Raw genomic sequence first — 57,671 nt, forward strand, 5'->3', positions numbered from 1 at the left:
TCCATAAAAAAATCCGATATCAGTTACCTGATACCGGATTTTGAAGCCTTGAAAAGATCGGTCAACCGATCATTAAATTCTTAACTGATCGGCATTACAGCTTAGCTGGGCTTTTTATGTGATTTACGGTACGTACCAAGAGGGTTATTCGCCTCCAACTATCTGTACTTGAGCTAAATCAGTGTCGCCTTTAATGACTTTAAATATCGCGTCTTGAACCAGCGTACGCATACCGTCGTTGGTCGCTTGCTTTTTCATTTCAGCAACGCTGGCTTCCTTATAAACAAGCGAGCGTAACTCTTGAGTCATACCTAACAGTTCATGTACGCCTGTTCTTCCTTTGTAGCCTGTATTACCACATTCTTCACAGCCCTTAGCACGGTAAATTTCAAGCGGTGCAGTAATATTAAGTTCGGCCATATGTTCTTTGCCGTATTGACGCTCAATGAACGCAAGGTCGGTATCGGTGGCTACGTATTTTTCTTTACAATTTCCACATAGGGTTCGAACAAGTCGTTGGGCAAGTATACCCACACAGGCGTCTGAGAAGTTGACCGGATCAAGGCCTAAGTCTAAAAGTCGGGTAATGGTTTCTGGTGCTGAGTTTGTGTGAAGCGTTGACAAAACTAAGTGACCAGTTAACGAGGCTTCGATACCTGCGTGTGCGGTTTCTTTATCACGCATCTCACCGATAAGAATTATATCAGGGTCGGCACGCAAAAATGCGCGCAAGGCGTTCGCAAAAGTGAAACCTATTTTGGGGCTTACTTGTACTTGTTGTAATCCTGGCTGGGTGATCTCCACCGGGTCTTCAGCGGTCCATATTTTTTTCTCAGGGGTATTTAAGTACCCTAAAATGGCATGAAGTGTGGTGGTCTTACCGGAACCAGTTGGGCCCACAACCAATAGTATTCCATGAGGCTTTTTAATCATTTCCTCAAGGCGAGCACGGTTGTTTGGCGCTAAGTTCATCTTGTCTATCGGCATAGCACCGCCCGATGCCAATATACGCATCACAACGCCTTCACCCGCAACCGTTGGTATTGTTGCAACACGCACTTCCACAAGCTGTCCATTCATCCTAAATGCCAACTTACCGTCTTGCGGAACGCGCTTTTCCGCAATGTTAAGGTTAGACATTATCTTAATACGCGCAATTACTGCGCTGTGATGAGAATTAGGTACTTGGTTCATATCGCGACACACACCATCGACACGCATGCGTACTCGGGTCGGTGCGTTTTTCTCAGGGTCGATATGAATATCAGATGCGTTTAGTCGTTTAGCATCGTGAAGTATTCGGCTTACCAGACGAACAACCGCAGGGGCGTCATCCGATAATTCATCAACATGCTCGTCACTTTCTTCAGTAGAGGTACCAATCTCATCAAGTATGTCACTCATTTCGCCCGGTGCGCCACCACCGCTATTTTCACCTAAGTACTGCAGTATCAGGTTGGGTAGACTAACCGCGATCTCATAGGTATCGATACCCATAGCGCTTTCAATTTCCATTAACAGCGCTGCGTTATTTGGCTCCGCCATTAAAACGATAGGCTTATCGTGAGCATCAGCAATAACAGCAACGTAATTGCGCTTTAAATAAGAGACATTCAGGCGGCTGTCATTTTCGAATTTGTGGTACTTCTCTGGCAGGTAGGGAATATAAGGTACTTGGTAATGAATAGAGAGCGAATTACCAATTTCCTGCTCCGCTATGCGGTACTCAGAAATAAGACGCTGAACCAATGCACGAATATCAGGCGTTGATTCTTGCAATTCTTTTAATGTTGCTTCTTCCAAGAGGCCTTTATGAACTAAAAGGTCAAATGGATTGTTTGTACCGCCTAACTCAAATCTAAATTTGTCACCAAGTATAAGCGCAAGCGCGTTGCCGAGTTTGAGGTCTTCTTCGCTAAACGCACCGCTATTTTTATTAATAACTTGAATCACACCCATCATTACACCGGCGTTCATGATCGGCACACAAAGAATGTTTTGCGTTTTAAAATCGTTGTCTTTGTCAAATTTATCAGCAAAGCGTAAACGAGGATGAATGTTCTGAAGAAGAGATGGATTATACGGGTCGGCTACAATGATAGCTTTTTGTGAAAGCGCTACGTACCCAGCAATCGACATTGGACTAATGGGGACTTTAATTTCTAGTGTCTCTTTCCCTGTCTTAAAACGCGCAACCAAATCCTGATGCTGGCGACGACGTTGAAAAATACTCATGCGTTGCGCGCCAAACAAATCGAGTATGATTGGTTCTAACAGGCTATACGCATCAAGTAGCGTAGAGTGATTATTTAGAATACGTTTTATTTGCGCAAACGTTTGTTGGTTATCTACTACTTCCATATCTTCTCAATTCAAAGTGTTCAACACGCCCTGTATGTATGCTACGCATCGTCAGAGTTAACCGATCGTCCAATCAAGCACTTATATATAACACGAAACGAACAATACTACTTACAGATGCTTATATACATTCGTATAGACTATAAACAAGACAAGTTCGACGACGTTGTCGATATTTAACCTAAAATAACAGAATACTCATAGATTGGCCTCCTTTACAGGCATGAAGTGAAGTCACATTCTGATGAAACGCTGGCGATCAATAAATGCACATTTATTTCGTACAAAAAGCAAACTTGGCCTTGCATTACAGTCTCCTTTCTGTATAATTCGCGCCCACTGCCCAATTAGGGCATGTAATTTTTAGCCGCGACCTCACTGCTTTTAGGGTGGTTGCCGAAGTAACGGATTCATCTTTACTGATTAGCCTGTTGCTGGCGTGCTAGAAAAAAGAACAGGGTTCCGATTGGGAACCATCGGTTTACGCACATCCTTTCTTTCCGGAATTAATGGAAGAGAAAGGGTGAATTTTTTTGTTCTTTCGATTGGAGCTTAATCGATGCCAAATCAAAGAATTCGCATTCGTTTGAAAGCGTTTGATCACAAGTTGATCGATCAGTCTACGGCTGAAATCGTTGAAACTGCGAAACGCACTGGTGCTCAGGTAAGTGGTCCTATTCCTCTACCTACTCGCAAAGAACGCTATACAGTTCTGATTTCTCCGCACGTTAACAAAGACGCGCGTGATCAATATGAAATCCGTACTCACAAGCGTTTGGTAGACATCATCGAGCCAACTGATAAAACAGTTGACGCGTTGATGCGTTTGGACTTGGCTGCTGGCGTTGATGTTCAAATCAGCCTGGGCTAATAAGAGAGGGTTATAACAATGGCGATTGGTCTAGTCGGTCGTAAAGTGGGTATGACTCGCATCTTCACTGAAGATGGCACGTCTATCCCTGTGACTGTTATTGAAGCGACCCCAAACCGCGTTACTCAGGTTCGTACTGAGGAAACTGACGGTTATCGCGCTCTTCAGGTTACTGCTGGAACTAAGAAAGCTAACCGCATCAACAAAGCTGAAGCAGGTCACTTTGCTAAAGCTGGTGTTGAAGCTGGACGCACTCTAGTAGAATTCCGCCTAGAAGATAACGAAGGTGCCGATATTGAAGTAGGCAGTGAAATCACTGTTGAAATCTTTAACGACACTAAAAAGATTGATGTAACTGGTACATCAAAAGGTAAAGGTTTCCAAGGTGCTATCAAACGCTGGAACTTCAGTTCTCAGCGTATGACACACGGTAACTCTTTGTCACACCGTGCTCCTGGTTCAATTGGTCAAAACCAATCACCAGGTAAAGTATTCAAAGGCAAGAAAATGGCTGGTCAGCTTGGTAACAAGCAAGTGACTACTCAGTCTTTGGAAGTTGTACGTGTTGACGTAGAGAACGGCCTTATCCTAGTTAAAGGTGCCGTACCTGGCGCAACTGGCAACGATGTAATCGTAAAGCCAGCTGTTAAAGCGTAACGTCTGGGGAGTGAACTGATGGAATTAACATTGAAAGACGCGCAAAGCGCTCTTGAAGTATCCGAAGCGACCTTTGGACGTGAATTCAACGAAGCCCTGGTACACCAGGTAGTTGTAGCTTACGGTGCAGGCGCTCGTCAGGGTACAAAAGCGCAGAAAACTCGCGCTGAAGTTCGTGGTGGCGGTAAGAAGCCATGGCGTCAAAAAGGTACTGGCCGTGCGCGTGCTGGTACAATCCGTAGCCCAATTTGGGTTGGCGGTGGCCGTGCTTTCGCAGCTAAGCCTCGTGACTTTGACCAAAAAGTTAACAAGAAAATGTATCGCGGTGCGATCAAGAGCATCTTGTCTGAACTAATCCGTCAAGACCGTTTGGTTGTTGTAGAGAAGTTCGGTGTTGACGCACCTAAGACTAAAGCTCTTATTTCTGCACTTAACGAATATGAACTAAATGACGTTCTAATCGTTACTCCTGAAGTTGATGAGAACTTGTTCCTAGCGGCGCGCAACTTGTACAAAGTTGACGTACGTGACGTAGCAGGCATCGACCCAGTGAGCTTGATTGCATTTGAAAAAGTGCTAATGACTGCTGATGCGGTTAAACAACTTGAGGAGGCGTTAGCATGAGAGAAGAACGTCTACTGAAGGTGCTAGTAGCACCTCACGTTTCAGAAAAGTCTACTATGGCTGCTGAAGCGAACAACACAGTTGTATTTAAAGTAGCTAAAGACGCGAACAAAGCTGAAATCAAAGCAGCAGTTGAAAAACTGTTTGAAGTTGAAGTTGAAGGTGTTCGTACTGTGAACGTTAAGGGTAAAACTAAGCGTCACGGCATGTCTTTCGGTAAGCGCAGCGACTGGAAAAAGGCCTACGTGGTTCTTAAAGAAGGTCAGGACATCGACTTTGTCGGTGGTGCTGAGTAAGAAGGGGATTAGAAATGCCATTATTGAAAGCTAAGCCAACTTCTGCCGGTCGTCGTCACGTTGTTCAGGTCGTTAATCCTGACCTGCACAAAGGTGCACCTTACGCGCCTTTGCTAGAGAAAAACAGCAAGTCTGGTGGTCGTAACAACGGTGGTCGTATCACGACTCGTCACATCGGTGGTGGTCACAAGCAACACTATCGTGTAATCGACTTCAAACGCAACAAAGACGGCATTCCAGCTAAAGTTGAGCGTTTAGAGTACGATCCAAACCGTTCTGCGAACATTGCTCTAGTATTGTATGCAGACGGTGAACGTCGTTACATTCTAGCTCCTAAGGGTATGAAAGCAGGTGATGCAATCCAGTCTGGTTCGGACGCTCCGATCAAGTCTGGTAACACACTACCTATGCGTAACATCCCTGTAGGTACTGTTGTACACGCAATTGAAATGAAGCCTGGCAAGGGTGCTCAAATCGCACGTTCTGCTGGTGCTTACGCTCAGATCCTAGCACGTGACGGAAACTACGTTACCCTACGTCTACGCTCTGGCGAAATGCGTAAAGTTCTTTCTGATTGCCGCGCCACCATTGGTGAAGTTGGTAATGCAGAGCACATGCTTCGTTCACTAGGTAAAGCTGGTGCTACACGCTGGCGTGGTGTTCGTCCTACCGTTCGTGGTGTTGCCATGAACCCGGTTGATCACCCACACGGTGGTGGTGAAGGTCGTACATCTGGCGGTCGTCACCCAGTAACTCCTTGGGGTGTTCCTACTAAAGGTAAGAAAACCCGAAGCAACAAGCGTACAGATAAGCTTATCGTACGTCGTCGTAACAAGTAATAGCGAGGATTCACCATGCCACGTTCTCTCAAGAAAGGTCCTTTTATTGACCTTCACTTGCTGAAGAAGGTAGAGGCTGCAGTGGAAAAGAACGAACGTAAACCAATCAAAACTTGGTCTCGTCGTTCTATGATCATCCCAGATATGATTGGGTTGACCATTGCGGTCCATAACGGTCGACAACATGTACCTGTCATTATTAGTGACGAAATGGTCGGCCACAAGTTGGGCGAATTTGCGCCAACGCGTACTTACCGCGGCCATGTCGCGGATAAGAAAGCTAAACGTTAAGGGGTAGGAAGATGGAAGCATTAGCTAAACACCGTTTTGCCCGCACGTCGGCTCAAAAGGCACGCTTGGTTGCGGATCAAATTCGCGGAATGCACGTTGAGAAAGCTCTTGAGCTTCTTACGTACAGCCCGAAGAAAAGCGCAGCGCTAGTAAAGAAAGTATTGGAATCTGCGATTGCTAACGCAGAGCACAACGAAGGCGCAGACATCGATGAACTTCGCGTGTCTAAGGTTTTCGTTGACGAAGGTCCAACTATGAAACGTATCAAGCCACGTGCTAAAGGCCGTGCTGATCGTATCTTCAAGCGCAGCAGTCACATCACTGTGGTTGTAGCGGATAACTAGGAGTAGATAATGGGACAGAAGGTACATCCTACAGGTATACGCCTGGGTATCAGCAAACCATGGACATCTACCTGGTACGCTAATACTGCAGACTATGCAGACAACCTGTATAACGATCATCAGGTACGTCAGTATCTGACTAAACAACTTAAGAACGCTTCACTTTCTAAGATCGTGATCGAGCGTCCTGCTAAGAGCATCCGTGTAACTATTCACACTGCTCGTCCAGGCGTTGTAATCGGTAAGAAAGGTGAAGACGTAGAGAAGTTGCGTAACTACGTATCTAAGCTAGCCGGCGTGCCAGCTCAGATCAACATCGCTGAAGTACGTAAGCCAGAGCTAGATGGCCAGCTAGTAGCTGATAGCATCTCTAGCCAGCTAGAGCGTCGTGTTATGTTCCGTCGTGCTATGAAGCGTGCGGTTCAAAACGCAATGCGTCTAGGCGCGAAAGGTATCAAAGTTGAAGTTAGCGGCCGTTTGGGCGGTGCAGAGATTGCACGTTCTGAATGGTACCGTGAAGGTCGCGTTCCTCTGCACACTTTCCGTGCGGACATCGATTACGCAACCTCTGAAGCGTCAACTACTTACGGTATCATCGGCGTTAAAGTATGGATCTTCAAAGGTGAAGTTCTAGGTGGTCTACCTACAACTCAAGAGCAAGCACCAGCTGCTCAACCTAAGAAGAAAGGCCGCAACGCTAAGCGAGAGGGCTAATCATGTTACAACCAAAACGCATGAAGTTCCGTAAGATGCACAAAGGCCGCAACCGCGGCTTAGCAGCGGGTAATACTGTTGCCTTTGGTACTTACGGCCTTAAAGCAGTTGGCCGTGGTCGAATGACTGCGCGTCAAATCGAAGCAGCGCGTCGTGCTATGACTCGTCACGTTAAGCGTCAAGGTAAAATTTGGATTCGAGTTTTCCCTGACAAGCCAATTACTGAGAAGCCTCTTGAAGTGCGTCAAGGTAAAGGTAAAGGTAACGTTGAGTACTGGGTATGCCAAATTCAGCCTGGTCGTGTTCTTTATGAGATGGAAGGTGTTCCTGAAGCTCTAGCACGCGAAGCGTTTGAATTGGCAGCGGCTAAACTGCCATTTAAAACAACCTTTGTAACTCGGACGGTGATGTAATGAAAGCGACTGAACTGAAAGACAAAAGCGTAGAAGAGCTGAACGCAGAGTTGATTAACCTGCTACGCGAACAGTTCAACCTACGCATGCAGCACACAACAGGTCAGCTTGAAAAAACTGATCAGTTGAGAAAAGTACGTCGTAACATCGCGCGTGTTAAAACCATTCTGACTCAAAAGGCTGATGCGTAATGACTGAGCAAAAAATTCGTACAGTACAAGGTCGTGTGGTTAGCAACAAGATGGATAAAACCATCACTGTTGTAGTTGAACGTTTTGTTAAGCACCCAATCTACGGGAAGTTCATCAAGCGCTCTACTAAGCTTCACGCCCACGACGAAAACAACGTGTGCAACCAAGGTGACGTAGTAACAGTACGTGAATGTCGCCCATTGTCTAAGAACAAAACTTGGACTTTAGTTGACGTTGTAGAAAAAGCTGGCGTTTAATCGCTAACTTTTTTCAAAGTCTTAAAAAAGCCGCTTTCGAGCGGCTTTTTTGTTTTTATTTTACGACACGTTTGAGCGAAGTATCAGGCGATTGGGAGATTAAAGAAAAATACAGTTCACTGTAGGCTTTCATCATGGGTTCGATGCTAAATTTGCTACATACGTGCTCGAACAATGCGTTTCCTAAACGCGTACGCTTGTCACTGTTATCCATAAGGTCAAGCAGGGTTTCCGCTATACCGTCAATATCACCTGGTGCAACCATAAGTCCCGTCTTATCATGCTTAATTACCTCTGGTATACCGCCGACAGGACTCGCTATTACGGCACACTTGCTTGCACCAGCCTGCAATAAAACGACGCCTAAGCCTTCGGTATACGACGGATGAATGACGATATCAATAGAAGGCAGTATTTTGGCAACATCTTTTGAGAAGCCACATAGTTTGACATTTTTCTGTAGTTTATGACGATCAATAAGTGCTTGATAACTCTCTTGTAATGCCCCTTTGCCAAAGAGTAAACAGGTCACCTTTGGGTTTTGAGCTATAACATCCTGCATCGCTAGAATGATATCGGCTTGGCCCTTTCTAGAGATATACTGCGCGAAATTGCCAATGACGAGGTGTTCGTCGGGTATATCAAACGTACTGTTTAGCCACGCCCTGTCAGCGCCTTGAGAGTACTCGTCGATGTCTATTGCTGAGTGGATGACATCTTGATGCACTACGCCTTCGCAGTGCAGTGAAACCACTTGCTGGACGCCATGAGAAATACTAATGACTGCGTCGTATTGCTTGTATTTGTAATAGGCAAATTTTGACTCGGGATTATCAACTCGTCGAGTACAGATGGCGGGAATTCCGGTGATTTTAGCAAGTATTGCGCCCCAAACATCAGCGCCACGACGACTGTGAACATGAATGTGTGGGTTATTAAGTTGGTAGCAATCCGTTGCAATCATAAGTATTTTAATTAAATAATAGGGTTGTTTAGTAGCTCGGTCGCTTTTTCTTGAGCTCTAAGCCAAGCGACGGTTTGGTTACATCGCCATGATACAGCTTCATCAATTAACGGCAGTAACTGGTTTAATGTAGGTTGATTAAAAATAGGCTCATGGTGAGCAATTCTGTTGCGTTGTTTTCGGATTGTGTCGCAACCATTTTTTAGTGTATTTCGAATGGCAGATACCGTATTTTCCGTAGAGTTGGGAAAGATTTGTTCAATAAAGGGCTTCCAAATGCGCCCCTCATGCCTTTTTGCCAGCATATTTTCATACCAACTCAGTTTCAGCTCTGGCAAAAGTTTACCTACACCTTGATAGTCTTGGGTTAGTCGTATTAAGTCTTGCTTGTCTTTGTTGGGCAATGAATTTTGGAATACAACATTTGTTGGCCAGTCATCACCATACCGCTTTGATATGGCCTCAGAAATTGCATTCCTTAAAACGACTTCATATATGTGAAGCGGAAAGAACATCACAGAAGAAAGCTGAGCGTTCCATTCATATAGCTTCAGCGTTGTCGCAGTGCAATCCTTGCCTACTTTGTTTATTACCGCATTTCTAAACGTTGTTAGACGGCTCAGAGACAACGTATTTTCTATAGACTGGTACGGCACAAATCATTCCCTTTAATTAACCAATTGACAATTGGTGTTCAATTACTTACGATCATTAGTGAGAGCTTTGGATATCCCTGCATAAGCAGCCCACCAAAGACATAAGACTCGAACGAGCCTGCGCTTTTAGCGTGGGCTTTTTCATTTATAAATTAACATATTATCACTTAAGTAGTGATCCGTTTTTACGCCACCAGAGAATCACCACTGCTTTTCGCCGCAGGATGGCAAGCATCGTATACCTCATGCAACTTTTTAATCGCTACGTGGGTGTATATCTGTGTCGTTGATATATCAGCATGACCAAGGAACTCCTGAATATAACGAATATCCGCGCCACGCTCTAACAAGTGTGTTGCTGCCGAATGCCTTAACGCACAACAACTTCCAGACTCTGCAACACCAGATTCAATGATATATTTACTCACCAGTTCTGACATATTACATGGTGTAATGGCTCTGCCGTCTGAGCGAAGAAACAGGGTAGTATCTGAATATCGCCTTATCAAATAAGGCCGCACTTCCTTTAAGTACCTGACAATGGCATCCAGCGCTGGCTGGCCGATAGGCACTATCCGTTGATGGTCGCCTTTACCACATTGCACAGTCAGCTCTTTTTTCTCAAAATTGATGTCTTCTACTTTGAGCCTCACCATTTCTTTTCGCCTGAGCGCAGAGGCATAGAAGGTTTTCAGAATGGCTTCATCTTTAATGCCTTTCTGACCACCCATAGTAGCCATGTCGATGACTTGCTGTACCTGCGGCTCAGATAAGACATCTTTGGGCAATCGCCTTGGCTTTTTAGGCAATTCCAATCGTCCTAACAAGTCATGCGCAATGACTTCGCAAAGGTACAACTTATGTACAAAGACTTTGATGGCGGTAATGATGTTTCTCAGGGTTTCTTTCTGAATAGGCTCACCTTTCTTGCCCAAATAGTTTTTACGAGCATACAGGCGATACTCGTTGACCAAGTGGATATCAACATCTTTGATTTCGGTCACATCATAAAGCAAGCACCAAAGGATAAAGCGCTCTAAATAACAGCGTTTACCCTTGATGGTTTCGGCACTTTGGTCATGTGACAAACAATAGTCCAGATAGTACTCTAGGCAAGCTACCAAGGACTTGGGTTTGGCTTTATTAAATGCCATTGCCTGAGACCTTCTCAGCGTGATTGATTAACCGATGGACGATGTCTTTACCGTTATCAAACCTTGCAAGAATATGATTAACGTCCACAAAGCCAGCCACATTCACGCACTGGCATTGTATGCCCGTAGCGTTAAGCAATGTGGCGATGGTGAGCAGCTTAAGCTGGAAGTATTCATTGAGGTTAAACAGCACTATGACCGTTTTAACGCCGGCCTGCTTCAATGTATTCGCATGAGCTACGGTAAAGTCGTGATTGCCAACAAAGCCTAGCACCGCCTCAAAGCCCATCTGAATTACACTTATGGCTTCTAGAGGAGACTTACACAGCAATACCTCTTTCGGTTTATTCAGCAAACAGTCTTCATTAAACAGCACGCTTTCATCCAACAAATGGTAAGGACGCACTGTTGAGCCCGCTCGAATAGTAGGCCGCGCTCGTCTGCCATAGCCACCAACAATACGTCCACTCGTTATCACGGGAAGGGTAATACAACCATTAAGCAGTTCATGACCTGTGCTGGGATTAACTAAGCCAAGGCGCTTTAACCTACCGCGCTCTTGCCGTAAGGATGGCGAGTCTTTCAATAACTGGCACAACATACGATTGGTATAACCTAATTGAAACGTCTCGATGGTGTCATCATTAAAGCCTCGCTCACAGACATAACTGATAATGTCCAGTTCACCTACCAATTTTGTGCTATAGAACTGATAAACGTCGTAAAGCAGTTGTTGCTCTGACATGTCATCAACAGCAAATAGCGGGGCAGGCCTACATTTCACGCGTGATGGAATGACATTCATACATCACCTCCGCGCTCAGCCAGTACCTTGCGAATGGATTCTCCCTTAAGGCAAATTTTGTGGCTGTTGTGAACAATGCGGTCAAGCACTGAATCAGCGATAGTTTCATTACCAAAGGTCTCATGCCAAGCCGAAACGGGGTATTGTGAGGTGATGAGCAGTGAGCCTTTTTGCTCCCGACACTCAATCAACTCGAAAAGCAAATGTCGCTCATTTTTATCCATCAGCGCATTGCCCCAGTCATCAATAATGAGCACATCAATGCGGCTGAGCTTTTTTAATAGCTTCATTAACTCACCTTCCTTGTCTGCCGCGACCAGCTCTAGCAATAGGTGAGATAAGCGATAGAAAAGCACACTCTGCTGATTACAAATCACAGCTTGCGCTAAGCGGCACGCCAACGAGGTCTTGCCCGTGCCAGTAGCACCAATGATGATGATATTTTTATTGGTACTCACCCAACTACATTCTGCCAGTTGTTTTACTTGATTAACTTTCAGTGATGGATATAGGGTGTAGTCAAGCTCATCAAGGTACACATCGGTAAATTTGAGTTTTGCCTGCTTAGTTAAGCGTGTAATCTTTCGCTCGGTGTTCAACGAGCATTGAGCAGAGAGCAGCTCAGAGAGAAACTCAAGATGTGTTTTGTCAGAAAAATCATCTGTTTCTAATATGGGTAGAAAACCGTCCAGCTTTAGCGATTGACATTGAGCATAAATGGCATGGTTATTATTCATATTGACCTCCCGCGTAATAGTCTTGGCCACGCAAATTAGCATGGGCCGTGATATTGGCTTCAGGCGTCACTTCGTAGGTTTTGGATTTGATGATAAGTTCGATTTCTGTCGCACTTACCATGTCGAATTTAAGGGCATGGTCGCAAGCGGCAATAAAGGGAATATCTCCAAATTTGTTATGCAGCTTTTGTAACACTTGGCAGCGTTTGCCCACAGGACGAGAGTGCTCATGCTTGGTTTTGGCGTAGAGGTGTTCAACGACGCGCTCTACCTGAGTTCCGACCGATTTCGCCCACGCTATATATTGTGATTTAGTTTTGCTCTTCTGTGCCCTGTGAGCAGGATGCAGATGGGATTCAATAGACACAACATTGTTTTTCCCGGTTACAACATCATGGGTGACACGCAAAATCCCTTTGTGCAAAATGTGAAGCTTATGACCTTTCACGCGTAGCTCAACATAATCATTGCGATACTCGTGGGGGACAGAATAACGATTACCTTCATAGAACACGTAATAGTTTTCCGGTACTTTAACAATACTGCGATAAGTCACAGGCTCAAGACGCGCTTTCGGGATAGGTCTTAATTGGTGAGCCTCGTCAGCATAGAATAGGTCATTACTACTTAAGCCAATGCGTTGAATCGGTTTGTCATTACGCTTTTCAACTTCCTTTATCAAATGACGGTTAATTTCTTCAACAGAAAAGAACGTTAAGTCAGTGTTCATCACTGCAAACACACTGTGAGTGAGCTCTTTAACACGGTTCTCCGCCAAAGGATTATGGGTTGGTGTGGCGACTTGGGAGGTATCAATCACAACCTCGTAATGCTCAGCGAATTCACTGGCAGATTGGCTTAGCTCAGCCAATACACCGGCCTTTTTCACCATCGATTTAGCGTTATCACAGTGAATGACCTCTGGCACGCCACCAAAAAAGTCGATTGCAGCGATGATGGCTTTTATCCAGCTAGCGGCACTCATGTCTTTGGTGGCATAGGCAAAGCGTTTCTTGCTGTAACCTAGTGTTGCTACAAAGGCATAAGTCACAACCTCTTTGCCACCCTCGGTATAGGACAATGTCGAGCCAGCATAGTCGATGAACATGACTTCACCCGGCGCAAACATCTGCAACATTGAAAGGCGTGTTTTCTTGATGTAATTGGCAATTAACTGATAAAACCGAGAACGACCATAACCTCTGTCACCGAACATCTGTTTGTACTCACAGAATTTTGTCCAAATGGTTTTGCGGTATTTCTTATGGGCTTTAATACATTCGGCTATGATTTCTTCGTAATCAGGCTCTATCTTGAAGCGCTTCTTGACAACCATCTTGGGATAGATACGACGTTGTAACTCATCATCATCCATGTCGACTAATGATGCTGTATCAATGTCAGAAGCCAATAGTTTCCGGTTTAATTCGTCAACTGTTTGGCGTGGACAATGAGCTAGTCTTCCTACATAGGTATGAGACAGTTTATTCGGTAGTAATAGAAGTCGAATTACTTCTCGTAACTTGTATGTATCAATCATAGTGTCACCTTTATTGGTTTAAAATAAAGGCGCAGGCAGCCAGAAGCGTTTCACACTAGATGAAAAACTTGACAGCTAGCTGCTTGAAACGGATACTTGACATGACAGATATTGCAAATATCGTTATCAAGTCCAAGAGTTCAAAAGTGGTCGCTTTTGGGCTCTTGGCGTTTTAGCGCCTCAAAAAATAGTAACTACTTTATTTCAACTCGATATTATTCCTCCTGTTTGGACTTATGGTCTTGATCTGATTCCATAGCTTGTAGGCACGCAGCGACATCTTCGACTTTCGCGAACTTCCCCCGTTTATTTGAAAACTGATAAAGTCTCACCGGCAAGCGACCGCGATGCGCTGCTGTGCGAATGGCACCAACGCTAGGATAGCGAAGTACGGTCGCCAACTCCTTCAACGTCAATAATTCTCCATACTTTTGTAATAGCCTTTTCAAGCAATCTTCCGAGATGTTTTTCGGCATCATCATTACTCTTATGAAACAATTGGTAATGGAGCGAAACGCTAGCAACTTTTTTGAATTTATTCTCGGTAGAGTTAATACTGATTTTCAGGATTAACTCGACTGGATGTTTTAGGATGAGTGATTTTACAAGAAGCAGAGAGATAGTGCGGACGCTTCTGCTTAGTCAGCATAAAAGACCACACAGAATTAGCAGAGTTACAGACGCACGTATTCTGAGGACACGTGTATGGGTGGAGTCCGTGCTATCCGATAACCATTTATGTCGTCGTGAATTGCAATCGGCTTTTTTTGGCGAAGAGCGTGAATCAACTGGAACCGTGCTACGCTGGCTAAAAGGCAAACAAACAGTATCCGAATCGACTGTAGAGAATACCTGCAAGATACCTAGAATTAGAGACCATAATCTGGAAGTCTTTCAATCTCCTGTCTTTCAATTGCTTGACAAAAATTTACGAAAAACAGAACTGCTTTCCTTAATCAATAAATACCAAATTTCGACTAACATAGGATATACATGGTCATTTACCTCAACAGAGAAGTTTCCAATTGATAATGATTGTAGTTATTTAATCTATGCAATAGAGGATTCAGATGCGCTTTTTCAGCTAGGGGGTGTTCATGGCTTTATGGGGATCATCATGCTAACCAGGTTGGCCGAATTCAACAACGAGTCGACGAAACACTGTTTGTTTATGCGGGACGCTTATAGGGCATTCCCTGCATTTTGCAGGAACAGATATTTCAAAAAACGTTGGAAGGATTTTTTGATGTTGTTATTAGATATCCAAAATCATGTTTATACGACTTCACAAATAATTGGACCCAATATAGAAATAATCAAAAAGCAAATCTTTGCAAAACACCATCCAACAATCCGACACAAATGGCCAAGATCACCGATTGACTATCGTTTCATGGAGCCTGAGAAGCCTTATGTAACAGCCTCTTTACCTGCATTAAGCATGACAAGTAAAACAACTCTCTTTAAGCACGAAAAACGGCTCTTTTAACTGTTTTAAATTTACTGTGATGATTAATAACTTCAGTGAATAAGCATTCTTGTACTAGTTACCAAAAATATTCTACTCAAACCAAAGTCTGAGTTCCAAGATGCCAATTATTATCGGATCTGTGCCAATAAATATTGGATCATATGCCATTTTGCATGGACTCTACAAGTGCAAAATCCACTCATTTTCAGCAGGCAGTCCATACGAACCCGGCATCGGATCCAATGCAATTCAGCAGGGCATTCCGAAGAAAATCAGCCGAAGCCTTATCTCTTGAATCAGAGTTGTGATCAAGAGACAGGCCGGAGCTGGTTTGATTTCAAAAGTGGGTGTCCTAGTTAGCTTTTACTTAGTTTGAAGAGTTCAAAATCTCTTGCATGGCTAATTGATGCCCAAACAAGTGAGCACAAAGGACATAGTTTCAATTAGTAGATATATAAGTCAATTAGTTTGAATAGTAGCCCTTTACCTTGGCGGGTCTAAATCGAACCTCTAATGCCTGTGTAGACTCTTGATCTTTTGTATAGATTTCCATCGAGAACAACACATTCGGCGAAGGTGGCGGTACATCAAATTCAAACATAATCCAGTCATGTGCATATTCATCATTGCGAATAGGCAACTTATGAAAGCTCCCTTCTTCCTTTTTGCTGACTTGGCTACTGCTTCTTCCAAAACTAGAAGAGTCTGCACCATAGGAAATTTCAATAGGTTCATATTCGACATTATTAAGTGTAAGAATACTTGAGGTTTTAATATACTGCTCCGCCCTAAAAGCTTTGACGTTTAGCTTCACAATGAAAGTCGGATTGTTGATCCTAGCATCTGAGTCTTTTGTCTTATCTTCTATGGTAAACCCTGCAAATTTTTTCTTCTCAATAATCCTATCTGCATTATTTGTCTCGAAAGATATTTCCATCACCCCATTCGAGTTAACGAAACCAGAATTATTCCATCCAACTATCTTTCCTTGACTATAAATTGTTTCCGATTTCATAGCGCAGGACGAAACAACTAGGGCCAGTAAACATAGAAGTATTCTCATAACATTATTCACCAAGGTTGCTGTAATAGTAACGATAGCTCTCAGGCCCTAAAGCCATATAATTAACACCTATAGCCGGAATTATCGTAGCTTGATTCACAAACAACCCACCAATGGTTTGCGCAGTACTGCCCCAATGATGCATTCCAATATTTCGCTCAAAAGTTCCAACAAGCACATCATGAAAAACTGCACCAGAGTTAAATCCGGGAATTTTTGCAAGTGCTTGGCTAGACAAACTTCCCTCGTTAAACGAAAGCCAACCAGTTTGAGGTGTTGATTGACCGACTACATGTGATACATCACTTGCTCTTACCCCAAGTCCGATATTGTTTGCATCAGGATCAGCAACGTCACAGATCACACAATAGCCTTTGTTACTCACATATTGATCGGATGGCTTGTAGGTTCCTGATTTTCTTGATGGAGTCTTGAATGTTGGCTTAGATTGAGTAAACTTTTCAATTGAAACACTCAAAGCCATAGCCATCCCAGTAAGCCTAGCACCTTTACCGCATGAACCTCCTGATGCTTTCCCTGCACCGCACCCTCCAGCAGCGGCAACAGCAACTCTTTTAGCAGCATCACCAAATCCTCCAACGCTACCAAAATTGGCATATCCACCAGCCGTGCCACTGATTGCGCCTGTAAATGCCCCTCTCAGTGCCCCTGTAAGAGAGCCTGTCTGCAATGCGCCTGCCACAAAACCGCCAGCGGCACCGGCTATTGCGCCTGCGGTAACTGCTCCACCAACAGAGAGACCTGTCACGAAAGTTTGGGTGGTTCCTAGTACTGTCATACTGAATCCTTGGGTCATCCCCCAACCAGCAGCCCAACCTGATGCAGCTCCATAAGTGGCCACCGAAACTGCTATCGCCACTGCCGCCTTCCAATATTTCTTCACAAACTTCTTAAGCTTCTTGAAGAAAAATCCTGATGGGTCCGTATAACTCATCGGGTTATTCAACACATAGCTGTACCGATTGTAATTCTGTGAGTTTAATGGAGCCTGAATAAACGGATCAGCCTGTAGGAATCGACCCAAGGTTGGATCGTAGATCCGACCCTTCATATGAATAATAGAGGGATTGACCGACTTAACAACGTCCAACATTCGCTTTATACAGAAGAAATCAGCCTCACCCTTGTAAGCAATTGGATGTACGCGGCAACTGTTAAATCTGACTTTACTAATGTCACTGTCATCAGTACATAACAAGTGCTGCTCAATGACACTATTTGTTTCTAGTGCCTTAATCAAGTAAGAAACTTGTTTGGCACCGCCATACAAATGACGTCCAAGTTCTATATGGAGTACGCTGTTACTCAAGTGACGTCCTTAGTCTTTACTGGAATACTTGTTATATACGGTAATAAACTGCTAAAGACCTTTTTAGGTGACAAATTTTTCATACAGTCAAACTTGGCATCACAGTTTGGTCTTCTTCTGCATGGTGCACAATCCATATCCTCAAAAAGTACATGGGTATAAATACTGTCTGTTTGGGTATAGGGGCGGGTTGATCCAAATAAGGCTACAGTCGGCTTTTTGTAGCATGTCGCTACGTGCGTCAAACCTGTATCTACGCCGACAAAGGCAAAGCAGGTGTTAATTAGGCTTATGGACTCATCTAAGCTCACTTTGCCTGCCAGTGAAACGACATCATCGTTATCAAACGTTAACCCCTCAGCGTGAGCGGCGTCTTTGGGGCCACCCAAAATCGCAATAGGCATGGTTGTTTCACTGCGTATAAGCGCTATAAGCGTTTGCCAGTGAGTGAGTGGCCAATGCTTTTGGGGGCGAGTTGTAAAGGGAGCTATAGCAATATAGGGTGTATCTAGGCCTAAGGTTGCTGCAGTTGCTTGCGCACTTTTTGCTTTATCTTCACTCACCGCGATGCACATATCATAATCAAACGCACTGATAGCATTGGCATAACGTACTTCACTTTTTGCATTTAAAGAAGTCCCATTTACGAGCGTATGAATGTAGAAAGCGAGTTTCTTGTATTCACTTGAAATGCTCGGTGACGTGGGTTTATTGACTACCTTGTTGAGTAGAATATGGCTGCGCTCTTTACTCTTAAAGCCAATACGCATTTTGGCGCCGCTGATAAACGCAAAAAACGCACTTTTGATTAGTCCTTGTGCTTCTATCGCAACGGAAAAATGTTGTTGCTGCAAGTGTCGCCTAAATGCCCATACGGTTTTACATAGCTGCCAGTACTGTTTATCTTTTACCAGTCGTTGCCAGTCTGATTTGGGCCAAGTAATGACATCGTCAACATAAGGGTGTGATTGCACAAGGCTTTTGTACGGCGCTTCAACTAGCCAAGTCAGCTTTGAATCGGGGTAACTTCGTTTAATGCTAGACGGCAAACCTGAAGCCATTACAATATCGCCTATTGCGCTTAACCGAATAAACAAAACTCGCTGATGTTGTTGTGGCATTGAAAGTCTTTTAGAGCGATTCGTGACAATAGCCAAAAATAACAACACAGTTTAGAGTCAGTTTAATGACTGCTACATTACACCGTGTAATGCTAAGGACTTAACTATGTTTGCTGCCGACAAAAACGGCTACAAACCTACTTTTATCGAAGATGTCTGTCGTTGGATATACTCATCGATTTTAACGCTGCTCATTCCCTTTGCTTTTCTGCAGTTGATGTTGCGAAGTAAAACACGTAACAAAGACTACAATCACAGACGCTTTGAGCGTTTCGGTTTTGTTGCTACACCTTCTAAGTCAGGTGGATACCTCTTTCACTGCGTATCGGTAGGCGAAGTTGTTGCCGCGTCTTGTCTTATTAAACGCATAATTGAAGATGAGCCTGAAGCCCAGATAACCATTACAACAACAACACCAACAGGCTCTGCGCGAGTGAAAGCTATTTTCGGTGACAAGGTGCATCACTTCTATCTGCCATATGACTTACACATGGCCATGGCAGGTATGCTAAAGCGGGTTAAGCCAAAAGCGGTACTCATTACTGAAGTCGAGTTGTGGCCAAATCTAATACATGCTTGTTGGAAGCGCGAAATACCAGTGATGGTGATAAATGCGCGGATGACTGATAGATCAGCGCGTCGTTACAAAAAAATCGGGAAGTTGTTTAACCCCATGCTCGAGAAGCTTTATCACATCTGTGCACAGGGCGAGCGAGACTTTAAAAACTATGCTTGGTTGGGTGTGCCGAGTAATAAACTCACGTTAACCAATAATATTAAGTTTGACCAAGTCGCGTCGCTATCAGGTGGGAAACAACATTTCTTAGGACTTGAGCATTCAATTAAACCTATCTTGGTGGCAGGTAGTACTCATGAACCGGAAGAAACCACCATTCTCGACGCAGTACAACGCTTGTGGACGCAATGTCCCAGTATGCGTGTGGTTATTGTACCGCGACATCCTGAAAGGTTTGACGTTGTGGCCAAGATTCTAGAAAAGCGCGGCCTATCTTTTGTGAGAAGCTCACAAGTCAACGACGTCGCTGATGACATTAATATCGTGCTACTCGATGAAATGGGGAAGTTGAATCACGCCTATTCTGTTGCCACATTTGCGTTTGTAGGCGGCTCGATAGCCGATAGAGGCGGGCACAATGCACTTGAGCCTGCAGCTTTTTCCATTCCCATTATGATGGGCCCACACACCTATAATAACCCTGTTATATGCGGTTACTTACAGGAACGGGGAGCGCTAAGTGTTGTGGAAGATGCTCAACAAATAGCAGACAAACTGAGTGTATGGTTGTCTGATCCTGACAAACGCTCAAAAGCAGGTAAGGCTGGGCGAGATGTTTTAGATGAAAATAGTGGAGCGCTTGAGACAACGCTAACGTGTATAAAGCAGTATTTACAGTGAAGCGTTTGCTAAAAGAAATGCCAGTTTTTCAATGGCTTGGTTAAAATTTGAACCCCGTAATGGTGCGCTGTATGCACTAAAGTGGTTTAAATACGTTGAAATCGTGATTTGTTTAACACGTAGATTTAGCTTAACATGCTGTTCTAAATGGATATTTCTTTTATGGCCTTGGTATTGCTATAAAAAGCACGACAGTGTGACAATGGTAAAACATTAACAATAACGCTTCTGGCAACGAAGCACTGTGTCACGCGTTCTCCAGGGAGAGGCCTCCTGCCGATGGGCAGGAGGTTTTCTTACTTCAAGACTCTACGATTTTCTCTTCGCTGCGCTCCGGCTCAATAAGGCTAATAATTCGCCAACCTGCTTTGGGTTCAATGCTATTGCCATTGATGAATGTATAACTTTTGCCTTCGCTGTTTATCGCGATAAGTGGCGTTGCTCTTACACCATACTGCTTACTGTATTGTTCATAAGTGAATTCATCAGAAAGCCTTGTGGTTTTCACCATTGCACCTCTTGCTATCGCAGAGGCAAGGTAGCCATATGTTACGCCCTCATCGAACAAAGTTAGCTTTTTCGCGTACTGCTCGCTTACTTGGTGACTCGGTCGCGCTGATTGTTCGTTGTTGGTTAATGCCCATACTTTGTCTTTACCTAGCGTATATTCGAAGTGATAAGCAATAAGTGGGTTAAGTTGCTTGTACGGTGACATGATCAGTACCGTGCCAAAAGTTGCTATGTCAAGGTGTCGGGCAGCGTGATCTGACATTGGGTTTCCGAAATAGACAGGAATGTCGGCCATTCTGGCTTCGCGGATAGCGTCCCAGTTTGTGTCTGCAATCGTTACATCTATTTTTTGGTTCATCATTTCAGTGGCTAAAGTTCGGTTAAACTTGCTGCCGCCGAACAATAGGTAACCAGTAGGTGCGGGCGCGCGCACTTTTAACAGTGATGCCACAGTTCGAGACGTTAAACTTTGCACTACTACCGTTGCAATAATAACCATGAACACTATTGGTACAATGATACCTGCTCCCTCGTAGCCTATTTCTTCGAGCTTCAAAGAAAACAACGCAGAGACAGCCGCGGCGACAATTCCCCGTGGTGCAATCCAGCTCAGTAGGGCCAATTCATTCAGTTTTAACCCTGTGCCTATTGATGACGCTAATACGGAAAGAGGCCTTGCGACAAACATGATAGCGGCTAACACGACCACTGAGCCCCAGCCTACATCAATGACCGACTGAAGATTGAGACGTGTGGCAAGCAATATAAAGAGCCCTGAAATAAGCAAAACACTGAGTGTTTCCTTAAATTCTAAAATATCCTCCACCTCAACATCTTTCATGTTGGCCAGCACCATACCTGTGATGGTCACAGCAAGTAGCCCCGATTCGTGCGCGACGTAATTGGACGCTGCGAATACGCCAAGAATGATTGTGAGCACAGCAGTATTGAGAAGGTAATGAGGAATTAGCTCTTTACGGATTGAAATGCCCAACAGGTATCCAGATGCAAGTCCGAGAACTGAGCCAATACCAATCGTCTTGCCAAACGCGATGAGTGTATGCGTTATTGCAGATTCTTGAGACGCTACAATAAACTCAAATACCAGTACCGCGAGCAAAGCACCGATAGGATCGATAACAATCCCTTCCCACCGTAAAATATTTGCCAGATTTGTCTTTGGGCGTACGGTGCGCAACATGGGGACTATTACCGTAGGACCGGTTACGGTAACAATTGCACCGAACAAAAATGACAGCTGCCATGACAAATCAAGACTGTAGTGCGCAGCTGTGGCAGCGACTATCCATGTAACCAATACGCCAATGGAGCATAAGTTGCGTACCATATTGCCGTGGCCTGCAATATCGCCAAACTTTAGCGTTAGCGAGCCTTCAAATAAAATAATAGCGACTGATAAGGAAACAACTGGAAAAAGTAGATCGCCAAATAGCGCGTCTGCATCAAGCACGCCAAACACTGGACCAACAACAATACCTACAATTAACAGCGGTAGAATAGCAGGCAACCTGACTTTGTAGGCAAGATACTGGCAGCCAATAGATAATAAGCCGACGGCAACAAGAGAAAGTAGCGGATCTGACAAAAGTGTGTCCTTAGTGTTTTTGTATTATTCCAATGTATATCAGCCTAAGTAATTGTCATAACGATACTTTAGACTAATGCGGTTTTATACGGCGATGTATAAAGTTTAGACCAACACACTGAAATACGCTGTAAAAAGCACCGCCTCCGTTCGTCCGTTCTGATATTATCTCAAGATACTATTATTTGGAGTTCTCGGTTGAATACGCACATTCGCTACTGTTTTGTCGTCACTTTATTTTTTACAATTGCGGCGTGTGCTATCCACTATCCACAGCCGTCTGCCGAATTGAAAATAGAAAACAGTGTTGTACTGCCACTCGTACTCGCTGAAACCTCTGGTTTATATTGTGAAGATGAGGTGCTTTATTCGTTAAATGACTCTGGTAACGCCCCTGTGGTGTTTTCGATTTCCCGCGCTGGTAGCGTAAATAGTGAAACTAGTTTGGCGCTCACTAACCGCGACTGGGAAGCTATTTCTGCAGACGAAAAAGCTTACTATATTGCTGATGTTGGCAATAATAAAGGGCGTAGAGCGACAGTAAGTATTTACAAAGTAAGCCGTAGCGACGTGAACGACTTTAGTGAACTCACACTTCAATACGCTAACAACGATCCTTCCGCTAATATGCCCTATGCCCACGATTACGATGCAGAAGCAATGGTAAAGGGGCCAGAGGGCTTATTGTTATTTTCGAAAAGCTGGCGCACCGGTGTAGCCCATGTTTATCGTATCAACGAAGGTGAATCGTCGCAGATATTAAGCCCCATTGCCGATATTGAAGGTCTGCCAGGTGTAATAACGGGTGCTGATTTTGATAAAAAGCGTAATTTGTATGTTTTTACAGGATACAAATCAGACCCCTTCGGGAATTTTTCTGCTTTTCTAGCTCAAGTATCAACGACATTTTCGGTAATTAATGTGTGGCCACTTAAGTCTTATAAGCAAGTAGAAGGCGTGTGTGTCGACTCATCTGGAGACTACTGGTTCAGTGAAGAAGCGACAGAAGGGCGACAAGCAACGCTTAATCGTGCGGTAGTGCATTGAATTAACGTCAACAAAAGCGACGTACATTACACGCACTCACGGGGTTAGTTATCACAATTAGTCTATTAGTAAAATGGCTAATACCCAACCAATACATTTCCTGTCTATACTGAAATTGTGAAGAGAGAAAGTTGTTTTCGATCACAGTGAAGAGGCAGCGAATATGCGTCGTATTATCAAGCCACTTTTAGCAGTATGTGTGTGTCCCTGTCTGTTAGTATCAACAGTGGCGAGCGCTTCTGCGGTCGAAAAAGCCGAACGTTGGATAAATCAATATACCTCTGACGACAACGCGTTTTCTGTTTCACTTACCAAAAACAAAATCCAATTTAAAGGCTGTAAGCAGAAGCAATATCAACTTGCTCTAAGTCAGCAAATTTCACCTCAGTTCAATGTAGAAGCGGTAGTGCACTATAACAAAGGGCTTTTGGATTACGGTGTCTTGTCACAGCGGGTGAGAAGTCATGAGTTTGAATTGGTCAGCTGGTGGGATAAGGGCGATTACCGTGTGGGATTGAGTCACAAAGTACGTCCTCGCCATGAAATGCGAATTCCAGTGGCTGATACAATACAACTTCCCACAAGCAGAACAGCAGGCATATATGTCGAAGTGCCATTTAAAGAAGATTCTCACCTTCTGACCATTGGCGCATTACAAGAATCGTGGGAAGCTGATGGTGCTTCCCTTACCCTACCTTGGCGAACTAGTCGCGACAACCAAGTGAAAGTGCAATACGCCTTTACCTTCTAGGTGCCAGCGCATGCGTGTCAATGTAAACGAGTACCGCAACTAGAGTTTAAAGCGACTGACTTCTGTCGATAACTCTTGGGCTAGCTCATCAAGCTTGTCACTAACACTCACCAATACCTGAGTGGCATTTAGTGTTTCTTCACTTGATGCACTGATGTCGTTAATATTTCGGCTTATATCTTCGACCACGGTGGCCTGCTCTTCAGTTGCGGTTGCTACCTGAGTATTAACATCATTGATGTGCGCAATTTCATCGGCAATATCTTGTAAAAGTTTGTCAATTTCATCGGTAGCAGATACCACATCCTCGGTACGTTCTCTGCTTGATTCCATTTGCAAAACCGCTGATTTTGAGTCTTGTTGAAACTTATCAATTTTTACCTGAATTTCATCAGTCGCACTGGCAGCGCGTTGCGCCAAAGTACGCACTTCGTCTGCGACGACAGAGAATCCTCTACCGTGATCGCCCGCGCGTGCTGCTTCAATCGCGGCATTAAGTGCCAGTAAGTTGGTTTGCTCTGAAATGCCTCTAATGGTATCCAAAATGCCGCCAATGGCTGCAGTGTGTTCATCGAGCGATTGAATAACACCTGATACATCTTGAATCTGTTGAGACAACCCCTTAATTGCATGAACAGCACGCTGAGTAACTTGTCTGCCATGAGCCGAGTTGGTAGTTGCTGTATTTGCGTTTTGCGCTGCTTGCGTTGCCGAGTGGGCTACTTCGTTAACAGTGCTTCCCATCTCGGTAAGCGCGGCGGCTGCTTGTAAAGTTTGGTCGCGTTGGCTTTTAGTCGAAAGCTCAGTTTGCTGTGACTGCTTAGCGACATCTTCTGCAGATGTTTTCAATGCATGACTAGTTTTGGCAACTTGAGAAATGGTGCCATGCAAGTGATCGATGAAGTTATTAAAGCCCTCGACCAACCGAGCAATCTCTTTTTGTTCAGGCATTGGGATACGCGAGCGCAGGTCACCTTGACCACGGCCGAGCTGCTGAAATACGTCAGCGAGCGACTCTAGAGGCTTAGTTAAACTGCCTGCGAGCCAAATACCGATAAACGTAAACGCACCCGCAATCGCTAATGCCCACAAAATGATTTGGCGGCTGCCTGCGTTGATTGATGCGTAGAGCTCGCTTTCAGGTACCTGTGCAATTACATACCAACCCGCTTTCTCGACATAGGTGCTCGCAAATAAGAGCGTACCTTCATCGTGCTCACTGGTTGTCATGGCAAAACGTTGCTTGGTTAGCAGCTTACTTGCCGCTTGGGAGTCGCTCACAGAGGATAATTTTGCTTTACCCAATAGGTTAGTGTCTGGATGCGCAATGATAGTGCCGCTACCGTCAACAAGATAAACAAAGCCTGTTTCAGCAATTTTTACGGCATTGATAATATCGAGTAATTCGTCTACAGATTTTGCAACACCCGACATCCCTCGACCGTTGACTTGCTGATAGTTTGCAAAAAGTCTGTAGCCTTGGCCGGGCTCATTGTAAAGGCTTAGTGATACAGGTTGACCAGAGTCTTTATAGGCAAAAAACCACCCATCAAACTCATCATTTTTAAGCTCACGTAAAAAGCCGTCTTGGTTCCAATATTTGTAAGTGTTTCTGTCTACAAATGAGGCCACGGTTAATTCGTTGAATGCGACTATATTATTGAGATAGCTGACTAATCTGTTTTCGCCGGCATTGTCTGCGCCAGCAGCAGACCATGCAAGTATATCTGGGTTTGACGCGACGCTATGGGCAACAGTAAGCATAACACTGGCCTCGCGATCAACGCGGTTGCCAATTTGTTGCAGTAGTGACGGTAATTGGTTTTGCTCTACGTTCTCTTTTACAAGGTCACGCGCAATCCATTGACTTATAGAGCCTACTAGTACAGCTGCTGCTAAAACTGCAACAACCAATGAGATGATAAGTTTTTGTTTTATACTGAAAGTCATGACTTTCGACCACGTTAGTTAATGCTGAAAAATGACGTGGCATTGCAGGCACCGCAACGTCCAAGGAATATCTAGCAAACGCTAGAAAATAACCACGTACTGTTATAATTATAGTTGTGTACAGTGATTTATATCGGCATGGTGACAATAAAAGTTAATCTTTTACGATTTTTGAACAGCACTCATGAAGACACGCGATAATTGTGCTTCAAAACTGACCAGTGGGTCAATAAAAAAGCCACTCAATAGAGTGGCTCTCAATAGAGTGGCTCTCACAGAGTGGCTCTTTTAGGACGTTAAGCTGACTACTCGCTATCTTTAGGTAGCGGGAAGCCACGGTCTCGCATTAGTGCGTCCACCTTGGCATCTCTGCCGCGGAACTTTTGATACGCCTCAGCGGGGTCCATCGCGTTGCGTACCGAGAATAGGTACTTAACCAATCTATCACCGACTTCTTTATCATAAAAACCACCGGGGGCTTCCATAAATGCTTCTGCGGCATCAGCGGTAAGCACTTCTGCCCACATGTAGCCATAGTATGCAGCTGCATAGCCCTCACCAGAGAAGACGTGACCAAAATGTGGAGAACGATGACGCATCACAATTTCTTCTGGCATATTTAGCTTCTTAAGCTCTTCACGCTCAAATGTGTCAGGCTCAATCTTACTCGGATCAGTCGTGTGATATTTAAGATCCATGATGGCAGAGGCCATGTATTCCGTTGTTTTAAAGCCTTCGTTGAAGGTTGCAGCCTTCTTAATTTTCTCAACAAGAGAAGCCGGAATTGGCTCGCCAGTTTCGTGGTGAACCAAGAATTGGTTAATCACTTCATCGGTCGTTAACCAGCGCTCAAGCAACTGTGATTGGAATTCTGTGTAATCGCGAACACCAGAGTGAGATGAAGGATATTCAACATCTGACGATAAGAAGTGCAATGCATGCCCAAACTCATGAAAATATGTTTCGGCATCGTCCCACGAAATTAGGGTTGCTTCGCCTTCTGCACCTTTCACAAAGTTAGAGTTATTTGAAGACAGTACGGTTTTCTTACCATCAAATGTGGTGTAAGAGCGATATGTCGTTGCCCATGCGCCAGAGCGCTTGCCTTTGCGAGAAAACGGATCGAGATACCACAAGCCAATGTGCTCACCACTGTCTTTATCTGTCACTTCCCACACTTTAACATCGTCGTGGAAGACCGGCACTTTACCTTCTTCAACAGGTGTAAAGTTGAAATTAAATAGGCGTCCAGCCACGTAAAACATTGCTTCACGCAATTTATCTAGCTGAAGGTACTGCTTGACTTCATTTGAGTCTAAATCGTATTTCGCTTGGCGCACTTTCTCTGCATAAAAGCGGTAGTCCCACGGTGCGATGGTGATGTCTGCGCCTTCCTCGTCAGCAATTGCCTGCATATCTGCCACTTCTTCTTCAACACGGGCAATAGCTGCAGGCCATACTTTCATCATCAAATCCATGGCGTTATCTGGGTTTTTCGCCATGCGATCTTCTAAGCGCCATTGTGCATAATTCTCATAGCCCAATAGCTCAACGCGTTCGTCTCGAAGCGTAAGTATACGTTTGATAATTTCGTTGTTATCGAAGTCATCAGCATTGTCACCACGGTTATAGTAGGTGCGCCATACTTTTTCGCGTAACTCACGATTTGTAGAGTACGTTAGGAATGGATCCATCGAAGAACGGGTATTGGTAATGGCGTACTTATCAGCCTCACCACGCGCTTCTGCTGCCGCTTTGGCAGCCTTAACGAAAGAGGCAGGCAATCCATCGAGCTGCGCTTCAGTAATGTAGGTGACATAGTTTTCTTCATCGGCAAGAATATTGTTTGAGAACTTCGTGTGAAGTGTCGCTAGCTCTTGGTTGATTTCTGCATAACGTTTTTTAGCGTCGCCATCTAGGGTTGCACCATTACGCGCAAAATTGTTGTAAGTCATCCACGTAATACGCTGTTCTTCTGGCGTTAGTGTTTTCAACGCATCAGACTCATATACCGCTCTTACACGCGCAAATAGTTTTTCATTTTGCGTAATTTGAGTGAAAAACGCAGAAAGCTTAGGTGACATTTCAGCTTGAATTTCACGAAATTCCGCGCTTGATTTGTTAGCACTCCAAATGCCGTAGTAAGTAAAAACGCGACTGAGCTCAGCACCAGCGCGCTCCATTTCCACAATTACATTCTCGAAAGTAGGGGGCGCTTCATTGTTCGCAATAGCTTCAATTTCTTCTAAATTGAGTGCCATGGCTTTTTCAAGTGCTGGTTTTAGATCTTCAAGTTTCATTTTATCGAAAGCAGGTACCCCACCATATGGGCCTTTAAACTCTTGAAGTAAAACATTATCAAATTGTGCTTGTTCTGTGCTTGCAGCGCTTGGCGCTTCTGTGCTGGTACTTTCTGGCGCTTGTTGTGAGCATGCGCCCAATGCAATCACTACCGCGATAGCAGTAAGCGATGTTTTAAATTTACCCATGGATATTCCTGTCTTTTGTTATGGTTTTGTACTTACGCTGTCGAACTATGCAGTACGTTATTTCGCGTTACATCGCTAAAAACGTATTGCATAGCACAACAGGTTCACTTCATCTTAAGACAATGTAAATACAAGTTAAATGTCCTTTAACGTAATTCCCTGCAACATAACGGTTTAAGTACGTTGTCGTTGTGCCATGTAATTCGTCGAAATACGCTAAATTTTTATTGGCTTTACGCTGTACGGAATTTACACTGCGCGCGTTTTTTGGTTTACCACTTCTGTGGTAATGGGTTGTTAGCCAATTTAAGTGACACACAATGTTCGAATTACTATTGCACACTTTTCCTGTTGCTTTTGCTCTCGCCTCGTTTTGGTCTAATACCGAACGTAAATTACTGCTATTAAATCTTGGGTTATGTGTCGCAATCGGATCTTTATTGGTTTTCGAGCAAGCGTGGGGTGGCGCTATTGTGATTACCGTAGCAGGGCTAAGCACCAGCTATCGTCTAATTAAACAAAAGTTACTATCGCCACTTGCAACTTACGTTACGCTAATCTCAATGATGTGTATCGTGCTCACGGTGAACAACCTAACAGGAAAGACATCTTTTATTGAAACGATGCCGGTATTCACTTTTATGGCATATCGTTTCGGTGAGCTTCACTGCAAAGAAGCAGGGCTTCGCGTTTGTATGATTGTCGGCTCGTTAAACTTCACAATTTACGGCATTATCACTCAAACATGGGGGCTGGCTATTACAGAAGCACTTTTTGCTGCCTCTAATATGTGGTACTACCTACGACTTAGAAAAGCGATACGCGTAAGTGCTGTGTAGTAGCGCTAGTGCTTTTTAGAATGCGTACGTAAACGATTTTCACGCGTAACGAAAAGAAAGGTTAAGTACATTTTTGTAGGCAGCGACATGGCAAGTCCAATGGCCATGCAGAACGCACCAAGATAAATGCCCTTAACCCCTATTTTTTCAGGAATGCCGGAATAGCTGATGATGTAGTGCCCCAGTATAAAAAGCAAAACACCACTGACCATTATCCATTTCAACACTTTTATCATGACCGTTCATTGTTTAACTACCCATACTGCTAGCTTACAAAACTCCATTGCTTTGGGTATTGATTGAGGTCATGAGTTAGTACATCGTTATGCAAATACGACTGTTTTATTGCGATGAATAATCACACGGTCTTCTAAATGGTAGCGCACGCCGTGCGCAAGTGCGGTAACTTCACAATCCTTACCTTTTCTCACCATGTCTTGTGCGCTGTCGCTATGGCTGATGCGTTTGACGCTTTGTTCGATGATTGGGCCTTCGTCGAGGTCTTTTGTCACGTAGTGACAAGTTGCACCAATTAATTTTACACCCCGGTCGTACGCTTGCTGATAAGGCTTGGCGCCGGCAAAGCTAGGTAGAAAACTATGGTGAATGTTAATGGCTTTACCTTGCAGTTCTTGGCATAGCGTGTCGGGTAAAATCTGCATAAAACGGGCAAGCACCGTTAAATCAATTTTGTACTCTCGCAACAAGGTAGCGATCTGCGCAAACGCCGCTTCTTTACCCAACGCTTTAAAGTCAACCCAGTGGAAAGGTACTTTGTACCAATCTGCAAACTGTTTCATTTGGGGATGGTTAGCGATGATGACAGGAATATCACAATGCAGCTCACCAGTATGCCAGCGGTGAAGCAGGTCAACTAAACAGTGAGACTCAAGACTTGCTAATAACGCAACGCGCTGCTTTTTGTTTGAGTCGCTCAGTTTCCAATTCATTTGATATTCGTTGGCAAGCGGGGTGAACTCTTTAACAAAGCTGTGATGATCTAACTTTAGCGAGTCTGTGCTAATTTCATGGCGCATGAAAAAGCGACCGGTTTGTAAATCGGTATGGTGGCTGGCTTCAACAATGGTGGCGTTATGGTCAGCGAGAAACTGAGATACGCTGGCAACTAGCCCGATTTGGTCGGGGCAGTCGATGACTAATCTAAATGTTTGTTGCATGGATATTTGCAAAAATTCTAAAAACAGGCCCCCTTTTTACCGCTTAGCACTGATGAAGTAAACCGCAATGGTCATACAGTACCAGCTTAAATTTGAATAACTCATAATGAATGTCGTCCTTTATTCGTCTGTTATTCCTCTGCGTAGCTTTTCACGTACCGACATAGTGTGCTTTAGTGCCCAAGAATGGCGTATGGGGTAGGTTACGCCTTGTGGGGTTGAGAGTGACTCGAACAAATGAAAAGCAGAAGCATGAACATCAACACTTGGACTATACAGTGGCAGCGGGAGTGCGTTTGTTGCCTTTCGCACCAGTGTGACGTGGGGTTTGTATTCTCTACTTTCTACCTCTATTGCAGCGCTGCGTGCCGCTTTTCGGGTGTATCTCGCCAATTCCATTAGTGCTTTGGGCGGTGAGGATGGGGCACTAAATAGAATCTTGGGACCGTTCCACAGACCTGTGACATCTAAGGTAAGCGAAAACGGCTCGCTAACAATATTATCAAGTTCGTAAACTAACGCCTCGTGTTGGCGATGGGTTATGTCGCCCAAAAAGCATAATGTGATGTGGTAATTTGCTGCCGGAACTGCATAAGGCTGTGACAAGCCATGTTTATTTGATGCAACACCACTGATGTCACTGCGCTTATTTTTACGAGAAATCTCAACGCGCTTGTCGCGCGGCATGACTTCAGGTAATGCTTTTTGTCGCCAACTATCAAGCACAAGCTTTTCGGTTGTACTTAAATCTAACCCTATAAAACAACGCATAATGTTACCTCGTTATTTTTAATCAGTGTGAAGGAAAACGTGATGAGCAAAAAACAGGTACAATAGCATTACGTAGTTTATATCACCTTTATTTTCTTTATGTTACAGCCGCTTTCACATTTGCCCGCTTACGAATTAGTTACACCACTTATACAGGCTATTTCAGCGCGTAATGTCATTATTGGAGCACCGCCCGGAGCAGGTAAATCTACCGTTCTGCCTTTAGCGCTATTACAAGCGTGCACTGAGGGAAAAGTACTGCTTATGCAACCTCGCCGAGTTGTAGTAAGAAATTTAGCAGATTACTTGGCGAAGCTGTTAGGTGAGCCTGTAGGCAAAACAGTCGGTTATCGCATTAAAGGGGAAACAAAGGTATCTCGTGATACAAAACTTGAGATCATTACCGAAGGCATTCTTTCTCGCATGATCCAGCAAGACCCCGAATTAGAGGGCACAGCCATTATTGTTTTCGATGAGTTTCACGAGCGCAGTATTCACAGTGATTTTGGGCTCGCGCTGGCATTGGAGGTGCAAGCTGGACTACGCGATGACTTACGCCTGGTAATCATGTCGGCAACACTTGATGTCGACCCGTTAAGCAATCTACTGAAAACACACAGCGACTGTGAAGTAGAGACACTTTTTACACAAGGACGTACTTTTCCCGTAGATGTTCGCTATACCAAAGATAGTCTAGCAAGTGATGTTGTACCGCGCGTTACAGACGCCGTGAAACACGCGGTAGAGGCCCACGACGGTGATATTCTTGTATTTTTACCCGGGCGAGCAAGTATCAATGCCGTGGCAAGAAATTTATCTGCGTTTATCGAACAAAGAGATATCGCACTGCATTGCCTTTATGGTGCGCTAAGTAAAGAGGCGCAGCATGCAGCGATTGCGCCTGATATACAAAAACGACGTAAAATCATTTTGTCGACCAATATTGCCGAAACCAGCTTAACAATTGAAGGGGTACGTGTTGTTATAGACAGTTTGTGGGAAAACAGCGCGCAATATCATGTTGCAAGCGACATCACAGAACTCGCTTGGCAACGCATATCGCAAGCATCTGCTATTCAGCGAATGGGGCGGGCGGGGCGCGTAAGTGAGGGAATCTGTTATAGGTTATGCAGCAAAGATAGTTTCGAGCGTTTAGCCAAGTTTAGTGCAGCGCAAATCGAAAAAGAGGATATCAGTAGCTTTTTACTTGATACTTATGCATGGGGAAGTACGCCTGATACATTGGCACTTCTCACTACGCCTTCACTTGCACAAATCAATGGCGCACAAGCAAAACTCACTCGCATAAAAGCATTAGAGCACAATAATCTTATAACGCAGTACGGAAGAAGGCTTGCGCAACTGCCGTGCCAACCTCATTTGGCGCATTTACTGCTGACTTGTTACCACGGTATTGAAGGACTGGATACACCAACCAATGTCTTGTTGAAACACGCCGCGCCATTTGTGGTCGCGTTAAGTGAAAATACTGCGGGACTAGCTCAAAACAGCGATTTACACGACGCATTACTTTCAGCAAGTTCAAATACACGCAGTCAGCTACTAAATCAAGCTAAGCGCTATGCAAAATACGTTGGTATTGAAGCGTCACAATTAAACATTGAGGCGATAGATTCAGACGCGCTTGGACTGTGTATCGCTATCGCATTTCCGCTGCAAGTAGGCTACTTGCGAAGCGCCAACGACGGACGGGCTGGCTCAACCAATGTGCTAGAGTACAAACTGGCCAGTGGCAAAGGTGCACGATTGCAAAACACCAAAGGCGTGTTAAACGATAAAACGCGAAACGGCGTTAATAATGCACAGTGGGTTGCTGTGTTGGAAGGTCAATTGCTTGGCAGTATGGTTGCAATTCGCTTAGCGCAAGCGGTGCCAGAGGCGTGGTTGAGAGTGGCATTTGAAGACGCATTTAGTGAAAAGCGCAGTGTTCGACTGAATGCTGAAACGGGGCAAATGGAAGCGCGAGTCACACAAGGATTTTATGAAATTACTCTCAATAGCTTACCCGTATCGGGTCAAGAGAAAGCGGAAAATAGCGCTTTTTGGCGTGATGCGTTGGTCGATGCGTGGATTGATTATCTCGAAAAGCTTGCAATAGAGGACTGGCCGTTAAAAGAAGAAGATTGGCAATGGTGGCATCGAGTAGCACTCGCTGGCGAGCTAAATCTGCCCCAGAGCGATGCGTACGATGGTAATACAGCATGGCCGCGTTATTTAGGGGCGTTGGTTCACAATGCTAAAGATGTTTTACAAGACGCGCTAGCACAGTGTCATTCAATTAAGGCATTGGAAAAGCTGCCATGGAAAGCAACGCTAAATAACGGATTGTCATGGCCGCAGCAAAACGCATTAGCGAAACAGCTGCCGACAACTGTCACTATTCCAACGGGGCGCAGTGCGCCGCTTTGCTATCATAAAAGTGGTGATGTGGTCTTGTCTGTTAAAATGCCGGAGATGTATTCACAAACCGCACCCATCATGTTGGCGGATGGCCGAGTTACCGTTATCTGTGAGCTATTATCACCTGCAGGAAGACCACTTCAGACAACCAGCGATTTAGGACTATTCTGGCAAGGAAGCTACAAAGAGATTCAAAAAGAGATGAAGGGGCGCTACCCCAAGCATTTCTGGCCGGACGATCCGGCCAATGCTGTGCCAACCAACAAAACTAAAAAACATATGTAGAGTTTCGTTTTATCGGTCCTTTTTATGAGGCTTTTTCATTGTTCTTTGCTTTGTCGCGTTCAAGCGTAACATCAAGCGCGGCCATGACGTTGAGACCTGGGAAGCCGTCAGCAATCATGTTGTTGGCAATTTGATAATTGCGAATGCCTTCACGGGTGGCGGGGCCGATAATACCGTCGGGCTTACCAACATCAAAGCCTAGCGCATTGAGTTTACTCTGTAGCGCGATAATGTCTTTACGGCTGTAAGCAGGCAAATCTGGTAGGTCAGCTTTAATACCTGACGCGCCAGCTATTCTATCGGCAAGCACACCAACGGCAATGGCGTAGAATTCAGAATTATTCCAACGCATGATCACGCGAAAGTTCTTATATGCAATAAACGCGGGTCCCTCGTGGCCCGCAGGAACAATCACATAGGCGTTGGTATCGCCTTCTCCCAACTCACTGCCATCTGCCTTTTGTATGCCTTGCGAGTGCCAGTCAGAAAGTGGTCTGCGATTCTTGTAGCCAGATTGCTGATAGTCAAAGTCTTTGGGGAGTCTAACTTCGCGTCCCCATCTGTAACCGGCTTCCCAACCTAAATTTGACAAAAAGTTTGCTGCTGAGGACAGCGCGTCTTCTTCACTTGCCCACAAGTTAATTTGTCCGTCACCGTCGCCATCAATGGCATAGTTAGTGTAAGCAGAAGGCATAAACTGCGTATGACCCATCGCACCCGCCCACGAGCCGACCATCTCCTCTCTAGTGAGCTGCTCACGTTCAAAAAGCTTAACGGCAACGAGAAACTCTTGTGTAAAATAGGTGCTTCGGCGTTTGTCACAGGCAAGGGTGGCTAGAGAATCAAGAACAGGCATTTTGCCTTTATAGCTGCCAAAGTTAGTTTCTAGACCCCAAAACGCAAGTAAATAGTGAGGCGGCACGCCGTACTTATCGCTTAGCTTATGCAGTAACGCTTTGTGCTTGGCATACATCTCTTTACCTTTGTTGGTACGCCAATCGGTCACTCGCTTACTGAAGTAGCCTGGAAATGTTTGTACAAATTCGGGCTGACTGCGATCCAGCTCAATAACACGATCTTGATGGACAAGGTGGGGAAAGATTGCGTCGATAGTCGTTTGGCTAACCCCGTCTTTTGCCGCTTTGTCTGCAAGTGCAGCTGTACATGTGGAAAACTGTTCATTGGCCAACGCAGTGTTAAGCGACATGCAGCTGACTAACAGTGCAATCGATGTGCGCAGCTTGCGACGAGAATGCAAAAGTCGAGAAGAAAAAGAAGACTGAAAAATTGAGCGCATAGTACCATTCCTGTGTTGCGTTATAGCATGCTATCGCATTGTGACTGTTAAACGCGAGTAAAATTCACTTGTGCTTTTAAAAGCGATGACGCGTATACATTGGTTGTTTCGTTTTATTGAAAGGCTCATAGCAAAAAGTTGTTGCTGGTGGGTCACAATGGTAATGTTATACAGACATTCTTCTTCGCGCTTAATTCGCAAGTATAGCGATAGCATTCACAATCTCTTCATGGCGTTTTCTTGTGGCAAAAAAACAATCTACTCGTACTTCATCAGCTAAAAAATCTTCAACGGAAAAAGAAACGAAGCGTTCGCCCAAGCGTCGCTGGTTATTTACGCTGTTTTGGCGTTTATGCCTTGTGGTTTTGGTTGTAGTGGGCGCTTACGCGTTTTATCTAGATGCCCAAATCAAGCATTCATTTTCGGGTAATAAATGGGAGGTTCCTGCCCAAATATTTGCTCGTCCATTAGCGATAAGTAAAGGCGAAGAAATTACACCTCAAGAAGTTATCGATGAGCTTGAGTTGCTTGGCTATCGCAAGGTTGCATTTGCCAATAGCAGCGGTGAGTACAGTTATCAAAATAAGGTGCTTAATGTGCAGCGCCGAGCGTTTCAATTTCCCGACGGCGCAGAGCCGTTACGTCATCTAGTCGTTACATGGAGTGGGGCGCGTATTGGGGAAATTTATGATAAATCACAAGACAGGCCTTTTGGAACAGTAAGGCTTGAGCCTTGGCTAGTCACGCGTATGACCAGTGGCTCGCACGAAGATAGAATGCTGGTTACCCTCGACACTATCCCAGACATGCTACCGAAAGCCCTTACGCTTGTGGAAGATAGAAATTTCTATAATCACCATGGCGTTGCGCCGCTTTCTATTTTGCGAGCATTAATGGCAAACATTGCTGCGGGGCGCACGGTACAAGGCGGCAGTACACTCACCCAGCAGCTAGTGAAGAATATGTTCTTAACGCGGGAGCGCTCAATTGTGCGAAAGGCCAAAGAAGCGTTAATGGCGGTGATCATAGATGCACGTTACAGTAAGTCAGAAATTATCGAAGCCTACCTCAACGAAGTTTTTTTAGGGCAAAATGGCGACATGGCTGTACATGGATTCGGGTTGGCGAGTTACTTCTACTTTGACCGTCCAGCTAACGAGCTCAGTGTGCCAGAAATTGCAACTTTGGTTGCGATTATCAAAGGGCCTTCTTATTACAATCCACGTAAGTACGCTGAGCGCGCCAAAGAGCGTCGTGACCTAGTATTGAGAATGCTATTTGATGAAAATGAAATAAATCGGCAGCAGTACGAGCAGTACATTAATATGCCGCTTGGATTGGCAAGTGGCGCAAGCTTAGCAAGCGGAAAACATCCAGCATTTATGGAGCAGGTGCGCCGTGAACTCAACGACATTCTGGCTGAGCCTAGTTTGCGAGATTCAGGTGTGAAAGTGTTTACGACCTTGGACATTGTTGCTCAGCGTCGTGCAGAGAAGTCGCTGGCCGGAACACTCAATGGCTTGCAAAAAGACAGAAAAGTTGAGTTACAAGGGGCTATGGTGGTGACCGATAGCGCCAGTGGTGAAGTTCGCGCTATCGTTGGCGGAAAAGACTTTGAATTTAAAGGCTTCAACCGCGCCCTTGAGGCAAAGCGACCTATTGGTTCATTAATTAAGCCAGCCGTTTACTTGACTGCACTGGAAGATCCGACGCAATTTAATCTGGCAACGCCCCTCGCTGATGAGCCTATTACCCTTGAAAGCAAAAATGGCCAACAATGGTCGCCACAAAATTACGACAAAACGTTTAGAGGGCAAGTGCCATTACTTCAAGGGCTAACTGAGTCGCTGAACATTCCAACGGTGAATTTGGGTATGCAAGTAGGGCTTGATGCCATTGCAGATACCATCGAGCGCTTAGGAGTCACCGCGCCATCAGAGCGAGTTCCTTCGTTAACCCTTGGCGCATTTGAACTTACACCGTTTGCCACTAACCAAATGTATCAAACATTGTCTAATGATGGTCGTTACATCCCGTTGCATACCGTGACATCGGTAGTGACAGCAGAAAATGCGCTGTTGTGGAAGAAAGCCGAGTATTATTCGCAGCGCACCGATGAAGCCGCAACGTATCTTCTGAACTATGCGTTGTACAAAGTCACAACTGACGGCACCGCAAAGCGTGTAGGCGCTAACTTTGGCAACATCAACATGGCTGGCAAAACGGGGACTACGGACGACTATCGCGATAGTTGGTTTAGTGGTTTCGATAGAAATAATGTTGTCACGGTTTGGGTAGGTAACGACGATAACCAGCCTGTGAATCTTACGGGGGCTGGTGGAGCATTACCGGTATTTATCAATTATATGCGCTCTCAATCTCCCAAGTCGCTTTCCCGCAGATTCCCAGAAGGACTTGGTATTGCTCACTTTGATGCGCGCAGTGGCGCGGTAGTCGTGGCTGGCTGTGCGGGTAGCTTAAGTGTGCCTGCGATATTAGATGTATTACCGCCACCGCAACAAGACTGTTCTGGCCGTCCGGTTAAAGATAAGGATACTAAGAAAGAAAAAAGTTGGTGGGAACGGATCTTCGGATAAAAAAAAGCCCCAGTAAGAAGATAGAAAACACAATCACTTGGCTTTAGTGGATTACTCGGTGCTTTCTATCTCCCTCTGGAGCACAGGCCCAGGGAAGGCAAAGGGAACAAATCGTTATCGGTCTGGCATCTTTTTCATCGATATCCGTTTAAGGCGTTTTCAGTGCCCTTTTTGCAAAAACAGTCGTGCTGTCGAAAACAAAAGGGCGCTAACCATAAAGGCGATAAAGGGGCCAAGTACCAACATAAATAATGTACTGGCGGTTAACATGGCAAATTCCTTATGCGTCGTTGTCGTTTACGCTAATAGGCTCAATTGGTGTAATGGTAATCTCAGCCACTAAGGTATTTTCTTCACTTACCTCTGGCTCAAATTTGTGACTTGCAGTAAGCACGTCATAGGTCACACCTAGTTCCATATTTTGCTTAACATCCATAACTGCACTTTCTACCATGTAGTCGGTGTAGCTTGTTAAGTTATCTTCGTGAGCAAAAGCAGCTGCACTCATTACGCTAGTGGCTAAAGTCAATGCAGTGAAAAGTTTGCGAGCGGTAAACATAATAATCTCCAAAATAAAAAGTTAGACACTGCACTGAAACATACTGCGTGGCAGCTATCGTATTGCAAAGGTTTCGATATTAAGTCGTTATCAATTAACAATTAGTTTATTGCGAGGGATGTGCCAATTTTTAAAATTCAATTAACTGACTGATAAATATGGTTTTATTTTTTAAATGAAAATTTATGTGATAGTTAGACGAAAGGCTAAAGACTAAAATTTAGTTATTTTGAAAAAGAGTTGGTCAAAACGGCTAAGTGGAAAGAAAGTATGAGTATTTGACCTTAAAGTAGGTAGGTGTATTGATAGGATATACAGGGGAGATTACATGGATAATTAGGGGGAATGGCGTCGCGATTACAACGCCATCATAGCAACTTAGGCCAGTTGCTTAGCTTAACTGCTAGCGTTTCACTTTACTTGCAAGAGCAACAAAAAGGGTGATGATCGTACCTGCGACTATGCCCGTTATGCCGTCAGCTGCAATAGACATAACTAACGACATAGAGGGCGCAAGGCCGACAAACCAGTCAGTTATATAGTGCAAAAAGCCAATACTATGGGTCAGTATGCCTCCACCAACTAAAAACATAGCGACGGTACCGACAACTGCGAGGGTCTTCATAAGTGCTGGTGCAGTTACAAGTAATGCCCGTCCAATAAAACGTTGCACACCATTCATTTTTCCTGTGAGTGATTTGCGCAACATATATAGGCCCACATCATCCATCTTAACCAGCCCTGCAACCAATCCGTAAACGCCAAGCGTAATCGCTAAACTTAACGCAATAAGTACCCCAATTTGGGTCGTTAAACTGGCATCGCTGACCGTACCAAGGGCGATAACAATAATTTCTGCTGACAAGATGAAATCTGTACGTATGGCGCCTTTTATTTTTTCTTTTTCAAACGCTACCATGTCAACATCTTCATGGGTGAGCGCCTCAATTCTTGCTTCGCGGTGTTTGACTTCTTCTTCGTGAGGGAGATATTTATGCAGCAATTTTTCAGCGCCTTCAAAGCACAAATAAAGGCCACCCAGGACTAATAAGACGGTGATCAATGAGGGAACGAAAGTGCTGATGGCAAGTGCGGCAGGCACGAGTATCGCTTTATTCAGTAACGAGCCTTTGGCAACTGCCCATACTACGGGAAGTTCTCTATCTGCTTTCACGCCTTGTACTTGATCAGCATTAACGGCGAGATCATCACCTAATACACCAGCAGTTTTCTGTGCGGCAACTTTCGACATAGTGGCAATGTCGTCCATTAACGTAGCAATATCATCTAATAGCGCGAGTAAATTGGCTGCGGCCACGGTAGTTTTCCTTGTGTCTTTATTATGTCTAAAGCATACGCTTTGCCGCTCGTCGTTGGCAACAGACATTTGATATTTGCACTGGCTATGTCTTATTGCGAAACTGCACAACATCTACATTGTTTGCAATAGCGCGTAACCTTGCCATGCCTGAACACACCATTCCATCATTGTCTATTCGCTCGTACACCAAAACCATGCATAGTCATTCTCATGAATATTATCAGTTGGTGTTACCAATAAATGGTCACATCGAGATTGGCTTAGATAATTTTGATGGGAAAGTCGGGGTAGGTGAAGGAGTATGCATCGCGCCTAACGAAGTACATACTTTTCGAGCCAATGAGCTGTGCAAATTTGTTGTTGCAGATTTACATCGCGTGCCTGACGGTTTTAAGGACAATCTGCAGCCTATTTTTCAAGTTAATGCGCCGTTTCAAGCGTTTTTGAACTTTGTCGATATTCAGCTCAACCATTTTACAGACGATGCAAGGCACGAAGTCATTGCTCTATTTTATGCTTTGCTTAGCACATCTCAAAAAGGCGCAAATACGGATAAGCGCATAGTTCCTGTATTAAGCCACATCCATCAAGATCTCACACATAAACACGACTTAAAAACCTTAGCCGACATCGCGTGTATGGGAGAAACGCAATTTAAGGTGCGCTTCAAGCAAACAACGGGATTGAGCTTACGCAATTACTTAGTAAAAACGAAGATGGAAAAAGCGAAAGCCTTATTAAGCAATACTGATACCCCTATATTAACGGTGGCACTGAGCGTGGGGTATGACGATGTTACGTCGTTTACGCGTCGCTTCAAAGCCTACTTTGGCCAGCCGCCAGGTTATTATAAGCGCTCATAACTTCTCTATACCGTTTGTTTTTCGTTTACTATTTAGTCTACTATGGCACCAGTTTATTCAAGGAGAGATTGTATTGGTGGTTCGTTGGTTAGTGTTAAGTAGCTTGTTGTTAGTGAATCTGTCTATGGCTAATACTAACGCTGAAGAGTCCCTTGTTGTTCTTTCAGGCAACACACCTGTTTTTAGCGAGTTCCAAGAAGACGGTACGGTTGAAGGGTATTCTGTCGACTACGCGCGCGCTATTCTCACTGCCGCAGGCATTGATGCTGAAGTAACGCCATTGCCCTTCGCTCGTTTGATTGAGCGAATGAAACTAGGAGAGCGTGTCGTCGCAACGGGGATAGGGCGTACCGCCGAGCGAGAAAATAAGTTCTACTGGCTGGCCCCTCTTACGGCAAATGTTATCGGTATTTACGGCGCAAAACCTATCAATTTAACTGCGTTGGCCAGTCAAAATAAAACCCTTCTTGTTTCTGTTATGCGTGGTGATTATCGAGCCCAGTTGGGGCGCGAATATGCACAATTTGAGATGGTCGAATACGACACTTGGACACAAGCCATTGATGCAGTACTGACAGGGCATGTTGATGCCGTGTTTTTCTCTGAATTTGGCATGGATGTCATTTGTAAGCAGAACGGCCTTGACTGCACATCACTATCAAGGCAGCACACCCATGATATTCAATACAGCTATATTGCAATGCCAAAGACAAAAGCGAATAAGGCAATGGCAGATAGACTGACCAAAACGGCACGCGTTTTTGCTCAAACACCAGCTTTCGATGAACTCGTTCAACGTTGGCTGCCAAAACTGACAACAATATCCGCAGACGCTAATGAAATTGAAGGTGTGATTGCGTTAGGTAGAATTGAAAAAGATGAAAGTAATGTTTCGCACCTCTGGGTTATAACGAACTTAGAACCTTTGTTTAGCGAGAGAGGGCCGCGCGGTAAATTAAAAGGTTACGCTATTGAATTGGTGCAAAATATATTGCAGCAAGCCAACTTGCCGACTGAGATCTTAACGGCGCCTTGGCAGAGAATTTTTGTAGAAAGTTCGATGAAACCCGATGTTCTCGTTTTTTCTTTAGCGAGAACGCCTGAGCGCGAAGAAGCGTTTTATTGGATTACCCCTATCACAGAAAATGCCTATTCCATGTTTGTACGGGCAGATTATCAAGGAGATGCGACTTCTTTAGAAGACTTGCCTAAAGGCAGTCGCATTGCTGTGTTAAAGGGAGACTTTCGTCAAGAGCTTGTAAAAGCGGCTGGTCACATAGATGTGACAGAGGATTCCTGGGACAAGGTGGTAATGCAACTCACCAATGGTGGCGCGGACTATCTGTTTTTATCTGACGGTGGCGCAAACATTATTTGCGATGGGCTCAATGGTGCCTGTGAAGGTTTCAAAAAGTTATTTACTTATCAAAAAGCAACAACGTATTTAGCGATGTCGAAAAAAGGCACTAATCAAGCGTTGGTTAACAAACTTAAGTTTGCCGCGGATAACTTTAAACAATCTGACGAATACAGAGCCCTTTATTCAAAGTGGCTTGAAGCATATTCAAAGAAAACGTCACTCAACATGTTTGAACAAGACGGCGTAATTGTTCTGGGGCAATTGGAGTAAATGATTAACGCCCCTCATTGGGACGTTTTTTAATCCGAGCGTCAATAAACCTATTAGGATCACCCAAATTGGTGCATTGAAGCGTACCGCCAGTTATACCGCTAAGTACAGCCAACGTTTTAGCCGCGCTGCTGGTACAATCTACCCGTTTTACAGGACGCGGCGGCATAGCCTGCTCGTCATTATCCTTTCTGGGATCAACAATCGTAGGGTGCGTTTTATTGTGCTGATACTCTCGGGCAGCATCGACAGCTTCTTGAGCAAGTTGATCATTATTGTAGGCATCAAAATATTGTGAAGCTGCCTCTTTGGCTGAAAAGTTGAACTGTCCTGCGCGTTGATTAGCATTTGACGATGATGTCTCAGGCAAACTTGTTGTAGGCGCATTAGTTTGTGGTTCTGTATTTGTTTTGGGTTTTGTTACAGGTTCTTGTTTTTCTTCAATAAGGTTTGATTGTGTGGGCTCTTTTATTTCCGGAACTGGCACGTCTGTATCATCAACTTTTAACGGTTTTGGCATCGATGACGCTTCTTTTTCTTGTACCTTAGTGTCTAAAGGCGGTGCTGTTTTTCTTGGGATATACAGCACCGCATTTATCGGCTGAGCGTTTACCTCTTTACTGACCTGCTCGCGCCTTTTTTCAAGTGAGTATTGCGACAGCACGATGACTAAAGCAAACCCTAAAACATGCACACACGATGACACAAAAAGCGACTTCCACGTTGCTTTTTTAGCCGTGTTGCGGACTTCCATATCGCGCTCTGGCGCAAAAAAAATATCAGTGATCGTCGTCATAGTACATAACTGACATCAGCGGCAAACAAATAGTTCCCGCCTACACTCGTCTTACTTATTAGTACGCTTATCCCACTTCTCTTACTTCGCGCATCATCGTTGGGCAAATACGCTTGTGTGCACAGATATGGTGCAATGTTTTTTCTGATAGAACGCATGAGTATGATTATCTATATGATTTATATGAATAATTATTTATGGCATGGCTCTTGGTTTAGCTTAGCAACAACAAGAAACACGCGAATAGCACAAATAACCAAAATAAACTGGGAGCATCTCATGAAACTAGTCACAGCTATCATCAAGCCGTTCAAGCTAGATGATGTTCGTGAAGCCATTTCAGAAATCGGTATCGACGGTTTAACCGTGACTGAAGTGAAAGGCTTTGGACGTCAAAAGGGACACACAGAACTATACCGCGGAGCGGAGTATCAGGTGGATTTTCTACCTAAAGTCAAACTGGAAATTGCAGTTCAGGACGACCAAGTAGAGCGCCTGGTTGAAGCCATTGTTGGCGCAGCCAAAACAGGCAAAATTGGTGACGGCAAGGTATTTGTTTACGACCTTGAACACGCCGTTCGTATTCGAACTGGTGAGTCGGATAGCGACGCGCTGTAAGCCACAACGAAGAATTTGCGGAGAACACAATAATGGAAATCACTTTTGAACTTGGGTATGCGCTAGATACCTTTTACTTTCTAATTTGCGGTGCGCTAGTCATGTGGATGGCTGCGGGCTTTGCTATGCTTGAAGCAGGTTTGGTTCGAGCGAAAAACACCACTGAAATTCTAACTAAAAACGTTGCACTATTTGCTATCGCTTGCACCATGTACATGGTTTGTGGCTACGGCATCATGTACGGTGGCGGCGACTGGGGTCCTTTCCTAAGCGGCATCATGGGTGACGGCGCAACGGGTGTTGCTGAAGACCCAGCAACCTATGCACCTTCTGCCGACTTTTTCTTCCAAGTAGTATTTGTTGCAACGGCAATGTCTATTGTATCGGGCGCAGTTGCTGAGCGTATGAAGCTTTGGGCATTCCTAGCGTTTGCGGTAGTCATGACAGGTTTCATCTACCCAATGGAAGGCGCTTGGACATGGGGCGGCGAAGCCGTATTTGGTATGTATACACTTGGCGACCTAGGTTTCTCTGACTTTGCAGGTTCAGGTATTGTTCACATGGCAGGTGCTGCGGCAGCATTAGCAGGTGTGCTTGTACTTGGTGCACGTAAAGGTAAATACACTGCAGATGGCAAAGTAAATGCTATCCCAGGTGCTAACCTTCCGCTAGCTACTCTAGGTACATTTATTCTTTGGATGGGTTGGTTTGGTTTTAACGGTGGTTCTGTACTTGCTACAGCGACTGTTGAAAGTGCAAACTCAGTAGCCATTGTATTTATGAACACTAACGCAGCTGCTGCGGGTGGTTCAATTGCAGCGTTAATTGTAGCGCGTATCTTATTCGGAAAAGCAGACCTTACTATGGTGCTTAACGGTGCGTTGGCGGGTCTTGTAGCAATTACTGCAGAGCCTTCTACACCGACGCCACTAGAGGCAACACTATTCGGTGGTCTTGGTGGTATCCTTGTAGTACTAAGCATTGTTGGTCTTGATAAGCTTAAGATTGATGATCCAGTAGGTGCAATCTCTGTTCACGGTGTAGTAGGTCTGCTTGGTCTTATCCTTGTACCTTTCACTAATGACGGTTCAAGCATCACAGGTCAGCTTATTGGTGCAGCGACAATCTTTGTTTGGGTATTCGTAGTAAGTCTAGTGGTATGGCTAGTGCTGAAAGCGGTTATGGGTATCCGTGTAAGCGAAGAAGAAGAATTCGACGGTGTAGATATGAGCGAGTGTGGTTTGGAAGCATACCCAGACTTTACAAGCAGCCGTTCGTAAGTAAGTTACGATTAGGCAACACGACAACAACAATAATAATGCCTACATTACTTCACTTAAGCTCCGCATCTGCGGGGCTTTTTTCGTTTTAGTATTGGTATTAGCCGTATTGTGACAATAACGCTACACTAGGGTGGGTATGATGAAGAAAAAGCAGAGCTTTTCATTCATCGAGTTAGGTGTAGAAAAACAATAATAAGGGTGCCTTTTGCTATAAACGCTCACCTAGTGTTTACGTATAAGAAAAAGGTGCTGTTGCTGTTAAGGGGAAACTATGGCTTTAAAGGTTCGCTTAGTCGCGGCATTACTCGTATTTGTCAGTGTATCTAACCATGCATACGATCGAATAACAGGCGAACCCTTTGCCAGTCGTTCTGAAGTTATTGCACAAAATGGCATGGCCGCTACCAGTCAACCTTTAGCCACGCAGGTGGCGTTAGATATTTTAAAACAAGGCGGTAGTGCCGTTGACGCTGCCATAGCCGCAAACGCCATGCTAGGTCTTGTCGAACCAACGGGCTGCGGAGTAGGTGGAGACTTATTTGCTATTGTTTGGGATGCCAAAGCGCAAGAATTAGTGGGTTTAAACGCTTCTGGGCGCTCTCCTAGGCAGTTAACTAAAGAGGTATTTGCAGAGCGCGGCCACAACACCATTCCTAAATTTGGACCCTTACCCGTATCTGTTCCAGGCGCCGTTGATGGGTGGTTTAAGTTGCACGAGAAATTCGGCAAGTTGCCAATGTCCACGTTGCTGACCCCTGCCATCAAGTATGCGCGGGAAGGCTTTCCTGTGTCTGAGCTTATTGCCTATTACTGGGAAATGAATCACGCGCGAATAGGCCATTACGATGGCTTTGCTGAGACCTTCTTAATAGATGGAAAGCTACCGAAAAAAGGCGACATATTCAAAAACCCTGGCCTTGCGGTTACCTATGAAAAAATTGCCACTGGAGGCAGAGATGCGTTCTATAAAGGCGATATCGCTCGCACTATTGATGCGTACATGAAAGCTCAGGGCGGCTTTTTGTCATCCCAAGATTTAGCATCGCATACTTCTGACTGGGTAGAACCTGTATCGGCTAATTACAGAGGGTACGACGTTTGGGAGCTACCGCCAAACGGTCAGGGTATCGCTGCACTTCAAATTTTGAATGTACTCGAGCGCTACGATATTGAAGGCATGGGATTTAACTCTGCTGACTATATCCACACCTTTGTAGAAGCGAAAAAATTAGCGTTTGAAGACAGAGCAAAGTTTTACGCAGACCCTGCATTTAATGACATTCCCGTAGATTGGCTTATTTCAAAAGACTATGCCAAAGAAAGGCAAAAACTTATCGATAATGAAAAAGCAGCCATGCGTGTGGATGCAGGTATTTATGAAGGGGATACCATCTACCTAACCGTTGCCGACAAAGATGGCAATATGGTGTCACTTATTCAAAGTAACTATCGCGGTATGGGGTCTGGAATGACGCCGCCGGGACTGGGTTTTATTCTTCAAAATCGAGGTGAAATGTTCACGCTAGAAGAGGGGCATTTTAACGAGTATCGCCCCGGTAAAAGGCCTTTCCATACCATTATTCCTGCTTTCGTTACCCGTAACGGCGAACCTGTGATGAGCTTTGGTGTGATGGGCGGTGGTACACAACCGCAAATGCATGCACAAATCATTGTGAATATTCTCGACTTTGGCATGAACTTACAAGAAGCTGGCGATGCCCCGCGTATTTTACACAGCGGCTCAAGTAGCCCGACGGGAGCGCTAATGATGGATGGCGGATACGTAAGTCTAGAATCGGGGTTCAGTGAAACCGTCCAGCGAGAGTTAATGGAACGCGGGCATAAATTACAACGTGTAGTAGGCGCATTTGGCGGCTACCAAGCCATTGCGTGGGACAAGCAAAAAGGTGTTTATTTTGGGGCGTCTGAGAGTCGAAAAGATGGACAAGCAGCGGGCTATTAAGCACACTAGTTAAATAAAAGGCATTGCAGCACACGCGGTAAAGGGGTGTACCGTTTAGTGGCTGGTGTTTGTCTTAAAATAGGGCGTAAGTGAGCAGTAATGCCCTATATAAGCTGGGTATACACACTTTAATAAAAATAAGAGCGGCAATGACACAACCACAAAAAGGCATTTGCGCGGAACCTAACCTACACGCACAGTATTTAATGCTGAATGTTATTGATGATGACAGTGAAGCAGTAAGAGCCAAACTGTCTCGTGTGTTAGATATTTTCGAGCACTTTGAAAACGAGCATTATGAAGCCATGGTGACAGGCGTTGTTGCCATTGGCACTAGTTATTGGACTGAAGTGTATCCTGGACTTATCCCCGTAGAGCTAACGCCGTTTCCTGATATGCAGTGCGAGGATAGAAGTGCGCCCACTATGCCCTGCGATATCTTTATTCAAATTCGTGCTGATAGATTGGACATTTGCCATGCCGTTGGTATTGAGGTAATGGACTTACTGCGTATTCACGTTGAGCTGGTTGAGCAAATTCGCGGCTTTCGCTACCTTGATGGAAGAGATCTAAATGGTTTTCTTTATGCTTCAGACAATCCGCGGGGAATGAAGCGAAGACAAATTGCGGTGATCGGCGAGGACGATCCCGACTTTGCGGGTGGTAGCTACGTACACGTGCAGCGCTATCGTCATGATTTGCGGCGTTGGGCAAGCTTATCAAGTCGCCAGCAAGAACAAGTGATGGGGACTACTCAAGAACATAATTTGGTAAGTAGCGAACAATCTGCTTCATCACACAACGTGCGAGCAAGTAGCGCAACGCCTGATAGCGATGAGCCACGTCTGATAAAACAAGGCATGCCGTATGGTGATATGGCGTCACAAGGATTGTTTTTTGTAAGTTGCAGTGCAAGTGCCAGACCATTTAAAGATATGTTGCATAGCCAAATTTATGGTAATGGCGAAGGTGATTATGACCGTTGGTTGGACTTTACTAGCGCCGAGACTGGGGCGGCATTTTTTGCGCCTTCTATTGCCTTTATACGACAGCAAGCCAAGCTATCTCACGATTAGTTATGTATTTAGTCGAGAGCAAGATACAAAAAAGCCCCGACATCGGGGCTTTTGCGTTTTTACTTCAGCTTTAAAGCGTAGCGAATACTTTATCCGCTGCCGCAAGTGTCTTTTCGATAATTGACGCATCGTGGGCTTTAGAGACAAAGCCTGCTTCATAAGATGCAGGGGCTAGATAAACGCCTTCATTTAGCATGCCGTGATAAAACTTATTAAACTGTTCAGTATTACAGTTGATGGCCTGCTTGTAGTTAGTCACCTTCTCCACATCGGTAAAGAAAATACCAAACATACTGCCGGCAATATTCGTGGTTAAACTAATATTGTGCTTATCAGCAATGGCCTGAAAACCATCAACCAGTGCCTGCGTGTTCTCAAAAATAGAGTCATACAAATCTGGTTGTTGAATTTGCTGCATGGCAGCAAGACCAGCAGCCATTGCTACGGGATTACCTGATAAGGTACCTGCTTGATAAATTGGGCCTGTTGGCGCGATATGGGTGATAATATCTTTGCGGCCACCAAAGCAGCCTACTGGCATGCCGCCGCCGATGACTTTGCCTAAACACGTAAGGTCAGGTTTTACGTTGTAACGCTCCTGTGCACCACCGCGTGATACGCGAAAGCCAGTCATCACCTCATCAAAAATAAGTACGCTGCCGTATTCATCACAAACCGCACGCAATCCTTCCAAGAAACCTTCAACAGGAGGAATGCAGTTCATGTTGCCCGCGACAGGCTCAACAATAATACACGCGATATCATCACCGTGAGCGGCGAATACCTCTTTTACGCTATCTATGTTGTTGTATTCAACCGTCAATGTATGCTCTGCCACATTGGCAGGCACGCCCGGAGAGCTAGGTACGCCAAGGGTAAGGGCGCCAGAGCCAGCCTTTACAAGCAATGAGTCGGCGTGACCGTGGTAGCAACCTTCAAATTTCACAATTTTGTTGCGGCTGGTGTAACCACGGGCCAAGCGAATAGCCGACATGGTCGCCTCGGTACCCGAGTTCACCATGCGAACCATTTCCATTGAAGGAACCAGTTCGCTTACCATTTCAGCCATAATAATTTCAGCTTCAGTAGGTGCGCCAAATGACAATCCATTATGAGAAGCGGCAATAACAGCCTCACGAATTTTGGCATTATTGTGGCCTAAAATCATTGGGCCCCAAGACTGAATATAGTCAATGTACTGTTTGCCATCGGCATCCCACATGTATGCCCCGTCAGCTTTGGTGATAAAGCGTGGCGTGCCGCCTACGGCCTTGAACGCACGCACTGGTGAATTAACGCCGCCAGGGATAGTTTTTTGCGCACGGGCAAAAAGGGCTTCAGATTTTTGCATGTAATTACTTACTCTTATTGCTGTACCAAACCACGTCGCGTTCGTATTTCGTCACTAAGTTTTCAACACCTAGCGTTAACGCAAAAAGTGCCATTCTTACCAGCACACCGTTGTCGGTTTGCCTAAAAATGGCAAGGTTTGGATTGAGGTTTAGATCGTTATCCAATTCATTGGCTTCCATACGTGAGTCTCGCGGAAGTGGATGCATAATAACGGTCTTTGATTGGAAGTGTTTGGTGTAAATAGAATGATTAAGTCTGAATTTACCGCGATATTTATTGGCTTCTTCTTGCGACGGAAAGCGCTCTTCCTGGATACGGGTTTGATAGCAGATATCAGCATCCATATTACCTTCTAATGTCTCGGTAATCGTAAGCTGATGACCCGCGTTTTCTATCGCGTCAATGACCGGCTGCGGCATGGCTAATTCTTTTGGCGAAATGAGTGTAAAACGCACGTTTTTAAACAGGCACAGCAAGCGTGATAGCGAGTGCACCGTTCTGCCATAACGCAAGTCGCCAATCATGGCGATATGAAGGCCATCAATGCCGCGGCCGTTGTATTCTAATTCGCGCTGAATAGTGAACAAATCTAGAAGCGCTTGAGTTGGGTGTTCGTTAGCGCCATCCCCGCCATTAATGACCGGGACACGACTGCCTTCTGCGAATTCAGCAACTGAGCCCGCGGCAGGGTGTCGCATGGCGATAATGTCAGAATAGCCGCTTAGAACACGGGCGGTATCATAAAGTGATTCGCCTTTGGCCAGCGCCGAGCTTGACATGCCAGTAGTCTCTCTTACTTCACCGCCAAGTAGATTGAAGGCTGTGCCAAAGCTCACGCGAGTTCGAGTACTTGGCTCAAAAAAGAGATTACCCAAAATAGCACCGTCGAGTACGGTAGTGCGCTTTTGACGTCGAGCGTAGGGTTGCATGGAATCGGCAACTGAGAACACTTTCTCAATGGCCTCGCGATCGAATTGATTAACCGAAAGAATGTGGTTACCGGTAAAGTCAGACATGAGTCACTCAATCATCAACGAAAACGGCGCTAGTGTATAATACGAACACCGCTAAGTCATCATGACAATAGGGATAAATAGTGCAAGCTTTGCCAAAAAATAAGCGCAAAGAGTGATAGGTGTCAAAACCCAGTCAACACTGGCTTATTTGGCCTGTGACATATAGTGCGTAAATAACAAATTCACTTTCTCTACCGCTCGAGCGACGTAGGGCTCGATATCTTGTTCTTCCATAGGTGCTTGAATGCCACACAGCATCATGGTGTGAAATTCACCTTTCAACAATGAGCAAAAGTCGAGTGCAAGTTCGTGAGCGCGAGCTTTCGTAAGCTTTCCCTGCCCGTATTGTTCAACTACGTCACTCAGTGTTGCAAGAGACGCTAGCGGCCCTGCTTGATAAAACAGCGTTGCAACATGCGCATTATTAACGGCTTCGGCAATAATCACTCTAAACATGGCAACCGCTTCTTTATCTTGTAAAAGGCGTACAAACTGTGCGCCCACTTTTGTCATACACTCACAAAATGACAATGCACCTGAAGAGGCTTCGATAAGCTGTTGAGTATCAAGCTGATAAGAGCGACATTTAGATGTGATAGCAGCCTGAAATAGCGTGTCTTTGCTTTCAAAATGCGAATAAACAGTTTGTTTAGAAACCCCAGATGCTTTGGCAACCGTATCCATAGAGGTATTGGCAAACCCGTCTTTTAAAAACAAACACGACGCAGCATTTAAGATCAGGCTATTTTTTTCTTCGCTTTTTGGTCTACCTTGCTTTCTGGTGGTTGCCACGGTATCTCTCTTAAAATTAATAATAATCAAACTGGACGGTCTAGTATTTATATATTAGCATAGTATTAAGCGTATGCAAGAGTATGCAAACGTCGCTAAACACACATTGACGATTGTTGATAAAAGCCGTATCAACATACAGTTAGGTCTTAAGAGCGTGTATTTGTTGCCGATAAGAAACACATCGCCTCGGGAAAAATAAAGGAAAAGTTATGACTGCTGCGCAGGTGCCAACGAAAGGCGGCCATTTTAAACTTGTTATCTCGATTTCTATTTTTATTGCAGCACTGGTTATTTTGCTCATGATGGCAGGCTTTGGAAATGCCACGCAAACACCAGAAGCGCGTATTCCAGTAGCAGTTTCAACGGGTACAGTTCGAATTCAGGAAGGCTTCGATACCCCCGTGAATGTATTTGGGTTAATAGAATCACCAAAAGCGACGTCTTTGTCCTTTGATGTAGGTGGGCAAGTTGTCGCCATGTTCGCAGAAGAAGGGGATATGGTTAAGAAAGGCGATGTGCTAGCGCAGCAAGACATTGCACGTTTAAAAGCACGTCGCCAAGAACTACAGGCCAGCCTCACAAGGGCAAAAGCAGACTTGGCACTAGCTAAGGTTAACAATGAGCGTACCGTATCGCTTGTTGAAAAAAAGCTAGAATCAGCACAGCGCCTCGATGAGGCCAAAGCAAGTTTAGATGTGTCAAAAGCACGCCTGACCGAAATTGAAGCGGCGATAAATTCACTAGATGTGGAAATAAGCAAAGCGGCATTAGTATCTCCATTTGATGGTGTGGTAAATCGACGTTTCTTTGATGAAGGCAGCGTTGTCGCGGCAGGTAGTCCGGTTCTTGGGCTGACCAGTATTGATAAATATCAAGCAAGATTTGCTGTACCAGCGGATGTAATCGATCAATTCGATGTTAATGAGCCAGTGTTAGTGCGAGTCGGGAAAACTGATGTTGCAGCAACGATCACCCAAGTATTGCCTACCAGAAACGTGCAAACACGCACCGTCGATATATTGGTTACCTTAAATAGCAATGAACTTGTGCGCCCCGGCGATATGGCTATTTTGTCTGGATTTCGTTCGCATGAAGAAAAAGGTGCATGGCTGCCGGTAAACGCACTAAGTAATGGGCTTAGGGGCTTATGGCGTGTTTTTGTAATCACTAATGATACACAATCTAAGTTGGAAGCACGGGTTGTTGAGGTTGTTTACACCGATGGCAATAATGCGTTTGTCAGAGGCGCGCTGAAAGACGGTGATATTTTTGTCAACGAAGGCACACATAAACTCGCCCCAGGGCAAATGGTGTCTCTTCCAAGCCAACAACAAGCTGGGGCGCGTTAATGAATCCTTTTAGCCACGAAGGCGATAAAGCCTACCCTTGGTACACACTGTTTTACCGACGAGGGCATTTATTGGTACTGAGCTTAGTTATTTTAATAACGGCTGGCTTGTCGGCATTAGGATCATTACCTCGCATTGAAGACCCCCGAATTGATACGCGAAATGCACTTATTATTACCCAATACCCAGGGGCTTCTGCCGAGCGTGTCGAAGCGCTTGTGAGTGACGTATTAGAAGACAGGTTGCGTGAAATCTTTGAGATAAAAGAAGTGAAATCCACATCTCGCGCTGGTATTTCCGTTATTCTCATTGAAACGCAAGATTGGGTTGATAATAGCAATAATGAAGAACTCTTCAGTGAAATTCGCGACGCAATTGGCGCAGCTTCATCCTCGTTTCCAGAAGGCGCAATGGCGCCGGTTTTTGATGAAAAGCGCGGAGCCACCGCATTTACTTTACTTCTGTCACTGCGCGCTACCTATCCTGACACTACACCTATCACCTTGACGGCGAGATTGGCGCAAGAGCTTACTGACAGGTTGCGCAATGTTAATGGCACCGAGTTAGTGCGCGTATATGGCGAGCCTTCTGAAGAAATTAGCGTGAATATCGACCCGGTTAAGTTGGCCGCGACGGGCTTAAACCTACAGCAAGTGAGCGTCTTGATAAGTCGGGCCGATCCCAAACTTCCCGCCGGTATGCTTAACAGTGAACAAAGTAACTTGCGTTTTACCGTTGGAGAGGGGCTAGACGGCGTTAATATGATTGCGTCTATACCACTGGTAAATAATCAGGGACGTTACTTACGCGTAGAAGATATTGCTACTGTAACGCGAAGCTACACCACGCCTCGCAATGAAGTTGCATTTCTAAACGGCGACGAATCAATTTTCGTTGCAGCTCGTATGCAGCCTTCATTGCGCTCTGACGTATGGACTAAGAATGCATTGGACGTCGTAGATAAATTCAATGCAGACTTTAGCGGTACGCTGCAGGCCACTGTTGCCTTTGAGCAGAATGAATATACTGCTACACGCTTATCCGATTTATCGATGAATTTATTAATGGGTTGTGCTGTAGTCATGCTCGTCATCCTTTTGTTCATGGGGTTCAGAGCCGCATGGATTGTTGGATTAGCGCTACCATTATGTGCCGCTTTCGCGTTGTTTAGCCTTAGTTTTTATAACGAGCAAATCCACCAAATGTCGATTTTCGGCATGATCATCGCAATCGGTTTACTTATCGATAACGCGATTGTTATTACTGATGAGATACGAATAAACCTGCAGGATCCTAACCTTACTCGTGTTGGTGCAATGGCGAAAAGTGTGTCACACCTATTCGCTCCACTGCTTGCCTCAACGTTAACTACCATTTTAGGCTTTATGCCCATCTTTTTGCTCGATGGTAATATTGGTGACTTTGTAGGGCCTATTGCAATTAGTGTAGTCATGGCATTAATCGGCTCTTTGTTTATCTCACTGACGATTATTGCTGCATTAGCTGCGCGATTTTTACCGAAAAATGACGGTGCTTCACTCCAATCAGCAGCATCAACGTCTTGGTGGAAAGTGGGTATTCAAACCCCTTCATTGAGTTTCGCATTCAGTAAGCAATTAGGACGATGGATTAAACAACCTTTATTAGTTTTACCGCTAGTGAGTGTGCTTTGTTTATCTGGCTTTGCGTTGTCATCAACCCTTGCAAATGTGTTTTTCCCAAGCGCTGATCGCGATCAATTTGAAGTCTACTTGTGGACCAAAGAAGGAAGCAGTATCGAGAACACCACCCACTATGTAAAACGTATTGATGAAGTCATACGTGCCGAAAATGGCGTTGAACAAGTGAGTTGGCTGGTGGGCGGTTCTGCTCCTTCGGTCTATTACAATCAAATGATGACCCGTGACAACATGCCTTATTTCGCCAATGCTGTTGTTACGACTGATACGGTTGAGAGTGCGGCACACTTAGTAGGCAAGTTGCAGCGAGACTTGGATATCACTCATCCTGAAGTGCAGATTGTGGTGCGTGCTTTTGGGCAAGGTCCACCCATTGCAGCCCCTGTTGAGGTAGAGATTTTTGGACCAGATCTCAATATTCTAAATGGCCTTGGTGATAAGGTAAGAATGTTGATGTCTGAAGTCGACGGCATTTCACAATCAATTGCCAGTATATCTATGGGCGAGCCCGAACTTAAAGTTAACACCGATAGTGACAATTTATCCTATCTTGGCCTGACGCTTTCTGAGTTAGCGAGTCAAATGCAAGTTAACTTCTCAGGCATTACGGGCGGGTCAGTACTGGAAAGTACCGAAGAGATCCCTGTTCGTGTGCGTATCGACAAAGCCTTTAGACAAAATGTGGCAGGTGTGGATGCGATGCCAATCCCAGTGGCAGGAGACAATGCTATTTCATGGTCACCGCTAGCAGCGGTAACCACGCTATCATTGCAACCTGCTACAAGCAGTATCACGCGATTAGATGGTGAACGATTAAACCGTATTCAGGCATTCTTACTGCCAGGCGTACCCGCTATCGACGCTAGCAACCAACTGCGCGATCTGCTAGAGACTCGGCTAGTTTTACCCGAAGGCTACCGTATTCACCTAGCCGGAGACGCGGATGAGCAGCAACAAGCGTTAGGCAAACTTGCGACATATGCACCCGTGCTTCTCGTACTTATGGTGACAACACTTATTCTTACCTTTACCAGCTTACGTATGGCGGGTGTTATTGGGCTCGTTGCTATTTTATCGGTAGGACTAGGTATGTTCAGCTTGTGGCTTTCAGGTTTACCTGTTGGCTTTAATCCGTTGCTAGGGTGTGCAGGTCTTATTGGCGTGGCCATTAACGGTTCAATCGTCGTTATCGCAGCAATAAATGCGAATCCTCAAGCGAAGCGTGGCGACACTAAAGCCATTGTCGAAGAAACCATGAGTTGCAGCCGCCATATACTCTCAACTACCTTCACAACAGTAGGTGGTCTTATACCTTTGCTTCTATTTAGTGACGGAAGCTTCTGGCCACCACTAGCGGTTGTGCTGGCCGGTGGTGTAGGTTTCTCGGTTATTCTTTCTTTGGTATTTACACCAACGATTGTTGCGGCTTTTCAGCGTTACCGTCACCGCAACGTGGTGGTAGCTTAGCCGATAGAATGGGTGAAAAAAGCACATAACCTTTTTACGCAATCGGGTAAACTACCCATAGTCAGCAAACGTACAAACGGGTGCGATTAAATGAATGTGTTTAAGCGTTGGTGGCATACTGAATGCGTTAAATGTAAGCGCATTAGGTTGTATGTGGTGTGGGCCATAATTATGTTGGTAGTGTATTTTTATGTCTGGAAATAGCGAAGCCTCTATTTACATAAAAGCTGCGTCTAAAAGTAATGGCATTACAAGCTTAGTCATTGGTGCTGTGGGCCTGATAATTGCCGCCCTATGGCTATCTTTTATGCCTGATTGGCTTTTCTTAGCGGGCATTTTCATCACGAGTGCGGCGCTGGTATGTTTGCTCGTTGGCTACTTCAAACTTCGCGAGCCAGACTACAGTCTTGAGATAGCGAAAGACTACATAACTTATCAGCATCGTTTGGGGAGTTGGCGTATTCACTGGGATAATCTGCAACGTGCAGATTGCCCGAGAGTGCGGTACGGACTAGAGCATGTTCCGCTGGAAACTGTCGGCTTTAAGCTTAAGAGTTATACTGATTTTTTGCATACCATTTCGCCTCGATTAGCGACCCATCTATTGATGGAGCAGCGCCCTCTTTTAATGCAAAATACAGATGAAAATTGTGCATCTGGTAGTTGCTATGAGCAGTCCATGTTTGACGATAAACAATACGTAATGGAAGATGGAACGGTTATCAATGGCATTAAAGCAATGCTGGCGCACCGTATGGTTGAGCTTAGAAAACGTCTTGGGTTCGATATTTTTATTGCAAGCTCTGAATTAGACAGAGACGCGCAAGACTTTGCGCGTTTGATTGCGTCTTGCCAACAAGCAAGACAGCAAGACTAATGGCACTAGTGAGTGCCATTATTTTCAGAAAGTACCTTTTCCGATTCTTTTATCAATTCAGGGATAAGTGATTGAACCTCCTCAATCAATTCACGTTTAAGAGCGCTTTCTAATTCACTTACCAACTCCTGTAACCGCGGCAATCCAGTGTAACAACAAGCTCCGTGCAGTTTGTGCACTTCGGCTTTAAGACCCGTGAAATCACGCGCGCTCCACATAGACTCTATGATTTCAATGGCACTTGGCAGTAATGAAATGAAGTTTTCTAGCAGTTCTCTTGCGGTATTTTGGTTTTGATTGGCACGCTTTAGTGCAAGTTGCCAATCGATAGAGGGGAAGACAATATTGCTAGGCTCAACGTCATGACACCAACTTTTTATCAAATCGATCAGTAGCTCAACTTCAATTGGTTTTGGCAAATAATCATCCATACCCGAAGCAAGCAGACGCTCTTGCTCTTCCTTAAAGGCATGTGCAGTTACCGCAACAATAGGCGTTCCCATATTCAAAGGTGACTTTCTTATTTCTCGCGTGGCTTGCAATCCGTCCATCCCTGGCATTTGCACATCCATTAGAATTAAGTCGAATTCTTGAGTTTGACACTGATTAACGGCATCTTGACCACTAATCGTCGTAGTAAGCGCGACCGGCGAGTTGTCTAACCATGTATGCAACAGTTTTAAGTTCATTTCCATATCATCAACGGCCAACACTTTTGCCCGCGGCAGAATCTCGATACGTTCCTGCATCGCATTTTTGACGGGTGTGCTTTGCTGATGAACTAAGTTATCCAATTTGGTTAACGTCATCGGCATTCTGACCTGAGAGTAAAAATGTTGAGGTAGGCTAGGATACTGTACAAAAGGTTCTGGACCTGAGTACCACAACACCCGTTTTTTAGCAGGAAAATGAACGAAGCGGCTAAGATAACTATCCCTATAAGCCAGTTTAGACACTGGCACCGTCGCCATCAAAAAGTCATATTGGTCATTGAGCGTTGCGAGGAAATCTAACGACTCAACCGAAATGATATTTGCGCCTAGCGCGCTAAGCATATTGGCGCTAGCGCGGCGAGTGGCAGGGACTGGATCGAATAGCACCACGCGCTTATTTTGCCAGTCTCCATCTGAAGATAGCGAAAACTTTTGACTGAGTTGGTTCATGCGCAG

At 44.9% G+C, this 57,671-nt stretch carries 52 protein-coding genes (1 of these 52 running past the window's edge); 27 read left to right on the plus strand and 25 right to left on the minus strand.

All coding sequences use genetic code 11. The features are described 5' to 3' along the window. Positions 1-144: 144 nt before the first annotated feature. Positions 145-2,361, minus strand: coding sequence for a GspE/PulE family protein (locus LHL20_RS15250; RefSeq protein ID WP_226433910.1), 2,217 nt, complete (start codon positions 2,359-2,361; stop codon positions 145-147). 559 nt (positions 2,362-2,920) lie between these two features. Between LHL20_RS15250 and rpsJ the strand changes: the two genes are divergently transcribed. Genes rpsJ through rpsQ form a run of 11 tightly spaced genes read left to right on the plus strand, consistent with a single transcriptional unit; the run spans position 2,921 to position 7,858 of the window. Then, positions 2,921-3,232: a 30S ribosomal protein S10 gene (rpsJ, locus tag LHL20_RS15255; RefSeq protein WP_010179497.1), complete on the plus strand. Its 312-nt coding sequence runs from the start codon at positions 2,921-2,923 to the stop codon at positions 3,230-3,232. Positions 3,233-3,250: 18 nt separating this feature from the next. Beyond that, positions 3,251-3,889, plus strand: coding sequence for a 50S ribosomal protein L3 (rplC, locus tag LHL20_RS15260; protein WP_131093693.1), 639 nt, complete (start codon positions 3,251-3,253; stop codon positions 3,887-3,889). Between the two features lie 18 nt (positions 3,890-3,907). Further along, the gene (gene rplD, locus LHL20_RS15265) at positions 3,908-4,513 is read left to right on the plus strand and encodes a 50S ribosomal protein L4 (protein WP_012516958.1); all 606 of its coding nucleotides are present in this window, start codon (positions 3,908-3,910) and stop codon (positions 4,511-4,513) included. Beyond that, positions 4,510-4,809, plus strand: a complete 300-nt coding sequence (gene rplW, locus LHL20_RS15270; protein WP_039217760.1) for a 50S ribosomal protein L23 — start codon at positions 4,510-4,512, stop codon at positions 4,807-4,809. The genes rplD and rplW overlap by 4 nt, the downstream gene beginning before the upstream one ends. 14 nt (positions 4,810-4,823) lie before the next feature. Beyond that, positions 4,824-5,648 carry a 50S ribosomal protein L2 gene (rplB, locus tag LHL20_RS15275; RefSeq protein WP_202263273.1) on the plus strand — a complete coding sequence of 275 codons (825 nt, stop codon included), beginning with the start codon at positions 4,824-4,826 and terminating at the stop codon, positions 5,646-5,648. Positions 5,649-5,663: 15 nt separating this feature from the next. Next, positions 5,664-5,939, plus strand: coding sequence for a 30S ribosomal protein S19 (gene rpsS, locus LHL20_RS15280; protein WP_012516961.1), 276 nt, complete (start codon positions 5,664-5,666; stop codon positions 5,937-5,939). An 11-nt stretch (positions 5,940-5,950) separates the two neighbouring features. Further along, positions 5,951-6,283 carry a 50S ribosomal protein L22 gene (gene rplV, locus LHL20_RS15285; RefSeq protein ID WP_071816771.1) on the plus strand — a complete coding sequence of 111 codons (333 nt, stop codon included), beginning with the start codon at positions 5,951-5,953 and terminating at the stop codon, positions 6,281-6,283. 9 nt (positions 6,284-6,292) lie between these two features. After that, on the plus strand, positions 6,293-6,997 hold the full coding sequence (rpsC, locus tag LHL20_RS15290) for a 30S ribosomal protein S3 (RefSeq protein ID WP_014947978.1): 705 nt from the start codon (positions 6,293-6,295) through the stop codon (positions 6,995-6,997). Positions 6,998-6,999: 2 nt separating this feature from the next. Then, complete coding sequence (rplP, locus tag LHL20_RS15295; protein ID WP_014997065.1) at positions 7,000-7,410, plus strand: 50S ribosomal protein L16; 411 nt, start codon at positions 7,000-7,002, stop codon at positions 7,408-7,410. Next, entirely contained in the window at positions 7,410-7,601 is a 192-nt protein-coding gene (rpmC, locus tag LHL20_RS15300; RefSeq protein WP_012516965.1) for a 50S ribosomal protein L29, read from the plus strand. The genes rplP and rpmC overlap by 1 nt, the downstream gene beginning before the upstream one ends. Next, on the plus strand, positions 7,601-7,858 hold the full coding sequence (gene rpsQ, locus LHL20_RS15305) for a 30S ribosomal protein S17 (protein WP_159627389.1): 258 nt from the start codon (positions 7,601-7,603) through the stop codon (positions 7,856-7,858). Before rpmC ends, rpsQ begins: the two co-directional genes overlap by 1 nt. A gap of 55 nt (positions 7,859-7,913) precedes the next feature. On the opposite strand, the gene LHL20_RS15310 is transcribed toward rpsQ, so the two are convergent. The 7 genes from LHL20_RS15310 to LHL20_RS15340 all read right to left on the minus strand — a co-directional run bounded on the left by LHL20_RS15310 (position 7,914) and on the right by LHL20_RS15340 (position 14,130). Beyond that, positions 7,914-8,822: a glycosyltransferase family 4 protein gene (locus LHL20_RS15310; protein ID WP_226433911.1), complete on the minus strand. Its 909-nt coding sequence runs from the start codon at positions 8,820-8,822 to the stop codon at positions 7,914-7,916. A gap of 11 nt (positions 8,823-8,833) precedes the next feature. Then, positions 8,834-9,478 carry a hypothetical protein gene (locus LHL20_RS15315; RefSeq protein WP_226433912.1) on the minus strand — a complete coding sequence of 215 codons (645 nt, stop codon included), beginning with the start codon at positions 9,476-9,478 and terminating at the stop codon, positions 8,834-8,836. Positions 9,479-9,663: 185 nt separating this feature from the next. After that, complete coding sequence (locus tag LHL20_RS15320; RefSeq protein WP_226433913.1) at positions 9,664-10,632, minus strand: tyrosine-type recombinase/integrase; 969 nt, start codon at positions 10,630-10,632, stop codon at positions 9,664-9,666. Then, positions 10,622-11,437 (minus strand): hypothetical protein, encoded by an 816-nt coding sequence (locus tag LHL20_RS15325; RefSeq protein WP_226433914.1) that lies wholly within the window; start codon positions 11,435-11,437, stop codon positions 10,622-10,624. Before LHL20_RS15325 ends, LHL20_RS15320 begins: the two co-directional genes overlap by 11 nt. After that, a complete protein-coding gene (gene istB / locus LHL20_RS15330; protein WP_226433915.1) occupies positions 11,434-12,174 on the minus strand; it encodes an IS21-like element helper ATPase IstB in 741 nt (246 codons plus the stop codon). Before istB ends, LHL20_RS15325 begins: the two co-directional genes overlap by 4 nt. Further along, on the minus strand, positions 12,167-13,714 hold the full coding sequence (locus tag LHL20_RS15335; protein ID WP_226433916.1) for a DDE-type integrase/transposase/recombinase: 1,548 nt from the start codon (positions 13,712-13,714) through the stop codon (positions 12,167-12,169). Before LHL20_RS15335 ends, istB begins: the two co-directional genes overlap by 8 nt. Before the next feature lie 215 nt (positions 13,715-13,929). Further along, entirely contained in the window at positions 13,930-14,130 is a 201-nt protein-coding gene (locus LHL20_RS15340; RefSeq protein WP_226433917.1) for a hypothetical protein, read from the minus strand. 302 nt (positions 14,131-14,432) lie between these two features. On the opposite strand from LHL20_RS15340, the gene LHL20_RS15345 reads away from it, so the two are divergent. Further along, a complete protein-coding gene (locus tag LHL20_RS15345) occupies positions 14,433-15,203 on the plus strand; it encodes a hypothetical protein (RefSeq protein WP_226433918.1) in 771 nt (256 codons plus the stop codon). A gap of 445 nt (positions 15,204-15,648) precedes the next feature. On the opposite strand, the gene LHL20_RS15350 is transcribed toward LHL20_RS15345, so the two are convergent. From LHL20_RS15350 to LHL20_RS15360, 3 genes are read right to left on the minus strand one after another with little or no spacing between them, the layout of a single operon-like run. Next, complete coding sequence (locus tag LHL20_RS15350; protein ID WP_226433919.1) at positions 15,649-16,200, minus strand: hypothetical protein; 552 nt, start codon at positions 16,198-16,200, stop codon at positions 15,649-15,651. A gap of 52 nt (positions 16,201-16,252) precedes the next feature. Next, positions 16,253-17,578: an RHS repeat protein gene (locus LHL20_RS15355; RefSeq protein ID WP_226433920.1), complete on the minus strand. Its 1,326-nt coding sequence runs from the start codon at positions 17,576-17,578 to the stop codon at positions 16,253-16,255. After that, complete coding sequence (locus tag LHL20_RS15360) at positions 17,575-18,699, minus strand: glycosyltransferase family 9 protein (RefSeq protein ID WP_226433921.1); 1,125 nt, start codon at positions 18,697-18,699, stop codon at positions 17,575-17,577. The genes LHL20_RS15355 and LHL20_RS15360 overlap by 4 nt, the downstream gene beginning before the upstream one ends. 106 nt (positions 18,700-18,805) lie before the next feature. Between LHL20_RS15360 and waaA the strand changes: the two genes are divergently transcribed. Beyond that, positions 18,806-20,116: a lipid IV(A) 3-deoxy-D-manno-octulosonic acid transferase gene (gene waaA / locus LHL20_RS15365; RefSeq protein WP_226433922.1), complete on the plus strand. Its 1,311-nt coding sequence runs from the start codon at positions 18,806-18,808 to the stop codon at positions 20,114-20,116. 301 nt (positions 20,117-20,417) lie between these two features. Here the strand turns inward: waaA and LHL20_RS15370 are convergent, their stop codons facing one another. After that, positions 20,418-22,232 carry a cation:proton antiporter gene (locus LHL20_RS15370; RefSeq protein ID WP_226433923.1) on the minus strand — a complete coding sequence of 605 codons (1,815 nt, stop codon included), beginning with the start codon at positions 22,230-22,232 and terminating at the stop codon, positions 20,418-20,420. A 198-nt stretch (positions 22,233-22,430) separates the two neighbouring features. On the opposite strand from LHL20_RS15370, the gene LHL20_RS15375 reads away from it, so the two are divergent. Beyond that, positions 22,431-23,279: a hypothetical protein gene (locus tag LHL20_RS15375; RefSeq protein ID WP_226433924.1), complete on the plus strand. Its 849-nt coding sequence runs from the start codon at positions 22,431-22,433 to the stop codon at positions 23,277-23,279. Between the two features lie 163 nt (positions 23,280-23,442). Then, a complete protein-coding gene (locus LHL20_RS15380; protein ID WP_159627383.1) occupies positions 23,443-24,030 on the plus strand; it encodes a hypothetical protein in 588 nt (195 codons plus the stop codon). Between the two features lie 39 nt (positions 24,031-24,069). Here the strand turns inward: LHL20_RS15380 and LHL20_RS15385 are convergent, their stop codons facing one another. Both LHL20_RS15385 and LHL20_RS15390 read right to left on the minus strand, forming a co-directional pair. Beyond that, positions 24,070-25,980, minus strand: a complete 1,911-nt coding sequence (locus tag LHL20_RS15385; RefSeq protein WP_226433925.1) for a methyl-accepting chemotaxis protein — start codon at positions 25,978-25,980, stop codon at positions 24,070-24,072. 305 nt (positions 25,981-26,285) lie between these two features. Beyond that, on the minus strand, positions 26,286-28,469 hold the full coding sequence (locus tag LHL20_RS15390) for a M3 family metallopeptidase (RefSeq protein ID WP_226433926.1): 2,184 nt from the start codon (positions 28,467-28,469) through the stop codon (positions 26,286-26,288). 320 nt (positions 28,470-28,789) lie between these two features. Between LHL20_RS15390 and LHL20_RS15395 the strand changes: the two genes are divergently transcribed. After that, a complete protein-coding gene (locus LHL20_RS15395; protein ID WP_159627380.1) occupies positions 28,790-29,308 on the plus strand; it encodes a YgjV family protein in 519 nt (172 codons plus the stop codon). Positions 29,309-29,313: 5 nt separating this feature from the next. Here LHL20_RS15395 and LHL20_RS15400 read toward each other — a convergent pair whose 3' ends face one another. The 3 genes from LHL20_RS15400 to thpR form a co-directional block, all read right to left on the minus strand. Further along, complete coding sequence (locus LHL20_RS15400) at positions 29,314-29,544, minus strand: hypothetical protein (RefSeq protein WP_226433927.1); 231 nt, start codon at positions 29,542-29,544, stop codon at positions 29,314-29,316. Between the two features lie 87 nt (positions 29,545-29,631). Beyond that, the gene (gene purU, locus LHL20_RS15405) at positions 29,632-30,486 is read right to left on the minus strand and encodes a formyltetrahydrofolate deformylase (RefSeq protein ID WP_226433928.1); all 855 of its coding nucleotides are present in this window, start codon (positions 30,484-30,486) and stop codon (positions 29,632-29,634) included. 120 nt (positions 30,487-30,606) lie between these two features. Next, on the minus strand, positions 30,607-31,257 hold the full coding sequence (gene thpR, locus LHL20_RS15410; RefSeq protein ID WP_226433929.1) for an RNA 2',3'-cyclic phosphodiesterase: 651 nt from the start codon (positions 31,255-31,257) through the stop codon (positions 30,607-30,609). Between the two features lie 99 nt (positions 31,258-31,356). Between thpR and hrpB the strand changes: the two genes are divergently transcribed. Further along, a complete protein-coding gene (hrpB, locus tag LHL20_RS15415; RefSeq protein WP_226433930.1) occupies positions 31,357-33,963 on the plus strand; it encodes an ATP-dependent helicase HrpB in 2,607 nt (868 codons plus the stop codon). A gap of 22 nt (positions 33,964-33,985) precedes the next feature. Here the strand turns inward: hrpB and LHL20_RS15420 are convergent, their stop codons facing one another. Further along, entirely contained in the window at positions 33,986-35,260 is a 1,275-nt protein-coding gene (locus LHL20_RS15420; RefSeq protein WP_226433931.1) for a lytic murein transglycosylase, read from the minus strand. A 338-nt stretch (positions 35,261-35,598) separates the two neighbouring features. Here LHL20_RS15420 and mrcB point away from each other — a divergent pair, with 338 nt between their 5' ends. After that, a complete protein-coding gene (gene mrcB, locus LHL20_RS15425; RefSeq protein WP_264180958.1) occupies positions 35,599-37,857 on the plus strand; it encodes a penicillin-binding protein 1B in 2,259 nt (752 codons plus the stop codon). Positions 37,858-38,137: 280 nt separating this feature from the next. Here mrcB and LHL20_RS15430 read toward each other — a convergent pair whose 3' ends face one another. Then, complete coding sequence (locus LHL20_RS15430; RefSeq protein WP_159627373.1) at positions 38,138-38,416, minus strand: hypothetical protein; 279 nt, start codon at positions 38,414-38,416, stop codon at positions 38,138-38,140. A gap of 403 nt (positions 38,417-38,819) precedes the next feature. Beyond that, the gene (locus LHL20_RS15435) at positions 38,820-39,734 is read right to left on the minus strand and encodes a DUF808 domain-containing protein (RefSeq protein ID WP_226433932.1); all 915 of its coding nucleotides are present in this window, start codon (positions 39,732-39,734) and stop codon (positions 38,820-38,822) included. 146 nt (positions 39,735-39,880) lie between these two features. Between LHL20_RS15435 and LHL20_RS15440 the strand changes: the two genes are divergently transcribed. Together LHL20_RS15440 and LHL20_RS15445 are read left to right on the plus strand one after the other, a co-directional pair. After that, positions 39,881-40,600 carry a helix-turn-helix domain-containing protein gene (locus LHL20_RS15440; protein ID WP_226433933.1) on the plus strand — a complete coding sequence of 240 codons (720 nt, stop codon included), beginning with the start codon at positions 39,881-39,883 and terminating at the stop codon, positions 40,598-40,600. A gap of 76 nt (positions 40,601-40,676) precedes the next feature. Then, entirely contained in the window at positions 40,677-42,230 is a 1,554-nt protein-coding gene (locus tag LHL20_RS15445; protein WP_226433934.1) for a substrate-binding periplasmic protein, read from the plus strand. Positions 42,231-42,234: 4 nt separating this feature from the next. Here the strand turns inward: LHL20_RS15445 and LHL20_RS15450 are convergent, their stop codons facing one another. Beyond that, positions 42,235-43,026 carry a hypothetical protein gene (locus LHL20_RS15450; RefSeq protein WP_226433935.1) on the minus strand — a complete coding sequence of 264 codons (792 nt, stop codon included), beginning with the start codon at positions 43,024-43,026 and terminating at the stop codon, positions 42,235-42,237. A 279-nt stretch (positions 43,027-43,305) separates the two neighbouring features. Here LHL20_RS15450 and glnK point away from each other — a divergent pair, with 279 nt between their 5' ends. The 4 genes from glnK (at position 43,306) to LHL20_RS15470 (ending at position 47,966) form a co-directional block, all read left to right on the plus strand. Next, a complete protein-coding gene (glnK, locus tag LHL20_RS15455) occupies positions 43,306-43,644 on the plus strand; it encodes a P-II family nitrogen regulator (RefSeq protein ID WP_012516988.1) in 339 nt (112 codons plus the stop codon). A gap of 32 nt (positions 43,645-43,676) precedes the next feature. Further along, positions 43,677-44,924, plus strand: coding sequence for an ammonium transporter (locus LHL20_RS15460; RefSeq protein ID WP_226433936.1), 1,248 nt, complete (start codon positions 43,677-43,679; stop codon positions 44,922-44,924). Positions 44,925-45,198: 274 nt separating this feature from the next. Continuing rightward, entirely contained in the window at positions 45,199-46,890 is a 1,692-nt protein-coding gene (gene ggt / locus LHL20_RS15465) for a gamma-glutamyltransferase (RefSeq protein WP_226433937.1), read from the plus strand. Positions 46,891-47,039: 149 nt separating this feature from the next. Continuing rightward, on the plus strand, positions 47,040-47,966 hold the full coding sequence (locus LHL20_RS15470; RefSeq protein ID WP_226433938.1) for a Dyp-type peroxidase: 927 nt from the start codon (positions 47,040-47,042) through the stop codon (positions 47,964-47,966). Positions 47,967-48,036: 70 nt separating this feature from the next. On the opposite strand, the gene hemL is transcribed toward LHL20_RS15470, so the two are convergent. The 3 genes from hemL to LHL20_RS15485 all read right to left on the minus strand — a co-directional run bounded on the left by hemL (position 48,037) and on the right by LHL20_RS15485 (position 51,127). Beyond that, positions 48,037-49,317 (minus strand): glutamate-1-semialdehyde 2,1-aminomutase, encoded by a 1,281-nt coding sequence (gene hemL, locus LHL20_RS15475; protein WP_202263294.1) that lies wholly within the window; start codon positions 49,315-49,317, stop codon positions 48,037-48,039. Positions 49,318-49,321: 4 nt separating this feature from the next. Then, positions 49,322-50,335 carry an aspartate carbamoyltransferase gene (locus LHL20_RS15480; RefSeq protein ID WP_226433939.1) on the minus strand — a complete coding sequence of 338 codons (1,014 nt, stop codon included), beginning with the start codon at positions 50,333-50,335 and terminating at the stop codon, positions 49,322-49,324. A gap of 144 nt (positions 50,336-50,479) precedes the next feature. Next, positions 50,480-51,127: a TetR/AcrR family transcriptional regulator gene (locus LHL20_RS15485; RefSeq protein ID WP_159627364.1), complete on the minus strand. Its 648-nt coding sequence runs from the start codon at positions 51,125-51,127 to the stop codon at positions 50,480-50,482. Between the two features lie 212 nt (positions 51,128-51,339). Here LHL20_RS15485 and LHL20_RS15490 point away from each other — a divergent pair, with 212 nt between their 5' ends. The 3 genes from LHL20_RS15490 (at position 51,340) to LHL20_RS15500 (ending at position 56,502) form a co-directional block, all read left to right on the plus strand. Next, on the plus strand, positions 51,340-52,479 hold the full coding sequence (locus tag LHL20_RS15490; protein WP_226433940.1) for an efflux RND transporter periplasmic adaptor subunit: 1,140 nt from the start codon (positions 51,340-51,342) through the stop codon (positions 52,477-52,479). Beyond that, positions 52,479-55,625: an efflux RND transporter permease subunit gene (locus LHL20_RS15495; RefSeq protein WP_226433941.1), complete on the plus strand. Its 3,147-nt coding sequence runs from the start codon at positions 52,479-52,481 to the stop codon at positions 55,623-55,625. The genes LHL20_RS15490 and LHL20_RS15495 overlap by 1 nt, the downstream gene beginning before the upstream one ends. Positions 55,626-55,815: 190 nt before the next feature. Then, positions 55,816-56,502, plus strand: coding sequence for a DUF2982 domain-containing protein (locus tag LHL20_RS15500; RefSeq protein WP_226433942.1), 687 nt, complete (start codon positions 55,816-55,818; stop codon positions 56,500-56,502). Between the two features lie 5 nt (positions 56,503-56,507). On the opposite strand, the gene LHL20_RS15505 is transcribed toward LHL20_RS15500, so the two are convergent. Beyond that, positions 56,508-57,671 carry the end of a hybrid sensor histidine kinase/response regulator gene (locus LHL20_RS15505; protein ID WP_226433943.1) on the minus strand. The gene runs 1,965 nt beyond the window's last position, so the window shows 1,164 of its 3,129 coding nt (coding positions 1,966-3,129); its start codon lies beyond the right edge, outside the window; the stop codon is at positions 56,508-56,510.

The sequence above is a fragment of the Alteromonas sp. McT4-15 genome, assembly GCF_020515205.1.
Taxonomy (GTDB): Bacteria; Pseudomonadota; Gammaproteobacteria; order Enterobacterales; family Alteromonadaceae; genus Alteromonas.

Bases quoted from the DNA above. Each gene is read 5' to 3' on its own strand.
- rplP (WP_014997065.1), top strand. From the start codon at position 7,000: ATGTTACAACCAAAACGCATGAAGTTCCGTAAGATGCACAAAGGCCGC.
- LHL20_RS15500 (WP_226433942.1), top strand. From the start codon at position 55,816: ATGTCTGGAAATAGCGAAGCCTCTATTTACATAAAAGCTGCGTCTAAA.
- rpsC (WP_014947978.1), top strand. From the start codon at position 6,293: ATGGGACAGAAGGTACATCCTACAGGTATACGCCTGGGTATCAGCAAA.
- LHL20_RS15460 (WP_226433936.1), top strand. From the start codon at position 43,677: ATGGAAATCACTTTTGAACTTGGGTATGCGCTAGATACCTTTTACTTT.
- rpsS (WP_012516961.1), top strand. From the start codon at position 5,664: ATGCCACGTTCTCTCAAGAAAGGTCCTTTTATTGACCTTCACTTGCTG.
- glnK (WP_012516988.1), top strand. From the start codon at position 43,306: ATGAAACTAGTCACAGCTATCATCAAGCCGTTCAAGCTAGATGATGTT.
- LHL20_RS15250 (WP_226433910.1), bottom strand. From the start codon at position 2,361: ATGGAAGTAGTAGATAACCAACAAACGTTTGCGCAAATAAAACGTATT.
- waaA (WP_226433922.1), top strand. From the start codon at position 18,806: ATGTTTGCTGCCGACAAAAACGGCTACAAACCTACTTTTATCGAAGAT.
- LHL20_RS15420 (WP_226433931.1), bottom strand. From the start codon at position 35,260: ATGCGCTCAATTTTTCAGTCTTCTTTTTCTTCTCGACTTTTGCATTCT.
- hrpB (WP_226433930.1), top strand. From the start codon at position 31,357: ATGTTACAGCCGCTTTCACATTTGCCCGCTTACGAATTAGTTACACCA.
- istB (WP_226433915.1), bottom strand. From the start codon at position 12,174: ATGAATAATAACCATGCCATTTATGCTCAATGTCAATCGCTAAAGCTG.
- LHL20_RS15470 (WP_226433938.1), top strand. From the start codon at position 47,040: ATGACACAACCACAAAAAGGCATTTGCGCGGAACCTAACCTACACGCA.
- rpmC (WP_012516965.1), top strand. From the start codon at position 7,410: ATGAAAGCGACTGAACTGAAAGACAAAAGCGTAGAAGAGCTGAACGCA.
- rpsQ (WP_159627389.1), top strand. From the start codon at position 7,601: ATGACTGAGCAAAAAATTCGTACAGTACAAGGTCGTGTGGTTAGCAAC.
- rplD (WP_012516958.1), top strand. From the start codon at position 3,908: ATGGAATTAACATTGAAAGACGCGCAAAGCGCTCTTGAAGTATCCGAA.
- LHL20_RS15325 (WP_226433914.1), bottom strand. From the start codon at position 11,437: ATGAATGTCATTCCATCACGCGTGAAATGTAGGCCTGCCCCGCTATTT.
- LHL20_RS15320 (WP_226433913.1), bottom strand. From the start codon at position 10,632: ATGGCATTTAATAAAGCCAAACCCAAGTCCTTGGTAGCTTGCCTAGAG.
- thpR (WP_226433929.1), bottom strand. From the start codon at position 31,257: ATGCGTTGTTTTATAGGGTTAGATTTAAGTACAACCGAAAAGCTTGTG.
- rplV (WP_071816771.1), top strand. From the start codon at position 5,951: ATGGAAGCATTAGCTAAACACCGTTTTGCCCGCACGTCGGCTCAAAAG.
- LHL20_RS15390 (WP_226433926.1), bottom strand. From the start codon at position 28,469: ATGGGTAAATTTAAAACATCGCTTACTGCTATCGCGGTAGTGATTGCA.
- LHL20_RS15480 (WP_226433939.1), bottom strand. From the start codon at position 50,335: ATGTCTGACTTTACCGGTAACCACATTCTTTCGGTTAATCAATTCGAT.
- rpsJ (WP_010179497.1), top strand. From the start codon at position 2,921: ATGCCAAATCAAAGAATTCGCATTCGTTTGAAAGCGTTTGATCACAAG.
- rplB (WP_202263273.1), top strand. From the start codon at position 4,824: ATGCCATTATTGAAAGCTAAGCCAACTTCTGCCGGTCGTCGTCACGTT.
- purU (WP_226433928.1), bottom strand. From the start codon at position 30,486: ATGCAACAAACATTTAGATTAGTCATCGACTGCCCCGACCAAATCGGG.
- LHL20_RS15400 (WP_226433927.1), bottom strand. From the start codon at position 29,544: ATGATAAAAGTGTTGAAATGGATAATGGTCAGTGGTGTTTTGCTTTTT.
- LHL20_RS15440 (WP_226433933.1), top strand. From the start codon at position 39,881: ATGCCTGAACACACCATTCCATCATTGTCTATTCGCTCGTACACCAAA.
- LHL20_RS15450 (WP_226433935.1), bottom strand. From the start codon at position 43,026: ATGACGACGATCACTGATATTTTTTTTGCGCCAGAGCGCGATATGGAA.
- LHL20_RS15360 (WP_226433921.1), bottom strand. From the start codon at position 18,699: ATGCCACAACAACATCAGCGAGTTTTGTTTATTCGGTTAAGCGCAATA.
- ggt (WP_226433937.1), top strand. From the start codon at position 45,199: ATGGCTTTAAAGGTTCGCTTAGTCGCGGCATTACTCGTATTTGTCAGT.
- hemL (WP_202263294.1), bottom strand. From the start codon at position 49,317: ATGCAAAAATCTGAAGCCCTTTTTGCCCGTGCGCAAAAAACTATCCCT.
- LHL20_RS15335 (WP_226433916.1), bottom strand. From the start codon at position 13,714: ATGATTGATACATACAAGTTACGAGAAGTAATTCGACTTCTATTACTA.
- LHL20_RS15395 (WP_159627380.1), top strand. From the start codon at position 28,790: ATGTTCGAATTACTATTGCACACTTTTCCTGTTGCTTTTGCTCTCGCC.
- LHL20_RS15380 (WP_159627383.1), top strand. From the start codon at position 23,443: ATGCGTCGTATTATCAAGCCACTTTTAGCAGTATGTGTGTGTCCCTGT.
- LHL20_RS15385 (WP_226433925.1), bottom strand. From the start codon at position 25,980: ATGACTTTCAGTATAAAACAAAAACTTATCATCTCATTGGTTGTTGCA.
- LHL20_RS15430 (WP_159627373.1), bottom strand. From the start codon at position 38,416: ATGTTTACCGCTCGCAAACTTTTCACTGCATTGACTTTAGCCACTAGC.
- LHL20_RS15350 (WP_226433919.1), bottom strand. From the start codon at position 16,200: ATGAAATCGGAAACAATTTATAGTCAAGGAAAGATAGTTGGATGGAAT.
- rplW (WP_039217760.1), top strand. From the start codon at position 4,510: ATGAGAGAAGAACGTCTACTGAAGGTGCTAGTAGCACCTCACGTTTCA.
- LHL20_RS15490 (WP_226433940.1), top strand. From the start codon at position 51,340: ATGACTGCTGCGCAGGTGCCAACGAAAGGCGGCCATTTTAAACTTGTT.
- LHL20_RS15495 (WP_226433941.1), top strand. From the start codon at position 52,479: ATGAATCCTTTTAGCCACGAAGGCGATAAAGCCTACCCTTGGTACACA.
- rplC (WP_131093693.1), top strand. From the start codon at position 3,251: ATGGCGATTGGTCTAGTCGGTCGTAAAGTGGGTATGACTCGCATCTTC.
- LHL20_RS15310 (WP_226433911.1), bottom strand. From the start codon at position 8,822: ATGATTGCAACGGATTGCTACCAACTTAATAACCCACACATTCATGTT.